This is a genomic window from Mesorhizobium sp. M0626, assembly GCF_040320665.1.
Classification (GTDB): Bacteria; Pseudomonadota; Alphaproteobacteria; order Rhizobiales; family Rhizobiaceae; genus Mesorhizobium.
The window spans coordinates 1-54,769 of record NZ_JAMYQD010000004.1; the positions used below are offsets into that span (position 1 = coordinate 1).

The 54,769-nt window shown below is 62.5% G+C and carries 57 protein-coding genes, 3 tRNA genes and 1 pseudogene (1 of these 61 cut by a window edge); 33 read left to right on the top strand and 28 right to left on the bottom strand.

The window, feature by feature from the left end; all coding sequences use genetic code 11:
* Positions 1-174: 174 nt before the first annotated feature.
* Together NKI37_RS05515 and NKI37_RS05520 are read left to right on the top strand one after the other, a co-directional pair.
* Complete coding sequence (locus tag NKI37_RS05515; RefSeq protein ID WP_352790538.1) at positions 175-1,068, top strand: hypothetical protein; 894 nt, start codon at positions 175-177, stop codon at positions 1,066-1,068.
* A 262-nt stretch (positions 1,069-1,330) separates the two neighbouring features.
* Positions 1,331-3,952 (top strand): bifunctional diguanylate cyclase/phosphodiesterase, encoded by a 2,622-nt coding sequence (locus NKI37_RS05520; protein ID WP_352790540.1) that lies wholly within the window; start codon positions 1,331-1,333, stop codon positions 3,950-3,952.
* 45 nt (positions 3,953-3,997) lie between these two features.
* Here the strand turns inward: NKI37_RS05520 and NKI37_RS05525 are convergent, their stop codons facing one another.
* A complete protein-coding gene (locus NKI37_RS05525; protein ID WP_352790542.1) occupies positions 3,998-5,620 on the bottom strand; it encodes an ABC-F family ATP-binding cassette domain-containing protein in 1,623 nt (540 codons plus the stop codon).
* Between the two features lie 222 nt (positions 5,621-5,842).
* Between NKI37_RS05525 and NKI37_RS05530 the strand changes: the two genes are divergently transcribed.
* Positions 5,843-6,163, top strand: a complete 321-nt coding sequence (locus NKI37_RS05530; protein WP_352790544.1) for an EthD family reductase — start codon at positions 5,843-5,845, stop codon at positions 6,161-6,163.
* Between the two features lie 52 nt (positions 6,164-6,215).
* Here NKI37_RS05530 and NKI37_RS05535 read toward each other — a convergent pair whose 3' ends face one another.
* Positions 6,216-6,959 (bottom strand): 2OG-Fe(II) oxygenase, encoded by a 744-nt coding sequence (locus tag NKI37_RS05535; protein WP_352790546.1) that lies wholly within the window; start codon positions 6,957-6,959, stop codon positions 6,216-6,218.
* A 65-nt stretch (positions 6,960-7,024) separates the two neighbouring features.
* Between NKI37_RS05535 and NKI37_RS05540 the strand changes: the two genes are divergently transcribed.
* On the top strand, positions 7,025-7,483 hold the full coding sequence (locus NKI37_RS05540; RefSeq protein ID WP_352790548.1) for a hypothetical protein: 459 nt from the start codon (positions 7,025-7,027) through the stop codon (positions 7,481-7,483).
* A gap of 46 nt (positions 7,484-7,529) precedes the next feature.
* Here NKI37_RS05540 and NKI37_RS05545 read toward each other — a convergent pair whose 3' ends face one another.
* Positions 7,530-8,069 carry a carboxymuconolactone decarboxylase family protein gene (locus NKI37_RS05545; RefSeq protein ID WP_352790550.1) on the bottom strand — a complete coding sequence of 180 codons (540 nt, stop codon included), beginning with the start codon at positions 8,067-8,069 and terminating at the stop codon, positions 7,530-7,532.
* Between the two features lie 44 nt (positions 8,070-8,113).
* The gene (locus NKI37_RS05550) at positions 8,114-8,536 is read right to left on the bottom strand and encodes an OsmC family protein (RefSeq protein WP_023670326.1); all 423 of its coding nucleotides are present in this window, start codon (positions 8,534-8,536) and stop codon (positions 8,114-8,116) included.
* Positions 8,537-8,710: 174 nt separating this feature from the next.
* Here NKI37_RS05550 and NKI37_RS05555 point away from each other — a divergent pair, with 174 nt between their 5' ends.
* The 4 genes from NKI37_RS05555 to NKI37_RS05570 are packed head-to-tail and all read left to right on the top strand — an operon-like array spanning position 8,711 to position 12,799.
* Complete coding sequence (locus NKI37_RS05555) at positions 8,711-9,163, top strand: (2Fe-2S)-binding protein (RefSeq protein ID WP_031197152.1); 453 nt, start codon at positions 8,711-8,713, stop codon at positions 9,161-9,163.
* Positions 9,164-9,178: 15 nt separating this feature from the next.
* Positions 9,179-11,095: a xanthine dehydrogenase family protein molybdopterin-binding subunit gene (locus tag NKI37_RS05560; protein WP_352790552.1), complete on the top strand. Its 1,917-nt coding sequence runs from the start codon at positions 9,179-9,181 to the stop codon at positions 11,093-11,095.
* A complete protein-coding gene (locus tag NKI37_RS05565) occupies positions 11,092-11,481 on the top strand; it encodes a hypothetical protein (RefSeq protein ID WP_352790554.1) in 390 nt (129 codons plus the stop codon). The genes NKI37_RS05560 and NKI37_RS05565 overlap by 4 nt, the downstream gene beginning before the upstream one ends.
* Before the next feature lie 10 nt (positions 11,482-11,491).
* Positions 11,492-12,799, top strand: coding sequence for a c-type cytochrome (locus tag NKI37_RS05570; protein WP_352790556.1), 1,308 nt, complete (start codon positions 11,492-11,494; stop codon positions 12,797-12,799).
* A gap of 15 nt (positions 12,800-12,814) precedes the next feature.
* Here the strand turns inward: NKI37_RS05570 and NKI37_RS05575 are convergent, their stop codons facing one another.
* Entirely contained in the window at positions 12,815-14,311 is a 1,497-nt protein-coding gene (locus tag NKI37_RS05575) for an AMP-binding protein (protein WP_502897515.1), read from the bottom strand.
* A gap of 20 nt (positions 14,312-14,331) precedes the next feature.
* On the bottom strand, positions 14,332-15,174 hold the full coding sequence (locus NKI37_RS05580; RefSeq protein WP_352790560.1) for a p-hydroxycinnamoyl CoA hydratase/lyase: 843 nt from the start codon (positions 15,172-15,174) through the stop codon (positions 14,332-14,334).
* 154 nt (positions 15,175-15,328) lie between these two features.
* Between NKI37_RS05580 and NKI37_RS05585 the strand changes: the two genes are divergently transcribed.
* The 9 genes from NKI37_RS05585 (at position 15,329) to NKI37_RS05625 (ending at position 23,253) form a co-directional block, all read left to right on the top strand.
* Complete coding sequence (locus tag NKI37_RS05585) at positions 15,329-15,802, top strand: MarR family winged helix-turn-helix transcriptional regulator (protein ID WP_352790562.1); 474 nt, start codon at positions 15,329-15,331, stop codon at positions 15,800-15,802.
* A 352-nt stretch (positions 15,803-16,154) separates the two neighbouring features.
* A complete protein-coding gene (locus NKI37_RS05590) occupies positions 16,155-16,880 on the top strand; it encodes a 3-keto-5-aminohexanoate cleavage protein (RefSeq protein WP_023727806.1) in 726 nt (241 codons plus the stop codon).
* A gap of 172 nt (positions 16,881-17,052) precedes the next feature.
* On the top strand, positions 17,053-18,096 hold the full coding sequence (locus NKI37_RS05595) for an acyltransferase family protein (protein WP_352654522.1): 1,044 nt from the start codon (positions 17,053-17,055) through the stop codon (positions 18,094-18,096).
* A gap of 318 nt (positions 18,097-18,414) precedes the next feature.
* Positions 18,415-18,924 carry an Lrp/AsnC family transcriptional regulator gene (locus NKI37_RS05600; RefSeq protein WP_023670324.1) on the top strand — a complete coding sequence of 170 codons (510 nt, stop codon included), beginning with the start codon at positions 18,415-18,417 and terminating at the stop codon, positions 18,922-18,924.
* Complete coding sequence (locus tag NKI37_RS05605) at positions 18,921-20,084, top strand: saccharopine dehydrogenase family protein (RefSeq protein WP_352790564.1); 1,164 nt, start codon at positions 18,921-18,923, stop codon at positions 20,082-20,084. Before NKI37_RS05600 ends, NKI37_RS05605 begins: the two co-directional genes overlap by 4 nt.
* 96 nt (positions 20,085-20,180) lie before the next feature.
* On the top strand, positions 20,181-20,969 hold the full coding sequence (locus NKI37_RS05610; RefSeq protein WP_023670322.1) for an ABC transporter substrate-binding protein: 789 nt from the start codon (positions 20,181-20,183) through the stop codon (positions 20,967-20,969).
* 136 nt (positions 20,970-21,105) lie between these two features.
* Complete coding sequence (locus NKI37_RS05615) at positions 21,106-21,783, top strand: amino acid ABC transporter permease (protein WP_023695534.1); 678 nt, start codon at positions 21,106-21,108, stop codon at positions 21,781-21,783.
* Positions 21,780-22,454 (top strand): amino acid ABC transporter permease, encoded by a 675-nt coding sequence (locus NKI37_RS05620; protein WP_023821289.1) that lies wholly within the window; start codon positions 21,780-21,782, stop codon positions 22,452-22,454. Before NKI37_RS05615 ends, NKI37_RS05620 begins: the two co-directional genes overlap by 4 nt.
* A gap of 70 nt (positions 22,455-22,524) precedes the next feature.
* A complete protein-coding gene (locus NKI37_RS05625; protein WP_023670319.1) occupies positions 22,525-23,253 on the top strand; it encodes an amino acid ABC transporter ATP-binding protein in 729 nt (242 codons plus the stop codon).
* 208 nt (positions 23,254-23,461) lie between these two features.
* Here the strand turns inward: NKI37_RS05625 and NKI37_RS05630 are convergent, their stop codons facing one another.
* From NKI37_RS05630 to NKI37_RS05670, 9 genes are all read right to left on the bottom strand, one after another.
* On the bottom strand, positions 23,462-24,529 hold the full coding sequence (locus NKI37_RS05630) for a cyclic nucleotide-gated potassium channel (protein ID WP_023693904.1): 1,068 nt from the start codon (positions 24,527-24,529) through the stop codon (positions 23,462-23,464).
* 144 nt (positions 24,530-24,673) lie between these two features.
* Positions 24,674-25,744 carry an adenylate/guanylate cyclase domain-containing protein gene (locus NKI37_RS05635; RefSeq protein ID WP_023821290.1) on the bottom strand — a complete coding sequence of 357 codons (1,071 nt, stop codon included), beginning with the start codon at positions 25,742-25,744 and terminating at the stop codon, positions 24,674-24,676.
* Between the two features lie 3 nt (positions 25,745-25,747).
* Positions 25,748-26,242 (bottom strand): Rab family GTPase, encoded by a 495-nt coding sequence (locus tag NKI37_RS05640; RefSeq protein ID WP_023670316.1) that lies wholly within the window; start codon positions 26,240-26,242, stop codon positions 25,748-25,750.
* Positions 26,243-26,253: 11 nt separating this feature from the next.
* Entirely contained in the window at positions 26,254-28,932 is a 2,679-nt protein-coding gene (locus tag NKI37_RS05645) for an OmpA family protein (RefSeq protein ID WP_031199432.1), read from the bottom strand.
* Positions 28,933-28,939: 7 nt separating this feature from the next.
* Complete coding sequence (locus tag NKI37_RS05650; protein WP_023670314.1) at positions 28,940-29,605, bottom strand: hypothetical protein; 666 nt, start codon at positions 29,603-29,605, stop codon at positions 28,940-28,942.
* A gap of 196 nt (positions 29,606-29,801) precedes the next feature.
* On the bottom strand, positions 29,802-30,203 hold the full coding sequence (locus tag NKI37_RS05655; protein ID WP_023670313.1) for a GFA family protein: 402 nt from the start codon (positions 30,201-30,203) through the stop codon (positions 29,802-29,804).
* Positions 30,204-30,223: 20 nt separating this feature from the next.
* Entirely contained in the window at positions 30,224-31,282 is a 1,059-nt protein-coding gene (locus tag NKI37_RS05660; protein ID WP_023738663.1) for a Gfo/Idh/MocA family protein, read from the bottom strand.
* A 103-nt stretch (positions 31,283-31,385) separates the two neighbouring features.
* Entirely contained in the window at positions 31,386-32,171 is a 786-nt protein-coding gene (locus NKI37_RS05665; RefSeq protein ID WP_023738662.1) for a ThuA domain-containing protein, read from the bottom strand.
* Between the two features lie 194 nt (positions 32,172-32,365).
* The gene (locus NKI37_RS05670) at positions 32,366-33,928 is read right to left on the bottom strand and encodes a DUF2778 domain-containing protein (protein WP_081725507.1); all 1,563 of its coding nucleotides are present in this window, start codon (positions 33,926-33,928) and stop codon (positions 32,366-32,368) included.
* Positions 33,929-34,409: 481 nt separating this feature from the next.
* On the opposite strand from NKI37_RS05670, the gene NKI37_RS05675 reads away from it, so the two are divergent.
* The 3 genes from NKI37_RS05675 to NKI37_RS05685 all read left to right on the top strand — a co-directional run bounded on the left by NKI37_RS05675 (position 34,410) and on the right by NKI37_RS05685 (position 35,912).
* Positions 34,410-34,961, top strand: coding sequence for a cytochrome c (locus NKI37_RS05675; protein WP_352790567.1), 552 nt, complete (start codon positions 34,410-34,412; stop codon positions 34,959-34,961).
* A gap of 130 nt (positions 34,962-35,091) precedes the next feature.
* A complete protein-coding gene (locus NKI37_RS05680) occupies positions 35,092-35,514 on the top strand; it encodes a hypothetical protein (RefSeq protein ID WP_023684778.1) in 423 nt (140 codons plus the stop codon).
* Positions 35,515-35,726: 212 nt separating this feature from the next.
* On the top strand, positions 35,727-35,912 hold the full coding sequence (locus NKI37_RS05685; RefSeq protein ID WP_352790569.1) for an FCD domain-containing protein: 186 nt from the start codon (positions 35,727-35,729) through the stop codon (positions 35,910-35,912).
* Positions 35,913-36,236: 324 nt separating this feature from the next.
* On the opposite strand, the gene NKI37_RS05690 is transcribed toward NKI37_RS05685, so the two are convergent.
* Positions 36,237-37,169 carry a dimethylarginine dimethylaminohydrolase family protein gene (locus NKI37_RS05690; protein WP_023693913.1) on the bottom strand — a complete coding sequence of 311 codons (933 nt, stop codon included), beginning with the start codon at positions 37,167-37,169 and terminating at the stop codon, positions 36,237-36,239.
* 19 nt (positions 37,170-37,188) lie between these two features.
* On the bottom strand, positions 37,189-38,790 hold the full coding sequence (locus tag NKI37_RS05695; RefSeq protein WP_352790570.1) for a zinc-binding metallopeptidase family protein: 1,602 nt from the start codon (positions 38,788-38,790) through the stop codon (positions 37,189-37,191).
* Positions 38,791-38,873: 83 nt separating this feature from the next.
* Between NKI37_RS05695 and NKI37_RS05700 the strand changes: the two genes are divergently transcribed.
* The 6 genes from NKI37_RS05700 to NKI37_RS05725 all read left to right on the top strand — a co-directional run bounded on the left by NKI37_RS05700 (position 38,874) and on the right by NKI37_RS05725 (position 44,547).
* On the top strand, positions 38,874-39,770 hold the full coding sequence (locus NKI37_RS05700; RefSeq protein ID WP_023684774.1) for a LysR substrate-binding domain-containing protein: 897 nt from the start codon (positions 38,874-38,876) through the stop codon (positions 39,768-39,770).
* A gap of 103 nt (positions 39,771-39,873) precedes the next feature.
* Entirely contained in the window at positions 39,874-40,965 is a 1,092-nt protein-coding gene (locus NKI37_RS05705; protein ID WP_352790571.1) for an ABC transporter ATP-binding protein, read from the top strand.
* Between the two features lie 83 nt (positions 40,966-41,048).
* Entirely contained in the window at positions 41,049-42,164 is a 1,116-nt protein-coding gene (locus NKI37_RS05710; RefSeq protein ID WP_352790573.1) for an ABC transporter substrate-binding protein, read from the top strand.
* A 21-nt stretch (positions 42,165-42,185) separates the two neighbouring features.
* On the top strand, positions 42,186-43,019 hold the full coding sequence (locus NKI37_RS05715; protein WP_023670301.1) for an ABC transporter permease: 834 nt from the start codon (positions 42,186-42,188) through the stop codon (positions 43,017-43,019).
* Positions 43,019-43,825 (top strand): ABC transporter permease, encoded by an 807-nt coding sequence (locus NKI37_RS05720; RefSeq protein WP_023689053.1) that lies wholly within the window; start codon positions 43,019-43,021, stop codon positions 43,823-43,825. Before NKI37_RS05715 ends, NKI37_RS05720 begins: the two co-directional genes overlap by 1 nt.
* Before the next feature lie 137 nt (positions 43,826-43,962).
* Entirely contained in the window at positions 43,963-44,547 is a 585-nt protein-coding gene (locus NKI37_RS05725) for a LysE family translocator (RefSeq protein ID WP_352790584.1), read from the top strand.
* Between the two features lie 45 nt (positions 44,548-44,592).
* Here NKI37_RS05725 and NKI37_RS05730 read toward each other — a convergent pair whose 3' ends face one another.
* On the bottom strand, positions 44,593-45,483 hold the full coding sequence (locus NKI37_RS05730; RefSeq protein ID WP_502896395.1) for an alpha/beta fold hydrolase: 891 nt from the start codon (positions 45,481-45,483) through the stop codon (positions 44,593-44,595).
* Positions 45,483-45,818, bottom strand: a complete 336-nt coding sequence (locus NKI37_RS05735) for an antibiotic biosynthesis monooxygenase family protein (protein WP_352790576.1) — start codon at positions 45,816-45,818, stop codon at positions 45,483-45,485. Before NKI37_RS05735 ends, NKI37_RS05730 begins: the two co-directional genes overlap by 1 nt.
* A 166-nt stretch (positions 45,819-45,984) precedes the next feature.
* On the opposite strand from NKI37_RS05735, the gene NKI37_RS05740 reads away from it, so the two are divergent.
* Complete coding sequence (locus NKI37_RS05740; protein ID WP_023684767.1) at positions 45,985-46,365, top strand: hypothetical protein; 381 nt, start codon at positions 45,985-45,987, stop codon at positions 46,363-46,365.
* A gap of 60 nt (positions 46,366-46,425) precedes the next feature.
* On the opposite strand, the gene NKI37_RS05745 is transcribed toward NKI37_RS05740, so the two are convergent.
* The 4 genes and pseudogenes from NKI37_RS05745 to NKI37_RS05760 form a co-directional block, all read right to left on the bottom strand.
* A tRNA-Arg gene (locus NKI37_RS05745) sits at positions 46,426-46,484 on the bottom strand.
* Positions 46,485-46,519: 35 nt separating this feature from the next.
* A pseudogene (locus NKI37_RS05750) lies at positions 46,520-46,841 on the bottom strand (HigA family addiction module antitoxin).
* A 50-nt stretch (positions 46,842-46,891) separates the two neighbouring features.
* Positions 46,892-46,968 (bottom strand) — tRNA-Arg (locus NKI37_RS05755).
* Positions 46,969-47,028: 60 nt separating this feature from the next.
* On the bottom strand, positions 47,029-47,334 hold the full coding sequence (locus NKI37_RS05760) for an ETC complex I subunit (protein WP_023670294.1): 306 nt from the start codon (positions 47,332-47,334) through the stop codon (positions 47,029-47,031).
* A gap of 173 nt (positions 47,335-47,507) precedes the next feature.
* Between NKI37_RS05760 and NKI37_RS05765 the strand changes: the two genes are divergently transcribed.
* From NKI37_RS05765 to NKI37_RS05780, 4 genes are all read left to right on the top strand, one after another.
* Positions 47,508-48,692: a flavin-containing monooxygenase gene (locus NKI37_RS05765; RefSeq protein WP_023711887.1), complete on the top strand. Its 1,185-nt coding sequence runs from the start codon at positions 47,508-47,510 to the stop codon at positions 48,690-48,692.
* Positions 48,693-48,743: 51 nt separating this feature from the next.
* Positions 48,744-48,820, top strand: a tRNA-Pro gene (locus NKI37_RS05770).
* Positions 48,821-48,997: 177 nt separating this feature from the next.
* Positions 48,998-49,309 carry a hypothetical protein gene (locus tag NKI37_RS05775; protein WP_023689055.1) on the top strand — a complete coding sequence of 104 codons (312 nt, stop codon included), beginning with the start codon at positions 48,998-49,000 and terminating at the stop codon, positions 49,307-49,309.
* Positions 49,310-49,766: 457 nt separating this feature from the next.
* On the top strand, positions 49,767-50,027 hold the full coding sequence (locus NKI37_RS05780) for a hypothetical protein (RefSeq protein ID WP_023701878.1): 261 nt from the start codon (positions 49,767-49,769) through the stop codon (positions 50,025-50,027).
* Positions 50,028-50,035: 8 nt separating this feature from the next.
* On the opposite strand, the gene NKI37_RS05785 is transcribed toward NKI37_RS05780, so the two are convergent.
* From NKI37_RS05785 to NKI37_RS05805, 5 genes are all read right to left on the bottom strand, one after another.
* A complete protein-coding gene (locus NKI37_RS05785) occupies positions 50,036-50,419 on the bottom strand; it encodes a type II toxin-antitoxin system VapC family toxin (protein ID WP_023819147.1) in 384 nt (127 codons plus the stop codon).
* Positions 50,416-50,673: a type II toxin-antitoxin system Phd/YefM family antitoxin gene (locus NKI37_RS05790; protein ID WP_352790579.1), complete on the bottom strand. Its 258-nt coding sequence runs from the start codon at positions 50,671-50,673 to the stop codon at positions 50,416-50,418. Before NKI37_RS05790 ends, NKI37_RS05785 begins: the two co-directional genes overlap by 4 nt.
* Positions 50,674-50,993: 320 nt before the next feature.
* Positions 50,994-51,698: a DnaA regulatory inactivator HdaA gene (gene hdaA, locus NKI37_RS05795; protein ID WP_352741242.1), complete on the bottom strand. Its 705-nt coding sequence runs from the start codon at positions 51,696-51,698 to the stop codon at positions 50,994-50,996.
* 2 nt (positions 51,699-51,700) lie between these two features.
* Entirely contained in the window at positions 51,701-52,894 is a 1,194-nt protein-coding gene (locus NKI37_RS05800) for an AI-2E family transporter (protein ID WP_023705318.1), read from the bottom strand.
* Positions 52,866-53,423: a CDP-alcohol phosphatidyltransferase family protein gene (locus tag NKI37_RS05805; protein WP_352790586.1), complete on the bottom strand. Its 558-nt coding sequence runs from the start codon at positions 53,421-53,423 to the stop codon at positions 52,866-52,868. Before NKI37_RS05805 ends, NKI37_RS05800 begins: the two co-directional genes overlap by 29 nt.
* Positions 53,424-53,610: 187 nt before the next feature.
* Here NKI37_RS05805 and purM point away from each other — a divergent pair, with 187 nt between their 5' ends.
* Both purM and purN read left to right on the top strand, forming a co-directional pair.
* Positions 53,611-54,690 carry a phosphoribosylformylglycinamidine cyclo-ligase gene (purM, locus tag NKI37_RS05810; RefSeq protein ID WP_023689059.1) on the top strand — a complete coding sequence of 360 codons (1,080 nt, stop codon included), beginning with the start codon at positions 53,611-53,613 and terminating at the stop codon, positions 54,688-54,690.
* Positions 54,687-54,769: the 5' portion of a phosphoribosylglycinamide formyltransferase gene (purN, locus tag NKI37_RS05815; RefSeq protein ID WP_023689060.1), read on the top strand. 625 nt of this gene lie beyond the right edge of the window; only the first 83 of its 708 coding nucleotides appear in the window; the start codon lies at positions 54,687-54,689; its stop codon lies beyond the right edge, outside the window. The genes purM and purN overlap by 4 nt, the downstream gene beginning before the upstream one ends.

Here is a 54,769-nt window from a genome sequence, read left to right on the forward strand (position 1 = left end):
GCGCTAACGTCGTCTCGCGCTGCAAAAGGAGTCAGCGCTTCACGCGCGGCGACCCCCTCTGGCCTGCCGGCCATCTCCCCCTCAAGGGGAGAGATCTGCAGCTCCAACGCCGTCTTTTTTCAGCCCAATGTTGTCATGTATCCTTGGAATCGAACGTAGAGCAGGGTTTATATCATGCGGTGGGTCTGGAAGTTTCTGTTTGCGCTGGTGAGCAGCGTGGCTTTCGCGGCCTCGCCGGAGGACGACTATGTCGCCGCGCGTGACAAGGCGATGGCTGATATCGCGGCGCTGAACAGCGCGAACGCGGCAATCGAGACCATCGACGCTGAGAACGAGAAGGCGCTGGCCGACCTCCAGCAGCGTCTTGCCGGCATCATCGGTCCGCTGGCGGTCAAGGACTTTCCGCCAACCGGCACAATCAATATCGAAAGCCTCAGCGATTCCGATATCGGCTATGGCATGCTCGATGGGCTGCGAAACACCAAGGACGACGACGGCCCCAGTCTGGTGGCAACGACGCGAGGGCTGCTGGAGCGCTGGCTCCAGTCCAGAACCGCCGAGACCGACGAAAGTTTCAAACTGCCCGCCGGCATCGATGAGGCGCTTAAGCTGGATGCCTTCTATACCCAGGCGATCAACAGCGACGCCGCCTTCGAGGGAACGCTCGACTTTCCATTGAAGAAACCCGAAGGCGCCGACATCGCCTTCGCACGGCTCGGCGGCTGGACGCAGGACGTCGGGCCGATCTATGAGCAGGAAGTCATCGTTACGCTCGTCAAAGGCAACAGCGTGAGAATTATCGCAGCGCCGGCAGCCCCTGCCGTTCCGAAGATCGCCGCCTGCGACGCCGTGTGGGCTGCTGCGGACGCCGCCGCGCAGAAATTCCAGGAGGCCTACCAGGCATCGGACCTGAAGGACGAAAAAGCGTTCGAGTCCTCCAACGCCGCCTGGGACAAGGGCGACAGCGACTACCGGGCCTGCATGGCGCAGCGCCTGCCGGCTGACCCGGCTTTCCCGGCGCTGCTCGCCCAGGCGCAGGCGCTGGCCGATCAAATGGCTGGGAAGTAAGCCTCCCGCAAGGGCCCGCGCGGCAAGATCAGGCGGCTTGTTGCAATCTGAGGCGAATATGACTTCGCCGCTGGGTTGCAGAACGCTGCAACCTGGCGTCCTACTTTCGGACACTCATTCAGATTTCGGCTGGACCCTGGCAGCCAAAAGCTTACCGTTTGTTCTCGGATTCGTCTCGAAGCTCAAACTTAAGCTTTAGCTACTATGGTCGACCGAAGGACTACTGTCCTGGAAAGGTCTTCGGATCGAGTTGGCAGGTGCAATGCTCAATTCCGGCCGGTTGAAACGGGCCGTTTTTTCTTCCGCCAACTTGCCGGCGGCGATTGCCTTTGTCGTGCTTCTCGTCTGCGCCCTGGTTGCCGACCAGAGGAACAGAGAGGTCTCCGATCAGCTGGCGCGCGCCGACGTCCTGGCCAAGGTCAACATCATACGCGCCAAGCTCGAAGGCAACATAGGCGGCAATCTCCAGCTGGTTCAGGGTCTCGTTTCGACAATCGTTACCGAGCCTTATATGGGCCAGCAAAGATTTGCGGCACTCGCCCGTAATCTGTTCGAGCAAAAATCGCAGTTGCGCGATATTGCCGGCGCCCCCGACCTCGTCATCGCGCTGATGTATCCGCTGGAAGGCAATGAAAAAGCCATCGGGCTGGACTACCGCAAGAGCGATACGCAACGCATGGCCGCGCTTCGCGCCCGTGACCAGCGCGCGCTGGTGCTCGCCGGGCCGGTCAAACTGGCGCAAGGCGGACGTGGCTTCATCGGCCGTATCCCGGTCTTCGTGCCGACGGCGGGTGGCGGCGACCGTTTTTGGGGTATCGTCTCGGCCGTGATCGATGTCGATCGGCTCTACGCTGCCAGCGGACTGACCGACCCTGATCTGGATATCGATGTGGCGCTTATCGGCAAGGATGCGCTCGGCGGCGGCGGGGAACTGTTCTTCGGCGGCGATAATGTCGTGTCCGGCAATCCGGTGATGGCAGAGGTGCAATTGCCTTCAGGCTCCTGGCAAATTTCAGCCATACCGAAGGGCGGCTGGCCGACCGCTCCGAAAAATGAGTGGCTGTTGCGTCTGCTCATGGCGCTTGCCGGCGCGCTGGTGGTGCTGCCGATCCTCGTGGCAGGACGTCTTTTCGGTGAGCGGCAGAAAAATGACGCCGAGTTGAGGCGCCTGTCCCGGCGGCTGGAGTTGGCGTTGGAAGCCTCTGCTATAGGCGTGTGGGAGCACGATACCGTCAGCAACGAACTCGTATGGGACGACCGCATCAACGAAATCTATGGCAAACCCGGCGGCGGCAAGACCCGTAGCTATGACGACTGGGCGCTGGCGATCCATCCCCAAGACTTCGAACGGGCTAAAGCAGATTTCGATTCGGCTGTTGCAACACAAGGCCCCTACTCTTCGCAGTATCGGCTCCTGCGGCCGGACGGCACCATTCGCCATGTGCGCACCCGCGCCAGTTTCTTCCGGGACATCGACGGCACGCCAAAAATGATCGGCGCCGAATGGGATGTGACAGGCGACGTGCTGCTCAACGAGAATCTCGTGCGTGAACGTCGCCTTTCAGAATCGAAAAATGCCGAACTGAACCTGGCCAAAGCCCGCATCGAGCATGTCGCGATGCATGATTCGCTGACCGGTCTGCCCAACCGTCGGTATCTGGACGAGATGCTTGCCGAAAACCGCGAAGCCGACGGCCGTGCGGCGTTGCTGCATCTCGACCTTGACCGGTTCAAGCAGATCAACGACACGCTCGGCCATGCAGCGGGCGATGCATTGCTGGTGCATGCTTCGAAAGTCATCAAGGCCAGCGTCGGCAGTGCCGATTTCGTTGCGCGCATCGGCGGCGACGAGTTTGTCGTGCTGAGCCATGGACGCGACGACAAGGAACTCGCCGCGCTGGCCGACCACATTATCGATGCGATGCGCCAGCCGGTCGACTATCTGGGTCACCAGTGCCGGTTCGGCGTCAGCATCGGCATTGCGGCCAATAGCGGCGTCGATGCAAGGCAGTTGCTTGTCAATGCCGATCTGGCGCTGTACCGGGCGAAAGGCCGCGGCCGCAACCGCTACGAGTTTTTCAACGAAGAGCTGCAGAGCGAGATCGTGCGGACCAAGCAGACCGCCGATGAGATTCTGGGCGGGCTCGAGCGGAACGAATTCATCGTCTACTATCAGCCGCAGTTCGACGCCAAGACGCTGGAGATCGTCGGCGTCGAGGCGCTGTCGCGTTGGGATCACCCGCAACGCGGCATGCTGACCCCCGACGCCTACATCAAGGTGGCTGAAGAACTCAATGTCGTGGCGCTTATCGACCGCACCGTCCTGGAGCAGGCGCTCGATAATTTCGAGCGTTGGTCGCGCAGCCACCTCAACATCCCGCGCGTCTCGGTCAACGTTTCCGCACGGCGCCTGGAAGACAGGGACCTGATCAAGGGTTTGCGCAAGCTTCCCATCAAGGAAGGGACCGTGTCGTTCGAACTGGTGGAGTCGATTTTCCTCGACGAAAACGACGAGCTGGTCAGCTGGAACATCGAACACATCAAGGGGCTCGGCATCGACGTCGAGATCGACGATTTCGGCACCGGGCATGCCTCGATCGTCTCGCTGTTGAAGTTGCGGCCCCGTCGCCTCAAGATCGACCGCCAGCTGGTCACCCCCATCACCAGCTCAACCGCACAGCGGCAGCTTGTGTCGTCCATCATCGACATCGGCAAGTCGCTCGGGATCGAAGTGATCGCCGAGGGCGTCGAGACGATGGAGCACGCGCGCATCCTGAAAGAGCTTGGCTGCGACATCCTGCAAGGCTTCCTGTTCGGCTACCCGATGGATGCCAAAGCCTTCAAGGCCTTCGCGCAGTCGCGCAAATGGCTGGCGGCGAGCTGACAAATCCTGGCTTTGCCGGACGCAAATGCGGACGCAGGACCTGCGTCAGGTCCGCAGCCCCGGCGCCTCGTGCCCGGTCCTCTCCACATATTCGGTATAGCCGCCGCCATAGGTGTGGATGCCTTCTGGCGTCAGTTCCATCACGCGGTTGGAGAGTGCGGCCAGGAAATGGCGGTCGTGCGAGACGAACAGCATGGTGCCTTCGTATTGCGACAGCGCCGTGATCAGCATCTCCTTTGTGGCGATGTCCAAATGGTTGGTCGGCTCGTCCAGCACCAGCAGGTTGGGCGGGTCGAACAGCATCAGCGCCATTACCAGGCGCGCCTTTTCGCCGCCCGACAGCACCCGGCATTTCTTCTCGATCTCGTCGCCGGAAAAGCCGAAGCAGCCGGCGAGTGCCCTGAGCGGCGCCTGGCCGGCTTGCGGAAACGCGTCCTCCAGCGTCTGGAACACGGTGCGTTCGCCCTCCAACACCTCCATGGCGTGCTGGGCGAAATAGCCCATTTTCACACTCGGCCCCCGAGCAACTGTGCCGGCATCCGGGTCAGACGCGCCGGCCACCAGCTTCAGCAGTGTCGACTTGCCGGCGCCGTTGACGCCCATGATGCACCAGCGCTCGCGGCGGCGGACCTGGAAGTCCAGCCCCTCATAGATCGAGCGGCTGCCATAGCCCTTGTGGACGTTCTTCAGCGTCACGACATCCTCGCCGCAGCGCGGCGCCGGCTGAAAATCGAAATTCACGATCTGACGGCGCTTGGGCGGCTCGACACGATCGATCTTGTCGAGCTTCTTCACCCGGCTCTGCACCTGGGCGGCGTGTGACGCCCGCGCCTTGAAGCGCTCGATGAAAGCGATCTCCTTGGCCAGCATGGCCTGCTGGCGCTCGAACTGCGCCTGCTGCTGCTTGTCGGCGATCGCCCGCTGCTGCTGGTAGAATTCGTAATTGCCGGAATAGGCGGTGAGCGAACCGGCGTCGATCTCGACCACCTTGTTGACGATGCGGTTCATGAACTCGCGGTCGTGCGAGGTCATCAGCAGCGCGCCCTCATAACCTTTCAGGAACTGCTCCAGCCAGATCAGGCTTTCGAGATCGAGATGGTTGGACGGTTCGTCGAGCAGCATGACATCGGGCCGCATCAACAGGATGCGGGCCAGCGCCACGCGCATCTTCCAGCCGCCGGACAGTTTGCCGACATCGCCGTCCATCATTTCCTGGCTGAAGCCCAGGCCGTCCAGCACTTCGCGGGCGCGGCCATCGAGCGCATAGCCGTCGAGTTCCTCGAAACGGTGCTGCGCCTCGCCATATTTCTCGATGATCTCATCCATCCGGTCGGCCTGCTCGGGATCGGCCATGGCCGCCTCGAGTTCGGCCATTTCGGCCGCCACGTCGCTGACCGGCCCGGCGCCGTTCATCACTTCGGCCACAGCACTGTGGCCGGCCATGTCGCCGACATCCTGGCTGAAATAGCCGATGGTGACGCCGCGATCGACCTGCACCTGGCCCTCGTCGGGCTGCTCCTGGCCGGTAATCATGCGAAACAAAGTCGTCTTGCCGGCGCCGTTCGGACCGACAAGGCCGATCTTCTCGCCCTTCTGTAGCGAGGCCGAGGCCTCGATGAAGACAAGCTGGCGGCCGTTCTGTTTGCTGATGCTTTCAAGACGGATCATGAGGCGGTCCGGGGGAGTTGGTGCAAAGTTGAGGGATTTGCCCGGGGCCATACGCGAATGAGCGCAAGGAGGAAAGAGGCAGAAGCGCCACAGATGGTGGCGAGGACCCCGTCATCGCGCTCGAAAACAAAAATCCAGCGATTGTCGAAAACCGCCCTCGCGGACCGACATTGGCACGGCGGCCTGCATGGCCCCCAAACAGCGACACCAACAGGCAGGAATATGACGATGGCCAAGATGCTCGTGATCTACAAAACCCCGGCTGATCCGGAGGCGTTCGACCGGCACTATTTCGAGGCTCATGTGCCGCTGGCCAAGAAGCTTCCCGGCCTGCGGCGCTACGACATCAGCAGGCGGCCCATCATCAAGCGCTCGGCGGGCGAGATTCCGTATCTGGTCGGGACACTCTATTTCGACAGCCTCGCCGATATGCAGAGCGCATTTGCCACCGAAATCGGCATTGCCTGCGCCGCTGACCGGCGTATACTCGCCCCAGGAGACGATGACTTGACGATGCTGCTGTTCGACGTCGACGAAGTGTGAATCTTAGCCGATCTCGGAGTGGAACGAAGGAGCCGCGCCGAAGCGGACGACGTTACTTCGCGTCGTGGAAGATGATCCCCACTGTATGCCGCCTGCCGGAGCGCAGGCGGCTGACGCCGTGCCTGAGGTTGACGCGGTAATGGCCTTTCGTGCCTTGCACCGGGCGGTTGTGGACAGCAAAGATCACCGCATCGCCCCGGGTCAGCGGCACCACTTCGGCACGGCTTTGCATGCGCGGGCGCTGTTCGGTCAGGACGAATTCGCCGCCGGTGAAATCCTCGCCGGGCTGCGACAACAGGATCGCCACCTGCAGGGGAAAAGCGAGATCGCCATAGAGGTCCTGATGGAGGCAGTTGAAGTCGCCGGGGCCATATTGCAGGAGAAGCGGCGTCGGCCGCGTTTGGCCGCTTTCGTGGCAAAGCTGGAGGAAGGCGGCGTGGTCATCGGGATAGCGCCGTGCCACGCCCATGCGTTCGTTCCAGTCGTTGGCGACGCCGGCGAGCCTGGGATAGAGCGCGGTGCGCAGGCCACCGACCAGATCCGGCAGCGGATAGCGGAAATAGCGGTACTCGCCCTTGCCGAAGCCATGGCGGGCCATCACCACATGGCTGCGGAAATGGTCCTCATGCGGATAGAGACCGGCGATCTCGGTGCACTCCTCGGGTGAAAGCAGCGCCGGCATGACGGTGCTGCCGTGGCTGTTCAGTTCGCCGATCAGAGCACTCCAGTCCTGCGCTGCGATGCGCGCTTCGGCCGAATGGGCTGCGCGTTTGGTGCTTATCGAATGGATGGTCATGGATGCCTCCTTTGCTTGCGGTCAAAGTGGGGCGAACGAGGCGCCTGGGCCACCCGATTCCTGCGATGAACATTGTCATCTGCTGCCGGCAGCGATTAACTGTGTACATGCATCTTTCGATCGAACCGCTAAATGGCGTCAAAGGGCTTCCTCTCGGATCGTCTAAGGCGACTGTCAGATCCTTCTTTTCAGGAGAGCTCAAGGTCTTCCGGCGGAGCCCAACCAGCGTTCCGGCCGACTATTGGCCGGACCTTGGAGTATTCGCCTATTACAAGGCCGATGGCGCACTCGAAGCGCTAGAATTCACCTCGCCTGCGATCTTGGAACTGGGTGGCGCGTCGCTGTTTCCGATTTCCATGGAGGTTGCGCTGAGGTTCTTGAGACAAACCGACCCCAATGTGAAGGTCGAGATCGATAGCGCGATTTCGAATGCTCTCGGCATCAGCATCTGGACAGCCATAGGAAAAGAAGCGGACTCCCAGGTGGAAACACTTTTGCTGTTTGCAGCCGGCTACTACGGCTGATCCTTCCGGGCGATATCCACTGCAGATCGACTGCGTATCGATCGCATCAGACCGGATCGGCACCCTTGCGGCGATACGCCTCCAACTCAGGGTCCAGATCGACCCTCGCCGCGTTTGTGAACAGGCAGGTCGCCACAATGATGCCGGCGAAGGCGACGAGGTTGACCAGCAGTGTGTCGTCGTAGCTAGCCTTGAGTGCCGCCCAGACATCGTCGGGAACGGCGTTGGTATCGGCAGCGACTGCCTTGCCGAATTCGATCAGCAAAGCTTCTTCAGCGCTGGGCTCGATCGCCTCGGGATCAAGACCGCTGTCGATCAGCGCGCGGCGGAAGAAGGTAAGCGGTATCTCGGCGCGGCATCTCTCGGAGATCGCCAGCGACAACAGCCAGACAGCGCGGTCGTCGAGTGCGGGCTTGAGCAGATCGCGCAGGGTGAACCATTCGGCATAGATGCGGTGGGCCGCCGGTGAATGCAGCAGGATGCGCTTCATGTTGGTCATGCGTCCGCGAAGGCCAAGCTCCCTGTCGTGCTCGGCGCGGATGTCTTGCGATGCCGAGGCGTAGTCGATCGGCGGGATCATGGCCATGGGACGGTCCTTGGTTGGTGGCAGCGAGGCATTCTGCGAAGCCCTCACCCAAGCGTCGTATGCAATTGCGGCGCGGCGCGCAGCGTGTTGGACACCGTGCAGATCGCTTCGGCGTCCTCGACGATCCGCTGCTTGGTCGCAGCGTCGAGATCGCCTGAGATGTCGAGCCTGATGTTGAGCCTTTCGACGCGCGACGGCTCGTCCTTGGCCTTCTCGCCGCTGACCTCGGCGCGTACCTCGCCAAGCGCGGCGGCAACCCCGAGGCGGGAGGCGGCGATGCGCGCGCTCAGCACCATGCAGGCGGCGAGCGAGGCGTAGAGCAGGTCGAGCGGATTGAAGCCCGGCGCGCTGACGCCGGTGACGACATCGACTGCACCGCCGGTCGGAGTGGTGATGGAAGGCAAGCCGCCGGGCTGCAGCGTCGCCGTCGCGCCGGTGACGCGGGTTCTGACCTTCAACTCAGCCATCGCAAAAACCTTTCTGCCGGCAGCCCGGCAAAGATCAGGGGCACTGTGGCGCGCACACGAGTGCGATTTGCACACGCGTTGCGGTGCCGAACAACATGCATGTGATTAGACACTACCGGCAAACAGGTGCCTACTGCATTGTCCACGGGGATGCGGATAACCGAGGAGAGGCCCATGATTGCGCTCAATGTAAACGGCGAGGATCGCAGTGTCGACGTGCCGGACGATATGCCATTGCTGTGGGTGCTGCGCGATGTCATCGGCCTGACCGGCACGAAGTTCGGTTGCGGCATCGCCCAGTGCGGCGCCTGCACGGTGCAGCTTGACGGGCAACCGGTGCGATCCTGCGTGTTGCCGGTCGCGTCGGTTGGGTCGCGCCATGTCACCACCGTCGAGGCGATCGATGCGACGCCATCGGGCAAGAAAGTGCAACAGGCATGGCTCGACCTTGAAGTCATCCAGTGCGGCTATTGCCAGTCCGGCCAGATCATGTCGGCCTCGGCGCTGCTGGAGCGCAACCCCGACCCGAGCGACAGCGATATCGACGCCGCCATGTCCGGCAATATCTGCAGGTGCGGCACCTACACGCGAATAAGAGCGGCCATAAAACAGGCCGCGAAGGCCTGAGGGAGATAGCCAGCCATGAGCAAGCCGTCCTCCTCCCCCACCCAAAAATTCACCTCGCGCCGTGCCTTCCTGCAGGGCAGCGGCCTTCTGCTCGGCTTCACCATGCTGGGCGCCGGCACCAGGCCCGGTTTTGCCGCCGCCGAACCCGTCGAGGGCGACGTCACCGCCGCCTTTTCACCCGATGCTTTTATCCGCGTCGACAGCGACGGCAAGATCACTTTCATCCTGCCCAACATCGAAATGGGCCAAGGCACGCACACCGGCGAAGCGACGTTGATTGCCGAGGAACTGGAAGTCGGCCTGGACCAGGTGAAGGTCGTCGACGCGCCGCCCAACGACAAGCTGTACGCCACCGCTGCGCTTGGCGGCCAGGCAACGGGCGGCTCGACCTCGATGCGGGTAACCTGGGAATCGCTGCGCAAGGCAGGCGCCGTTGCCCGCACGATGCTGGTTGCGGCAGCAGCCGCGCAATGGGCGGTTCCGATTTCGGAATGCAGCGCCAAGCTTGGCGTGGTCACGCATCTGCCGACAGGCCGGCAGCTGGCCTATGGCGCGCTCGCCGACGCAGCCGGCAAGCAACCGGTGCCGAGCGACGTCAAGCTCAAGGACCCCAAGGATTTCCAGCTAATCGGCAAGTCGCTGCGCCGGGTCGACACGGCGGGCAAGGTCAATGGCGCAGTGGTCTACGGCATCGATGTGCGCGTGCCCGGCATGAAGGTGGCGACGGTCGCCGCCTGTCCGGTGATCGGCGGCAAGCTCGGCGATGTGGACGAGACGGCGGCACGCGCCGTCCCAGGCGTGCGCGATATCGTCAGGCTGGACAATGCGGTCGCCGTGATCGGCGATCATTTCTGGGCGGCCAAGAAAGGCCTCGAGGCCCTCACCATCACCTGGGACGAAGGCGCCAACGCCAGGCTTTCAAGCGCCGATATGATGAACACGCTGAAGGCTGCGTCCAAAAACAAGACACCGATCATGGCGCGCCAGGAAGGCGACGTCGCCGGCGCGCTGAAAGCCGCCGTCAAGACGGTCGAGGCGAGCTATGAGCTGCCGTTCCTGGCCCATGCGCCGATGGAGCCGGTCAACTGCGTCGTGCATGTGCGCGCCGATGAATGCGAGATCTGGCTCGGCACCCAGGTGCCCACCCAGGCGCAAGGCTGGGCGGCACAGGTCACGGGCTTTCCGCTCGACAAGATCATCGTGCACAATCACCTGATCGGCGGCGGCTTCGGCCGCCGGCTGGTCGCCGAATATGTCGGCCAGGCGGTGGCGATCGCCAAACAGGTGAGCTACCCGGTCAAAGTTATCTGGACGCGTGAAGAAGACATCCAGCACGATCTCTACCGGCCGACCTACTACGACCGGATATCAGCCGGTCTCGGCGCCGACGGCCTGCCAACGGTGTGGATCGACCATGTCGCCGGCGGTTCGGTGTTGGGCAATTACATCCCCGGCGGCTGGCCTCAGGACAAGCTTGACGACGATGCCGTCGAGGGCGCCGCCAAACCGCCCTATGATCTGCCGGTCATCCAGGTCGACTGGGTGCGCGAGGACCCGCCGGTGCCGATCACCTGGTGGCGCGGCGTCGGACCGACGCACAATGTCTTCGTGGTCGAAAGTTTCATGGACGAACTCGCCCATTCGGTGGGCAGGGATCCGGTAGAGTATCGCCGGGCGCTGACAAAGAACCAGCCGCGGGCCGCAGGCGTGCTCAAGCTTGCGGCCGAAAAGTCGGGATGGGGCTCGCCGCTTCCGGCCGGCAGCGGCCGCGGCATTTCCCTGCACGATGCCTTCGGCAGCTTCATGGCCGCGGTGCTGGAGATCTCGGTTTCAGCGGCCGGCGAGATTACGCTGCAGCGCGCGGTGGTGGCCGTCGATTGCGGCATCGCCATCAACCCAAACACGGTCGAAGCCAGATCGAAGGCGGGTTGATCTTCGGCCTGTCGGCGGCGCTCTACAGCGGCATCACTTTCAGCAATGGCCGCGTCGACCAGAGTAATTTTCACGACTACCGCATCCTCCGCAACAATGAGGCGCCGAAGATCGAGGTCTATCACGTCAAGAGCCTGGAATCGCCCGGCGGCATCGGCGAGACGGCAACGGTTTCGGCCGGGCCTGCCCTTGCCAACGCGATCTTTGCCGCGACGGGAAAACGCCTGCGCAGCCTGCCCATCGACCGCAACCAGCTGAAGAGCGACGGCGCCGATAAGACCAGCGTGTCGATGGTGCCGCCGCCCTCAGCACCCTTGCTGGCGGTGCTGGCGAACAGCAGGGAGCGCCCGGAGACCGGCATCGAAACCGAAGCCGAAGCGCTGTGAGGGCCAGGCCATGAGAAGCTTGATCCGCATCCTCCTCGCTGTCGTGGTCGTCATCGCCGCCGGCGTTGCGATCTTCCTGTTCAAACCGGCGTCGCTGCCGGACGTCTCCGTGGCGGCGGCGAAACTGCCGACCGGTCAGGCGCTGATCGATCGCGGCGAATATCTGACGCGCGCCGCCGATTGCGTCGCCTGCCACACAACCGGAGGCGGCCAGCCCTATGCCGGCGGCGTTGCCTTCAAGCTGCCGTTCGGCACCGTCTATTCCCCAAACATCACCGCCGACAAGGAAACCGGCATCGGCGACTGGAGCGACGCGGAGTTCGTGCGTGCCTTGCATCAGGGCATCGACAAGCAAGGCCGCAATCTCTATCCGGCCTTTTCCTATGCCTCCTATGCCAGGATGACCACGGAAGATGCGCTGGCGATCAAGGCCTATCTGTTCAGCCTGCCGCCGGTGCACGCCGAGGCGCCGAAGAACGATCTGAGTTTTCCGTTCAACCAGCGTTATGTCCTGCGGTTCTGGAACCTGTTGTTCGTTCCCGACGGTCCGTTACCACAAGACGAAAAGCAGAGCGCGGAATGGAACCGCGGCGCCTATCTCACCGAAGCGATGGCGCATTGCGGCGAATGCCACACGCCCCGCAACCTGTTCTATGGGCTCGACAACAGCAAGAAATTCGCCGGCGCCGAACTGCAGGGCTGGAAGGCCTACAACATCAGTTCGGACAAGACGACCGGCATCGGCAGCTGGAGCGAGGAGCAGCTGTCCAACTATCTCTCCAAGGGTCATGCGGAAGGGCGTGGTGCGGCCACCGGCAACATGGGCGAAGCCGTCGACTACAGCCTGCGCCATTTGACGCCGGAAGACATCAAGGCGATCGTCACTTACGTAAAAACCGTTCCGCCGCAAGTCAGCAGCGACAAGGCGATCGTCGAAGTCGAGCCGCCGGCAACACTGACGACGTCCATCGCCTACGCTCCGTCTGCCGATTCAGTGGCGCAAGGCGGGCTCGGCCTGAAGCTGTTCCAGGGCGCCTGTGCCAGCTGTCACGGATGGAACGGCGAAGGGCTGCAGACACCTTATGCGGCGCTGCGCGGCAGCCGCACGGTCAATGACCCCGATGGCACAAACCTCATCCAGGTCATCCTGAAGGGCGCGCATATGACGACGCCGCTCGGCAAGCAGGCGATGCCGGCTTTCGCCAATGCCTATTCGAATGTCGAGATCGCGGCGCTCGGCAACTATGTGCTGGCGCATTTCGGCGGCAAGCAATCCGCCATCACACCGGCCGACGTGGCCAAAGCGCGGGCGCAGTGAAGGACGGCGGTGGGGTCACCGGCAGCCGCGCAAAATGTGTTTCTGAATCTTGCCGGAGGCGGTGCGGGGCAACGCGTCGGTGAGCAGGAATTCCTTCGGCACCTTGTAGCGGGCGATGCGAGCCGCACAGTGCGCCGCGAGCGCCGCCGGATCGAGGACGCAGCCAGCCGTCAGCACGACGAAGGCACGCCCCACCTCGCCCCAGCGCTCGTCGGCGATCCCGACGACAGCGACTTCCGAAATGTCGGGATGATCGAGCAGCGCCATCTCGACCTCGGCTGGATAGACGTTCTCGCCGCCCGAAATGAACATGTCCTTGCGGCGGTCGACGAGGGTGACGAAACCATCTTCGTCGCGGCGCGCAATGTCGCCGGTGCGGAACCAGCCATCCGGTGTAAAGGCCTGCGCCGTCTCATCGGGCCGGTTCCAGTAGCCCGGCGTGACATTGGGGCCTGACAGCCATATCTCACCCGGCTCGCCGGCTGCGGCGTCGTGGCCATCTTCGTCCACGATGCGCAGCGACAAAGACGGCGCCGGCAGGCCGGCGGAGCCGGCCTTGCGGGCGATCTGGTGTGCCTCGACCGGCATGCCGAGCACGGTGCCGGCTTCGGTCATGCCGAAGCCGTCGACCATGCGCACGCCCTGCTCCAGCCACCAAAGGATGTCGGCGGCGGGATTGGGCGCGCCACCGGTAAAGATGGCCGTCAGCGTGGTCCAGTTCGCCGGCGCGAACGCGGTGCCGTCGCGCAGCATCCGTGCCATTTGCGGGACGCAGAAATAGTGGGTGACGCCGAGGTCCGGGTCTGCCAGACGGCGGTTGGTGAGACCGGCCTCGAAGCCGGGCGAGATCAGCACGGTGCCGCCCTGCAGCAAGGGCGGACGCAGGCTGGTGATGAGGCCGATGACATGGAACATCGGCGCGTCGCAGAGGAAGATGCTGGAATTGCCGACCCGCCCCAGCACGCCGAAATTGACCGCGGTGGCGAACGCATTGGCCTCGGTCAGGATGACACCCTTGGGCCGGCCCGATGTGCCGGAGGTGTAGAGGACGATCGACGGTACATCGCCCGCCGGCAAAGCGCGTCGTAGCGCGGGCGCTTGCGCTTCGACCGCCGCGGCAAAGGCCCTGACCTCCACAGGTACACAGCCTTTTGGCAGCGCCGTAATCAGCGCCGCGTCGTGCAGCAGCAGCACCGGCTCGCAATCGGCCAGGACCGTCTGCTGCTCGACGACGGAAAGGCGCCAGTTGACCGGCACGAAGATGGCGCCGAGCCGCATGGCGGCCTGCTGCGCGATGAGTAGATCGGCGCTGTTGCGGGCGAGCGTCGCGATGCGTTGTCCCGGCTCGATGCCGTAGTCTTCCAGCACAGCCATGGCGCGCTGGATGGCCTCGTCGAGCGTACGGTAAGTCCAGCGCCGCCCGGATGCGAGATCGACGCAGGCGACGCGCTGCGGCTGCGCGCCCGCGTGCAGCGCCACGGGGTCTGAAGTCGTCCAGGCCGGCATTCGCATCTTCTCCCCGGATTGCGCCCTCACTCTCGGCTCAGTCGGTCGCCGGGATCACCTCGCTTGTCATAGGCGCCGAGCCCGGGCTTGTAGCTCTTTTCGTCGATGAACTGGCGGATGCCTTCCTTGCGGCCGTCATTGTCGTAGGAATTGGCCGCTTCCTGCGCGCGCACCAGATAGTCCTCGGCATTGTCGTAGGTCATCTCGCCGACGCGGCGGATAGCATCCTTGGTCGCCTTCAGCGCCACCGGGTTTTTCTTCAGCAGGATGTTCGCCACCTCGGTAACTCGTGGCTTCAGCTCCGCCAGCGGCAGGCTTTCATTGACCAGCTTCCAGGCCGCCGCCTTCCTGCCGTCGATCAGCTCGCCGGTCAGCGCGTGATACATGGCGTCGCGCATCGACAGGAGATCGACCACCACCTTGGTGGCGCCGCCGCCGGGCAGGATACCCCAGTTGATCTCCGACAGAGCGAATTGCGCCTCGTCGGCGGCGAAAGCGAGGTCGCAGGCAAACAGCGGGCCGTAGCCGCCGCCAAAGCACCAGCCATTGACCATGGCAATGGTCGGCTTGCGATACCAGCGCAGCCGCCGCCACCAGCCATAGGCCTCGCCTTGCGCCTTGCGGACGGCGCCCAGCCCCTTGGCCTCGGTCTCGCGAAAATACTCCTTGAGGTCCATGCCAGCCGACCACGCACTGCCCTCGCCCGACAGCACCAGCACGCCGACATCATCGCGGTATTCCAGCTGGTCGAGCACCTCCATCATGCGCCGGTTGAGCGCCGGGTTCATGCAATTTCGTTTTTCAGGCCGGTTGAAGCGCACCCAGGCGATGCCGTCCTCGATGTCGAAGGCAACGGTCTCTTCGGTCATGGCAACTCTCCTCCCGCTTGCGTTCCTGTGTGGCGGGGAGAAGAGTTGTGCTCTTCCCCTGCATCAATCGCTATGTGACATAGCTTTTAGAATTGCTATGTTGCATAGTCTTTTTTGCTTGACAAGAACCTTGGTCGCAGCGATCGGTTGCAGCATGGACGAGACATCGGACCGCAGCGGCAAGGTGGCTGGGGTGGCGCCTGAAGACAGGCTCGACGCACAGATCGGCTACAATCTGCGGCGAGCTTCGACCCTGGCGCTCAATGATTTCACCGCCGAGATGGCCGATGCCTCACTGCGCCCGGTCACCTACGGCATGCTGGCGCTGATCGACGAACGGCCCGGCATCAGCGCCGCCGAGCTTTGCCGCCGGCTCGGCATGAAAAGCGCCAACATGGCGCCGCTGCTGGCCGAACTCGAGGAGCGCGGGCTGGTCGAGCGCGATGACCATGCGCAGGACAGGCGCGTGCAGGTGCTCGCTCTGACCAAGGCAGCCAAAGCCGCCATGCCGGCATGGCGGCTCAAAGTGCGCAACCACGAGGACCGGTTCCTGCAACGGCTGACGAAAAAAGATCGGGCAACACTGCTGCGGCTGTTACGGCTGATCTGGAGCGAGGACGGCGATTGAAAGGGAGGCCGGGGTGCTTCGGTGCTGATCGTAGCGATGATGGGCGCGGCGACGCCGAACACCACCTGAGGTTTCCGCGAGACACCCCCTCTGCCCTACCGGGCATCTCCCCCTCAAGGGGGGAGATTGGACCTCACCTCTGCCTTCGCCAATCTCCAACGTTGCGACGCCGTAGGCGCAGCTGATCACTCCCCTTGAGGGGGAGATGGCCGGCAGGCCAGAGGGGGGTGCGAAGGAACTCGGCATTGCCCAGGTTTGGCGCAACACTCTGCCAGCAGTCTTCACCGCGCCCGTTTCCTCTCCACCCTGCCCTTTGCTAGGCTCGCCCATCGGCAACAGGATCGCGAGAGCCATGATCGTCCAGACCTGCATCAACGGCGCGCGCGCCGCCGATTTTCACCCCACGCTGCCGCTCGACGCCGAAGCCATGGCGCGCGATGGGGCGGCTTCTATTGCCGCGGGCGCGGCCGAGTTGCATGTCCATGCGCGCGGAGCGGACCGCCGCGAAAGCCTTTCGCCGGCGGCGATGGACCCGACGATCGCAGCACTTCGCCGCGCATGCCCCGGTACGCTGATCGGCGTCTCCACCGGCGCCTGGATCGAGAACGACGACGTCAGCACGCTGGTCGCCATCGCCGCCTGGCGCGAACTGCCGGACTATGCCTCGGTCAATCTCAGCGAGGCGGCAGCACCCATCGTCATGGAAAGCCTGCGTCAGCGCGGCATCGGCATCGAAGCCGGTCTGGCTTCAGTCGCCGACGCCGAGCGTCTCGTCAGCCTCGACCATGGCGGGCGCGTGCTGCGCGTCCTGATCGAGATTTCCGAGCAGACGCTAGACGAGGCTTTTGCGGTCGCCGACGGCATCGAACAGGTCCTGGAGCGCGCCGGCATTCGCCGTGCCATCCTGCTGCATGGCGAGAACGCGACGGTGTGGCCGTTCGTGCGCCGTGTGGCGGATCGCAACTGGTCGACGCGCGTCGGGCTGGAGGATGGGAAGCATCTGCCGGATGGCACGGTTGCGGCCGGCAATGCCGCGCTGACGGCGGCAGCCGTGGCGATCTTCCAGGCCGGGCGATAGCGCATACAAGCAGCGCGCCAAGGCATCGCCGAGACGATGGCGATCGCAAGGCCCGGGCCGCGAAAGTCGGTGAAAGCTATTCAAATTTTATGTATTAATTAAACCGGCAGTTAATCGTCGCATCAACGATCTCATCGGTGTTAATATTCTCCGGCATCGGGGACATTTTTTAATGAACGTCATTCCGGATAATGATCACGCTGCGCCGCGTCGGATTCAACAATATACATCGATACAGACCCTGCGGGGGCTAGCAGCCCTAATGGTTGTTATCTATCATCTTCCGGCCGCACTAGGCGTGCTCGATTTGCCTATTCCCATTCTAAACAGCGGCGTCGACCTGTTTTTCGTCATCAGCGGTTTTGTCATGGTTCTCTCGACGGAGAACAGACATCGCGACCACCGTGCTTTTTTGATGCAGCGGTTCACGCGCGTCGTTCCGTTCTATTGGGTCATGACCTTCCTCATGGTCGCCGCACTTTGGCTGTTTGCCGGTCGTGGAGTGTCCTTTGAGCAGATTACCAATAGCCTGCTTTTCGTGCCCTATCTCGATACGGCCACAGGCTATGTCCAGCCAGTGCTTGGCGTGGGTTGGACGCTCAATCTGGAAATCCTGTTTTACATTCTGTTCGCGGCGACTATGGGTTTTGGTGCGCTGACGCAAATGGCCACGATTGGCGTTGTCTTTGCAATCGCCGTAGCCGCACGCATTATCTTCAAACCCGCCGCCGACACTGTGCTGTTTTTCTATACCACGCCAATCCTGTTTGAGTTCCTTGCCGGCATGGCTGTCGGCCATCTGGTCGGCAGACTGGTGCGTTTGCCGGCTTTCCTGGGCGCCTCGGCTGTCGGGTTCGCTATTGTGTCCACACTGGTGATGGTACTTGGCTTCAACTTGCCGCGAACCCTTGCTCAAGGTATCCCGGCGCTGATCCTTGTCGCGGGTTGCATCAGCCTGGAGAGCTACTTCCGACTTTTTGCTCCTCGCGTGCTGGCAAGGCTGGGAGATGCTTCCTACTCTCTCTATCTGACCCATCCTATCGTGCTGCTCGCGATCGCTCCTGTCGTTGCAACCGCCAATGTGTCACCATGGCTTGCAAGCATAGCTATTGTCACCGCCTGCATCGCCGTGTCCCTGGCGAGTTATAGTTTTATCGAAAGGCCGCTTTTGGCCATGTCGCGAATGAGCCTCTCCGCTTATCAGGTGAAGGCGTGAGTTGCGGCTACGCCGCAGCTCGGTCGGCCTGCCATTCGGGTGCGTTGCTCACTACGACCTACCGTCGCGTTCAAGCGACCACGGCCGCGGCAAGATCGTCTTCGAACTCCCTCACCTAGTGCTGTCGCGCACATCCTCGACTGCCCCAAAATGTGCAGCGGTTTTGGGACGACATGCATCCTGTCTTGCCTGAACGCACACGGGAACTGACACAGAGGGATGACATAGCTCTTGCTGCTGTTAAAAATTCCCCATAAGGTATTTTTCATATCCGAAAGAAAATCCGATCGTTTCTTTCCCATTATGAAAGCCTTGCCTTTGCGTGAGCATCTCGATCAAACCGATCGACGGCTGGTAAAGCTGTTGTCGCAGGATGCCCAGCCCGGCATCAACCGGCTCGCCGAGACGATGGCGATCTCGGTGCCGACGGTGCGCTCAAGGTTGCGCAATCTGCTCGACCGCAACCTCTTGAAGATCGTCGGGCTGCTCAATCTGACCGAACGCCCCGAGTTGATCTCGGCCATTGTCGGCATCAACGCTCAGGGACGTGGCCGCGCCCGGGAACTGGCGCAGCGCATTGCCGAACTGCCTTTCGTCAACTCGGCCTCGGTGGTTACCGGGCGCTTCGACATCATCGTCGACGTGACCGTCGCCGGCGATGTCGCCGACCTCTACCGCATCACCAGCGAGCTGATTCCGGGCGCCGGCATTCCCGGGGAAGTCGTGCGCAGCGAAACCTTCGTCGTCATGGCTTCATGCAACAAATGGGTCAGCCTTCCCGAAGGCTGCTGGTCGGAAGAAACACCGTCACGCAAGGAGCCGGCATGAGAATAGCTGTTCTCGGCGGCCTCGGCCTGCAGGGACGGGCGGCCATCGCCGATCTCGTCGCCAGCGCCGGTGTCGAGGAAGTCGTCTGCGTCGATACGTCGGCTGACGGCCCTGCCCGGCTTGCCGGGCTGACCGACCTTTCCCGCGTGCGTTTCGTCATGCCCGAGGGCGCGATCGGTCCGGCGCTTGCCACCGTGCTGGCGGATGTCGACGCCGCCATCGATCTGTTGCCGCAGCCATTGATGCGCGAGGCGGTGCAGGCCGCGATCGCAACGCGCACGCCGCTGGTCACTACCAATTACGGCAAGGCGATTGCCGATCTGGCGCCGGAGGCTGAACAGGCCGGCGTTTCGATCATGACCGAATGTGGGCTCGATCCCGGCATCGACCTCGTGCTCTATGCGCGCGCCGCAAAGCAGTTCTCTACGATCTCCTCGATCGATTCCTATTGCGGCGGCATCCCCGAACCGAAGGCGATGGCGAAGCCGCTTTGCTACAAGGTAAGCTGGAATTTCGACATGGTTCTGGTCAGCCAGAACCGCGACAGCGTGATGATCGAGCATGGCAAGCGCGTCGAAGTGCCGGCCGGGCGGCAGCACGACAATGCCTTCATCCACGAGATCGAGGTCGCGGGCCTCGGCCGGCTGGAAGCTTTCCCCAATGGCGACGCTCTGCACTATGTCGAGATGCTGGCAGCCGCCAAGGGATTGCAACGCTCGGGCCGCTATACGCTGCGCTGGCCGGGATGGTCGGCGTTCTGGGCGCCGCTGAAGGAACTCGGCTTCCTCTCCGAAGACAAGGTGCCCGGCACCGGCGCCAGCCCACGCGAATTTCTCGGCCGTCTGCTCGGCCCGCAACTGCAATATGGCGCCGACGAGAAGGACCTTTGCGTGATGCGCAATGTCTTTTCCGGTCTCGAGGGCGGCCGCGCCAAAACGGTGACGTCGGACCTGATCATCGAACGCGACCTGGCATCCGGCCTGTTCGGCATGAGCCTCGGCGTCGGCTATCCCGCCAGCATCGTGGCGCAGACGCTGGCGCGGCGCGAGATCGCCACACCTGGCCTGCTCAACCCGCTGCTGCATGTGCCGGACGAACCCTTCTTTGACGAGCTGGCGAGGCGTGGCATCAAGGTGACCGAAACGGTGGCCTGGGACTGACGATTTTCGAACGGTGGCTGCCGCCGGCAAACGGTGCCTCCGCTCAAAAAACACCCAAAAGGGTGGAATAACAACGATAACAGGAGGAATGCCAAAATGAAGATTGCCAGACTTTTTATCGCCGGACTTGCGCTTGCGGGGCTCGCCACGGCGGCCAGTGCCGGAACGCTCGACGAGATCACCAAGCGCGGCGAACTGCGCGTCGCGGTACAGACGCAAGGACCTCCCTTCTCGCTGGTCGGCGCGGCCGGCGAGCGCACCGGCAGTTCGGTCGAACTCGCCGAACTGATGGCCAAGGAAATGGGTGTCAAGATCACCTTCCTCGACTATGATTGGGACGGGCTGATCCCGGCGCTGCTTTCGGGCAAGGCCGACCTGCTCGTCGCCGACATGACGCCGACGCTGGCGCGCGGCATGAAGGTCGCCTTCACCACACCTTACATGTATACGGGCAGCACCGTCTTCACCAAGGCCGACAGCAAGTTCAAGACAACCGAGGACTGCAAGGCCAAGGGCACCAAGATCGCCGTGCTGTTAGGCGCCACCGGCGAAAAGGAAGCCAAGAACGCCTTCCCGGATGCCGACATCAAGAGCTACAAGGGCGGCGGCCCGCTGCTGCTCGACGCGGTCAACAACGGCCAAGCCGATTGCGGCGTCAACGACGTCTCGGCGGTCAAGGGTCAGTCGACAGCCTATCCCGCCGGCACCTTCACCATCATGCCGGACCTGTTGTCGAAGGAGCCGCTTGCCTTCGCCACCCGCTACGACGAGCCGGACCTGTTGATCTGGATGAACCTGTTCCTCAACCAGGTCAGCATCGACGGCCGCTTGCAGAAGAACCTCGACTACTGGGTCAATTCCGACGCCTGGAAGAAGGATCACTAAGCAGAGGTAAGCAGGGAGTAGTGAGTAGGAAGTAGTGAATGGTGAATGGTGAATGGTGAACGGCCATTCCGGACGCCCTTCACTGCTCACCACTCACTACTCACTACTGCCCATTCACCATTCACAATTCACCGCCATGCTCGAAAATTTCAGCTTCCGCACCATCGTCGAATATCTGCCGCTGTTCGGGCAGGGTCTGATCACGACCGTGTGGCTGTCGGCGCTGTCTTTTGCGGGCGCGCTGGCCGTCGGCATCGTGCTCGCCGCCATGAACCTGCAGCGCGGCCAGCTGTTTCGCGTGCTGGCCAAGGGCTATATCGATGCCGTGCGCGCCACGCCGTTGCTGGCGCAGCTCTACTTCCTCTATTTCGGCCTGCCGCGTCTCGGCTTCGTCCTGCCCGAGCTCGTCGTCGGCATCATCGCTTTGTCGCTGAACAGCGGCGCCTATGTCGCGGAAATCATCCGCGCCGGCATCCTGTCGATCCCGCGCGGCCAGGTCGAGGCCGGGGTTGCCTCGGGAATGACCTATGTCCAGCGCATGCGCCTGGTCATCCTGCCGCAAGCCTTCAAGGTGACGATCCCGCCGCTGCTCGGCCAGGCGATCGTGCTGGTCAAGGATTCCGCGCTTTTGTCGCTGATCTCGGTTTCCGAACTGACGCGCGCCGGCCAGTTGCTGGCGTCCGACCGCTTCATGCCGGCGGAAGGCTTTCTCACCATCGCCGCTTTCTATCTGCTGCTCTATTACTGCCTCAAAGGACTGGCGGGGCTGTCCAGTCGGTGGCTCGGTCTGCAGCCGGCAAGGAGCAGCACATGATCTGGCAACAGCTGCAAAGCCTGGCCGGCAGCTACCCCCTCGCCTTGCGCGGCCTTGGCATGACCGTGATGCTGTCGGCGATCAGCCTGGTGCTGGGCACGCTGCTTGGCTTCGGCCTCGGCATATTGCGCACCGGCGGCAACCGGCTGATCTCGAGCGTGATCGGCGCCTGGGTCGACCTGATCCGCGGCACGCCGTTCCTGGTGCAGATCTTCCTGATCTTCTTCATCCTGCCGGAATTCGGCATCGAGCTCGATGCCTTCACGGCCGGCATCATCGCGCTCACCAACCTCGCCGCGTGCTTCATCTGCGAGATCGTCGCCGCCGGCATCCGCTCGGTGCCGACCGGCCAGGTTGAGGCAGCTCTGGCGTCTGGCCTGTCGCGCTGGCAACGCATGCGCCAGGTGGTGCTGCCGCAGGCGATGCGCATCGTGCTGCCGCCGCTGGTCGGGCAATATGTACTCTTGATCAAGGATTCCTCCGTCGTCTCGGCGATCGGGCTGACCGACCTCACCCGCGTCGGCTGGCTTGTGGTGCAGCGTGTGCCCAACGGCCTGCTGGTCTTCTTCCTGGTCGGCGTCGGCTATTTCGTCGTCTGCTATCCGCTGATCATGCTCGCCCGCCGGCTGGAGCGCCGCATGGGCGCGGGGCATGGCGAGGTGCAGCTGTGACATCGAACCCAAAGGGCTGACCGCCATGACCAATCCAAGCCCGACCAAGACAAACCTGACCAAAACGGGCATGATCGACTTTCGCGGCGTCAACAAATGGTTCGGCTCGCTCAATGTGCTGAAGGACATCACGCTCAGCGTCGAGCCGCGCGAAGTGGTCGTCGTCTGCGGCCCAAGTGGTTCGGGCAAGTCGACGCTGATCCGCTGCATCAACGGCCTGGAAGCGATCAAGGATGGCGACCTCGTCGTCGACGGCCAGCGCCTCGGCGACCCCGCCACCAACATGACGCAGCTGCGCACCGAGATCGGCTTCGTCTTCCAGTCGTTCAACCTCTACCCGCACAAGACGGCGCTGGAAAACGTCACGCTGGCGCCGATCCATGTGCGCAAGATCCCCCGCGCCGAGGCCGAGCAGGCCGGGCGCGACTTGCTGGCCAAGGTCGGCCTCGCCGACAAGGTCAACGCCTACCCGTCACAGCTGTCCGGCGGCCAGCAGCAGCGTGTGGCCATCGCGCGCTGCCTCGGCATGCGCCCCAAGATCATGCTGTTTGACGAACCGACCTCGGCGCTCGATCCCGAGATGATTTCCGAAGTGCTCGACGTCATGGTCGCGGTGGCCGAGGAAGGCATGACCATGATGGTGGTAACGCACGAAATGGGCTTTGCCCGCAAGGTGGCGCAGCGCGTGGTGTTCATGGACGCCGGCGCCATCGTCGAAAGCGGCACGCCGGAAGCGTTTTTCTCCGACCCGAAGACCGACCGCAGCCGGGCTTTTCTAAGCAAGATTCTAAGGCATTAGAGCTTAGCCAAAGCCGGTCGTCCGAAAGGCCGCGGGGCAGGAACTGTCGACGCACAGCGCCAAACAACGAGCCGCCGGTAGAGTGGATCGGCTACGTTTAGGTCTCCGGCTACGCCTCTGGGACCTTCCACGTGCCGTCCAGAACCTTCGCGCGTGGTCGATAGAGCCGTACCATCCAGTTCCAGCCGGGCCACCATCGGCTGTACGGTCAAGCCACCGGCGCCGCGCCGCGCCGCTCGAGCGCGGTCCTGCGGATGATTTCCGCGATTTCCGGGCTGCTGCTGCACAGCATCTGGAAATCCGCCGCGTGCAGCGACAGGAGTGAGACAGAAGTTGCGGCAGTGACGGTCGCCATACGCGGTTCGCCGCTGATCAGCGCCATCTCGCCGAAGAAGGCGCCAGGGCCAAGCTCCACCGGGTTCGGCGTCGCGACGCTGACGCGGCCCTCCACGACGAAGAACATCCGATCGCCGGTCTCGCCGCTGCGGCAGATCACGGCGCCCGCCGGCACCGTGCGGGGTCTTAACGCGCGCACGATCTCGACCAGCGTGGCCGGGCCAAGCTTCTGAAACAACGGAACGCCGGCAATCAATTGCCAATTGCGGACGAAATCCTCGCGACGGACTTCTTGATAAAAGCCGGAGGCAAGAATGCCGGCCCAGAGCCCGAAGATGCCGATGCCACACATCATGACAGCCCCGGCAAGAACGCGGCCGGCGAAGCTTTGCGGAATGTCGTCGCCATAGCCGGTAGTGGACAGCGTGACCACCGCCCACCACATTGTCTCGGGGATGCTGCCGAACTTTTCCGGTTGGACGTCGCGCTCGATGACATAGGCCGCAAGTGCGACACCGAACAGAACCAGGCCGAAGACCGTGGTGACGCCGACCAGGTTGCGCGCTTCGTTGGCCAGAACCCTGCCAAGCAGCGGGAAGAACGTCGAGTCGCGCAGCGGCTTCAGCAGCCAGACAGCACAGTAGAGGCTGCGGTCGGGCGTGCCGTCGAGCAGGAATGCGGCGAGTGGAACCAAAACCGCGAGCACATCGATTGCGATTGCCGGCGTCCTGTCCCGAAGGTCTCCCGCCCAGCGCTTGAGCAGGGTCTCGGCCATCTGCAGAAGATAGGCGGCCCAAATGACAGCGAGCACGGCAGCCAGAGCCAGTCTGCTTCGTCCGGACATGTTCGGCATCGTGAGCGCAGCCACCGCCAGAAGCCCAGGCGCAGCGAGCACCGCATTTAGCGGTGCGTAGATTCTCAGAAAAGGCAGTACCGACATTCTATCCCACCAGCGGCCACTGTGCTCCAGAATAGAGGCCTTCCGGGCAAGCGCAAAGGGTGCTTTGCGATCGCAAGATCAGGTCACGCCAATGGCTTTCGGGCGCCGCTATCGGCGCTCCACGGTCGCACCGCAGGCGACGGATCAGCTCGGGAGCCGCCACATTCGCACGCGACCCGCACCGCGCAATTCCGTTTCCTCGAGTGGGTCGCAAGCAAATTTCGGTCCAAGCAGTTGGCAAGTTGCATCGGAAATACGGATTTCATCGGGCTCCGCGGACGTTTGAATACGTGAGGCGAGATTAACGGTCTCACCCCACAGGTCGTAGGCGAACCGCCTCTTGCCTATGACGCCGGCGACGATCGGTCCTGAGTGAATTCCAATTCTCAGCCTTATCGGTTCTCCTGCGAAGCGTTCCCGCTTGACCGCTTTGCGCAGCTCAATCGCATAGCGCGTGAGGGCCTTTGCATGATCGGATCGCGCCGTGGGCAGGCCGGCGACCACCATCACACAATCGCCAATTGTTTTGATCTTTTCGCAGCCGTATCGCTCAGAGAGCCGATCCGCCGCCTTGAAGAAGTAGTTTAAAATAGCGAGCGTCGTCACCGCTCCGACGCTGCGCGCTCGTTCCGTAAAACCGACGATGTCGGCAAAAAGCACACTCACCTCTGCGTGGTTGTCGGCAATTTTCTTTTGCGCTTTCAATCGCTCCGCGATCGACGCCGGGAGAATGTTGAGGAGCAGGTTTTCGGCGCGCTGGTATTCACGCGCCAATCCCTCCTGGCTCTTTCTCAGTGCCTCGTTCGTCGATTGCAATTTTTCGTTGAGTTGACGCTCCCTCTCTTGCAGGAGCGTCATTTCATAGGCCTTCTGTTGAAGCCGCTGCCTGTTGTCTCGTTCGGCAGTGGCGTCTAGAAAAAGCAGCCACACGAACGCATTGTCAGCAAAAAAATGGAGGTCGGCGACACGCCCGCCGGGCAGTTCAACCATATCCATGCGAAACGGAAGCTCCGGGCAAGGCAGCAAACCTTCCATGAATTCAAGCTGCTCCGCAACAGGCTTGCCGATGCGAAGCGATGACAGCCCGTAATGTTCAACATTACCGCCCTTGGCAGCTATGCAAAGCTCAGCGTCGATTTTCAGATAAGCGACAGCGTGCCCGTCGAAGAAGAAATTGAAAAACCAATTTCTGACTTCTTTTGGCAATTCATGCATGGTCTATTTGGTGACCATCAAGGCAAGTTGACGAAAGGCGTCATCGACCTGCTCGCCCGAAAGCGCACTTGTTAGATAGATTTGCCATCCACGTTGCCTCAACTCGTTGATCTCACCATCCGATATCGCCCACCGATCGGCCAGATCGGACTTGTTGAACAGCAATACGAACGGCATGGCGCCGAATTCGGCCTCGACCCGTTCGCGCAGCGTGAGTGCCACGGCAAGAGTAGCAGCGCGGGTTCCATCGACGACTAGCACGAGCCCGGTTGCACCTCGAACATAGCTGACGCGGAATGAGCCGATATCGTCCTCGCCGGCCAAATCCCACAAAATCAGATCCACGGTTTTGTCCGGGAGCGCGACGCTTTTCTTGTCGATTTTCACTCCGACGGTGGTCAAGTAGGTTTCTGAGAAGATGCTCTGCACAAACCTGCGGACCAGACTCGTCTTTCCGACGGCGAAGCCGCCCAGCATGCAGATCTTTTTTTGCAACATGTTGGGCTCCGCTAGTCCAGGTTTACCGTAATCGAAACCCGGCGATTGGTGGAGCTACCGGTTAGACTGTTTTCAGGTACAGCCGGCTCAAAAGTGCCCGCGCCCCGAACCAGCAGCAGTTCGGGAGCAACGCCGCGCTTGTTGAGAAGCGCACGAACTGTCTCGGCGCGGGCGGCGCTGATCGACGCGTTGGCCGTCTCACGGCCCGTGGTGTCCGAATGCCCGGTCAACATGAACCGCGCCGTTACGCCGGAATTGCGGGCACTCTGGGCGAATTCCTTTATTTGATCCGCCAACCTGTCGAGAACCGGCGTCTGCTCCGGTCCCGGCACAACCTTGCCGGAAGAGAAGAAAATATCGGTCGTCTGGATCGCCTGCCTCAAATGATTAAGTTCTGCGAGGTTCAGCTCACGCAGCTGCGAGACATCCAGAACCACTCCGTCCGCCGAAAGTTGTTCAGCGGCGGCCCGCGCGCGGTTGATCCAGCCGGCAGGAGCCTCACCCACGGCCACAATGCGACCCTGGATGATCGAGAGCTGAACGGTTTTCGGCGGGGACAGCGCCGCCGTCAGCCGCTTCACCACAAACTTCGGATCAAGGCTCTGATAGAATTGCCACTGTGCATGAACGCGGGCAGGATCAACGTCCGTTCCGGACAGCAGGGCTTGCGGGTCGGCGGCAAGCGGGTCTCTCAAGCCGGAAATATAGAAATGTCCGCCCCTCGCCGTTTGTTGGGCGACGATGATTCCCGGTTGGGCCTCAAGTCGCGACACATAATACTGCCAGTGCTCCGCCGCGCGTGCTTCGGGGCTCACGTCACGAACCTTGGAGATGTCGAATTCGGGTCCGCCTGCCGAAAGCTGCCGGGCCGCCGCGCGCGCGCGATCGATCCAGGTGTCGGGAGCCTCACCCTCGGCAACGATGCGATCATCGACGATCGAAAGTCGTACTGTTTCCGGCGGATACAGTGACGCCGTCAGCCGCTTCAGCACGAACTCCGGCTCAAGGCTCTGATAGAACTGCCACTGCGCATGAACCCGGGCGGGATCGACCTCTGTTCCCGACAACAGCGACTGCGGATCGGCGCCAAGCGGGTCTCGCAGGCCGGCAATATAGAATTGGCCGTCGCTTATCTTTTGGTCTGCAACGATGATGCCCGGCTGGGTCTCCAGTCGCGACACATAGGCGTGCCAGCGCTCCGCCTCGCGCACTTGGGGACTTACGTCACGAACCCCCGAGATATCGAAGACCGGCCCGCCTGCCGAAAGCTGCTGGGCCGCCGCGCGCGCCCGGCTGATCCAGGTGTCGGGAGCCTCACCCTCGGCGACGATGCGGCCATCGACAATCGAAAGTCGCACTGAATCCGGCGGAGCCAGCGACGCCGTCAGCCGCTTCAGCACGAACTCCGGCTCAAGGCTCTGATAAAATTGCCATTGCGAATGAACCCCGGCCGGATCGACTCCCGTGCCTGACAACAGCGACTGCGGGTCGACGGCAAGCGGGTCCCTCAGGCCGGCAATATAGAACTGGCCATCGCGTACCTGCTGTTCGGCAACGATGATGCCCGGCTGGGCCTCCACTCGCGACACGTAAGCCTGCCAGCGCGACACGTAAGCCTGCCAGCGCTGCGCTGATTGCCAGGAAAGAAAGTACCAACCGCCTGCCAGACTCAAAAGCAGCAGGGCAACGGCCGCCACCAGCCACGGAAATCCGTCGTTTGATTCCTCCTGCTTCAGCTCGACGCAGGTCTGCAACTGCGCCTCTACGCTGGCCAGCTGCGAACCGTCGCCGTCAAACTGCTCTAAGGCCTGTGAGCTTTCCTCATGGATGCGAAGCAACACATCGCGAACGATTTCATGCAATTCCTCCGGCGGATTTCCCCGGATCACCGAAACCAGGGTCGCAAACGGTCCAACTTCCGACCAGAGACGAAGCTCGCCGAAACGGATTGTGTCCAGGCCGCTCTGCTCTTTCTCGTTAAATGAGTCTTTTACAAAATCCTGAATCGCACTGAGCATCGAAGAAATGAGCTGAGGATCTTCGCTCGTTGCATTGTCGGCCGTTACATGCGCTATCAAAAGGCCGGAATTCCGATGAATGAGAAAGGCATGTTCCACACGGTAGACAAGGGAATGCTTCAGAACAACTGCCGAGAAGCTTGCCCCTGTTCTCCAGGCTTCAAGTCTCCACTTGAGCCCGTGCCAGGTGAATATGTGCCTTAGAGTTTCATTCAGCGACTGAAAGGTCTGGTCGATCTTTTCCCCGATCGACTTGCGAATTGCCGGCAGAAACACCGGGTACAATATGTCCGTCAGCGTGCGCGGGCTCTTCTGGATCGACCGTTGCACAGCCCGTTCGACAGCTGGCGCAAGCGCCTCGCCGAGTTGCGCGTAAGGCGCTCGTCCGGCAGCACTGGGAAGAACGTCGCCCACGGCCGCCGCAAGCTGCTCGGGTTCGTCGAGCAGATGCGTAACGCGTGAAAGCTCCGAGATTTCGCGGCTGACCAGCAACTGCCGCAGCGTTTCCATGCGCGGATCGGCGGTGGGAACCGCCTCGAACTGCGCACGGTAGTCCGGATCAACGTTCCGGGCAATTTCGATCAAAAGACGAGCCAGAGCCTCGCGATCAATCTCTGTATCGTTCGAGGCTGTTCTTTGCGGAAGGTTGAATGGGTCGACGGTGGACGTCAAGGTCCCATCAACTCACTTTCCAGCTGCGGTCCGAGTTGCTCTTGCTCCCGACGGGATCCTGATTGAGACATTTTGCAACCTCGACAAACAGGCCAGCCAAAAGATTTCGGTCGGTCTTGACGTTGCTGAGGTCGGCAAACATCTTCTCGATCAGCATCTGAACGCCTTCATTCTTCTGCTTGATTTCCTCACGCAGCAAATGATCGTTTCGATTTATCCGGTCCGAAACGTCGCGCTCGAGCGCGCTCAACTGATCCGACAACGTGCGCACCTGCTTTTCAAGAGCCTGGTTTTGCTCGCGAAGATTCCGGTCGATCTCCTTGTCGGCATCGGCTCGTGAATCTTTTTCGCTCCGCAATTGCCCTGCAAGCGAATCGATCTGCTTCTTTGCATTCGACTCGTACATTTCGAGATTGCGCTTGGCCTCGGACTCGACATCCTTGAAGCGCTGCAACACCCGTTCTTCAAGCTTGGAAAAACGGCGGTCATAGTCCTGCATCTGGTTGCCGAAGAGCAGGTCACGGATCTTGTCGACACCGACGGCGTCGCCGGCGGTTCCGTTTTCGCGGGCCTGAACTCCCATGAAGTTCAGCCCGTTTCCTTCTGTGTTACCTATCAGATTTACGTCCGCCTTCTTTTCTGAAGAAGCGGAATTCGAAGATTCCTTAGCCATCCATATACCCCCATTGAACACATGCCGTCAGGTAAGCATGTCAGCAATCGGGCCGCAAGCCGGATTCGTCTTGACTTATGCCTATTCATGGGGCAGCCGAGCGCGATGGCTAACGGCCCGGCAATGGCAATCAGGGGCGATGCCCTCTTGAAGGCGCGGAGCGTGCGGACGGTTCCGGGTATCCAAAAAGCGGCCTTCAGTCGAACGTCGCCAGCGGCTCGGCGTTGATCTCGACCCACTCACAGCGACGGCTTTCGTGGTAAAAAGACTGGAAGGGCGGCGGGAACGACGGATCGGCGAAGGCGCCGACGGGAATGGCGATCACACCGGGCTGCGTGTCGATGCGATAGTGGACGGCGGCGCCGCACTCCGGGCAGAAATTGTAGATGACGCGGCCGCCCTCGTCGCCGGTGCGCGTGAACTGCTTCGCCCGCCCCTCGATCGATACATCAGCTTGCGCAAACCGGACATTGTAGCTGAAGGCGCTGCCGGTGCGGCGCTTGCAGTCGAGGCAATGACAGACCGAGATGCGCACCGGCTCGCCCGAACAGACGGCTGAAAGCTGGCCGCAGAGACATTGCGCGCGGCGCGTGACCATTGTTTCTTCCTCCCTTCACATCACTGCGTATCGGCGCTGGCCCTCAGTTCCGTCCGCTTCTGTTCCGAAACCATGGCTAGATCCAGCACCTTCTGCAGTTCGGCGGCATGGTGGAATGAAGGCTCGGCCTGCACGCCGCTGCGAACCGCATCGACGAAGCGCTGGTAATTGGTCGGCACCGTGCCGGCGTCGAGCACCTGCCATTTGGCGTTCTCGATATCCTCGCCGACACACGCCTTCAGTTCCGAACCCTCGAGATTGTGCACGACTTCGATGCCGCCCTTGTCGCCATAGATGCGCAGGCGCAATTCGTTGATGTGGCCGGTCGCCCAGCGGCTGGCGTGAACGACGCCAAAGGCGCCGTTGGAGAAATCCAGCGTCATGGCGAAGCTGTCATTGGCGTCGAGGTCGTATTCGCCGATGCGGTTGCCTGGCGCCTTGTCGAAGGTGCGCAGCCGGCAAAACACGTGGTCGATGTCGAGTGCGGCGCCATAGCTGGCGAAATCGAGGATGTGGATGCCGACATCGCCGAGCACGCCGTTGGAGCCGTGGTCACGCGACAGCCGCCACAGCCATTTCGGGTCGGTGCGCCAGTCGCCCCAGAATTTCGACACCAGCCAGCTCTGCAAATAGGAGGACTCGACGTGGCGGACGGTGCCGATCTCGCCGGCCAGCACCATCTGTCGCGCTTTCTGCAAGGCAGCGACATTGCGATAGGTGAGGTTGACCATGTTGACGATGCCGGCTGCCTCAGCCGCGTTGGCCATCTCGCTTGCCTTGCCGAAGTCTTCGGCCAGCGGCTTTTCGCACAGCACCGGCTTGCCGGCCGCGATCAACGCCATGGTGGTCGGGTGGTGAATGCGGTCCGGCGTGACGTTGGCGACCGCATCGAACTCGCCCCACGCCAGCGCGTCTTCCAGCGATGTGAATCGCTTCGATATCTTGAACCCGTCGGCGAATTCGCCCACGCGCTTTTCATCGACGTCGACAGCACCGACGATCTCGACGCCGTCGACGCCGCCGAAACGGCGGGCATGCTCCTGCGCCATCCAGCCGGTACCCAGTATCAAAAGCCGCATTCTCTGCACTCCGAGCGAATTGGTTCGATTCAATCATATGGCGCAGATACGGTCTAGGAAACCCATGCGGAAAGCCGCTACGCCTTTTTTCCTGGACTTTGCTTTAGCGGTAGCCGGCCTCGCCCGAAACGTGCAGCTTGCCGCCGCGCTCGACGATCGGCTCCAGCGCCTTTTCGACCGGCACGTTCGGCGCCTCAAGGATCGCCGACTTGGTGCCCTGCGGATTGTGCGCCCACTTAACCGCATTGCGCAGCACCTTGTGCACATTGGCGTCGTGATAGGTCGGATAGGTCTCGTGGCCCGGGCGGAAGTAGAAGACATTGCCGGCGCCGCGGCGATAGGTCAGTCCAGAACGGAACACCTCGCCGCCCTGGAACCAGGAGATGAAGACGGTCTCCAGCGGTTCGGGCACGGCGAACTGCTCGCCATACATTTCTTCATTCTCGAGCTCGAAATATTCGCCGACGCCTTCGGCGATCGGATGGCTGGGACTGGTCGCCCAGAGCCGCTCGCGCTCACCCGCCTCGCGCCATTTCAGCGTGCAGGGCGTGCCCATCAGCCGCTTGAAGATTTTCGAGAAATGGCCGGAATGGAGAACGATCAGCCCCATGCCTTCAAAGACCCGGCGGGCGACGCGCTCGACGATCTCGTCGGCGACGGCGCCATGGTCCTTGTGGCCCCACCAGACCAGCACGTCGGTCTCGGCCAAGCGCGCCTCGGGCAGGCCATGCTCGGGCTGTTCGAGCGTGGCGGTCGAGGCGGAGATCGCCTCGTCGGCATTCAGCGCCTTGGCGATGGTCGTGTGCATGCCCTCGGGATAGAGGGCTGCGACCACCTCATTGGTCCGCTCATGGATGTTCTCGCCCCAAACGACAGCGCGTATTGTCATGATGTCCTCGTGGTGAAGCCGACCCGCAGGGGTCAGTCATAATCTGCCTGGGGGTCAAAAGGGAATAGGCAGTGGGGAATAGGCAATAGGGGCAGAAAAACAAGGAACAGGCGATGGACGCTCCTGGGCCCTACTGCCTACTGCCTACTGCCTACTGCCTACTGCCTACTGCCTACTGCCTACTGCCTACTGCCTTACGCTCCCCGGCCTTCCTGAGCGACCCGCGTCAGCGGCTTGGTCAGGCGCGGCACGACGACGAGGCGCTTGATCTTGCCTTTCTTGTAGGCGGCAAGGAAGCGGGCGTAGTCCTTGAAGACGACGCAGCCATTGGACTCCGCACGGCCGCCGCGCAGCATGTAGGTGTGGGCGAGCAGGCCGTCGCGACCGTACTTGTTGCCGCCGCTGACGGGAGTGAGACGGAGCGCCTCGACGCCATGGAAGCGGGATTCTCGAAGACGCAGATCATAGGTGTTGGGCGGCGTCGGGCCGACATTCTTCTTGTGCACGAAGCGCGGCTGGTCGACCATCGAACCCAGCCCCGAATGGGCCTCCAGCCGCGAGCCGTCCGGCATATAGACGGTCTTGGCCGAGATATCGTACACGGCGACGCCGCCGCCCATTCCGGGCGTGGCGAACAGATCCTTGAAGGCGCGACCGACACCGCCCGCCGGGACGTCCGGCTTGGCATAGGCCAGCATCTCGCCGGCCTCTGTCTTCGACCGTTTGCCAGGCTTGATCCGGCTTGATTGGATGCTCTGGCTTTCTGGCACGCCAGGCAGTGCGGCAACCTCCGAAGTACTGCGTGGCGAGCGCGGCGACGAATTGCCCGGCGACTGGGGTGCGGGGCTCTCGGCCGTCCTGTCGGTCTGTGGCTTGGCTGCCCTGGGTTTGCTGGCTTGCCGAGCCTCGGCAGGCTGAGCGGTTTCGGCGCGTGGACGCCAACCCGGCAACGCAATGTTGTCGGGCAGATCGTCCTGCGGCGGCAGCGAAGCGACCTGAACCTCGGCCTGCCCAGGATCCTGCGCACCGGCGATTGCTGCAACGGCCGCCGGCGGGGCCAGCATGTCAGCGTCTTCCGGCAAGCTGTTGGCCAGCGCCAGCGCCAGGCGCGACGAGCGTTCGATCTCAGCCACTTCCGGCCCAAAGCGTTCCGAGGCCGGGCCATGCTGATCGGGCAGCCGGACTTCGGCGAAACGGGCAGCGACCGGAAGGCTGGCAAGCATGAAGGGCGCATTCGAGGCCTTGGCGAAGGCGGCAGCCAGCTTTTGCGGCGACAGCTCTGCCTTGGCCACCACGCCGTCGAAGCGCATGCCGCGCGAAGTGGCGAGAGCGACGCTGGTGTTTGGCGCAATGTTTGAGGCGACACTGCTCGGGGCCACAGCGTGCGTGGCCGGCTTCAGCCGCGCCATCTTGCCGTCATGCGCGAAGTTCGCGGCGGCATGCGCGCAGCCGGCGTCGCATTGGCTGAGCAGCGAGGCCTGTGATTTTTGCGCCGAAAGCCGCGGCGCCCACGAATTGGCGAGGCTGCGGCGCGAATCGGCAAGTGCTGCGTTCGGCAGAAGCAGACTGTGCGGAAGGCTGTTGGAGGCTGCGGTGAGCGAGGTACCGAGCGAATAGAGGCCGGCCATGGTTGCCACCGACCACAGCGCCAAGGCCGCGCCGACAACCGGCACCACCACCCAGCGCTGGCCGGATCTCTTCGAAGTCAAACCCCGTTCAGGAGTGTCGCCCCGGTCTTTCAAACGCAAAAACGCCATACAACCACTCTCAATCGGCATGCAGGCTTGCGACCCTCGCATCCGTGACATCCACAGTTCGCTGGTGCCCCCTGCACCTTTCGCGTCTGTTGCCGATTGAATCAAAAGATGGACAAAGTTGGTTAACCAATCCCTCCATCAGCCACCGATTATGCGGCGCCTGATACGAAAAAAGAGCACTCCATGGTCTGCGCCACGGTAGAATGCTCTCCCTCACCCCCGCCTTGCTGCCCGTTTTTGCGATCCAAGTCAAGGAAACGCTGCGTCAGCTTGCTGCAAGCCTGTGCTGATTGCCCGCTGATCGGCCTTCTCAATCAGTTGACCTTCCGGTGGCTGGAAGGTCTATCTGCTCAGAGACGGAGACCTCCGGCGACGGAAATTTACCGATGAGAACCGGCATCACGACCGAAGAATCCGACTGCAGGTCGAACCCCTGCTGCGGCTGGCTGAGCACGGATGGATGGGGCAAGGACATGGCGCCGTGAGATGGACTGTGCAAGCGGCGCTGCTGTGGCTGGTCTGTGCCCTTACGATGGGCGCCTCCGTCGGCAGCGGGCCGATCGTCGCGGCCCGCCAGGCGTCGATGAAGGAGATGGCGGCGGCTGCGAAAACCATTGCCGGCATGTTCGACCGCAGGCAACCCTATGACGCCGCAGCCTTCAAGGCGGCAGCGGACACGCTGCGCGCTCGCACCGGCCCTGCCCTGATTGCCGAATTTCCGAGCGGCTCGCTTGGACCGCCTTCGCAGGCCAGGCTGGAGATCGATCAGTCACGGGCGGAATTCGAGGCCCTGGCAAATCATATCGGAACGCTGGCCGACGCTCTGGCCGCCAAGGCCGAAAGCGCGCCGGCCGTCATCACCGATGACATGCGCATGGGCACCGGCCTGGCGATGGGCGGCGGCAGCCTGCTCGGCAAGCGCTCGATTCCAGAGGAAGCCGATCCGACCAAACTGCCGGCGGAGCATATCCTGCATCTCATCCTGCAGGATTGCTCGACCTGTCATTCGAAATTCCGGCAAAAGGTACAGTGAAGCGACATTATCCGGCGGAGCATTTCCTTGCTGGCCTGCGCCACAGCCACTTTGCATACAAGTAAATTCGTTTGTGCTAATATATCGAGGATCGTGCATATCCATGCATGACGAGCATCGGGAGGATGCAATGAAAACCATGAATCGCAGGTCTGCAATTGCCCTCGGTCTGACGACCGCCGCGGTAGCGCCTTTGTTCACCTTGGCGGCATCGGCAAAAATCAAGAAATACGGCCCGAAAGAGGGCAAGGAGATTGCGCCCGGTGTCAGGGTGGTGGAGGTCGGCACCGGCAATGCAGACATTCCCGCCTACAAGAGCATCGCAATTATCGACGTTGTGTTTCAGCCCGGAGCACATGCTCCTCAAACCGTGATGGACAACGACATGGTGTGCACCATTACCTCAGGTGCATTCACGATCAAGAAAGCGGACAAGGAATTCAAGCTCAAGACGGGTGATATGTACACCTGCTCCAAGGGCAAGACCGATGAAGCGACGAATACAAGCAAGGAGGTCGGCGTGCATCGCATCGCCGTATTGATACCCGCATAGCAGATGGAATTCCGGCCGGACCACGCCGTCGCGAGTCCGGCCGGCCAGACGAGGCGATCTCGTTCCGTCGTCAGCGCGGCCATCTCACGCCAGCCACTCCCTGATCGCCGGGCGGGCGGGAACGGCGCGCATGTGGTCTTCGCGCTATGGCTTTGTTTGGGCATGATCTTTTGGGGAAGCTGGCTTGGTTTCAAAATCAACGGCTAGGTCGAATGGCTGATCAATCAGCGCATCCACGTGGCCAATACGGAGATCGAAACCGCACGAGTTTTGCCGGCCACCAGGCGGTGTTCGAGGCGATCGAGCGCCGCGACCCGGAAGCGGCCGGCCAAGCGATGCGGGCGCATCTGGAAAACGCCCGGCGCAAGTTCAATTCAGGTTCGGGCAGATTGGACTAGCCGGCAGTCGCGGCAGCGCTCTGGCGCAAAGCAAAAAGCCCGCCGTTCAAAGCCGGCGGGCTCCCTTTCAATCATACAGCGCGATCCGGTCGCCGACAACCAGGACGACCGAATTTCGGCCTTCAGCGGCTGGTTGCGCTCAGGGGGCGGGCTTCGACGGGTTCGAAGCGACCAGCGATCCCAGTTTGCCGGCTTTGGCCAGACTCGGCCTTTCGTAGATTTTTTTCACAGAATCCCTCCTTAATAGCATCAATTTCGTCTGCCGGGCCCGTTTTGTCAAATCTGGCAGCAGTCCGTCACAGGTCCCGGCGGCAATTCGTGCCCTTACGCCGGCTCGCGCTTGAGCGCCTGCGCCATGCAGTGAATGCCGCCCCCGGTCTTGGAAATCTCGCTCATGTCGACGGCAGCAACCTCGAAGCCGCGCGCTTTGAGTTGGCCGATCAGCGACTGGCTCGACGTCGGCGCGATCACCCTGTCCTTGCCGAGCGACATGAAGTTGCAGCCGAGCGCCATCGTGTCCTGGAAGGGCACGTCGATGATCTCGTGGCCCTTGCCCTTCAGCCAGTCGACGATGCCGGGCTCGGTGCAGGCGAGGCACACCGCGGTGAGCTTCTCGGCGATCGGCACCACCATCAGGTCGATATGGACGTAATATTCGTCGATGAAGGCGAGGCGCGTTTCCCAGCCTTCCTTTTCGAACCAGTCCTGCACCTGGCGGGCGCCCTCTTCCTGCGTGCGGGCGCCGCCGCAGCCGATCAGCACCACGCCCTCCTCGATGACGTTGAAGTCGCCGCCTTCGAAGGTGCCAGCCGTGACCATGTCGTAGATGGGGATGCCGAGCTTTTCATAGGTGCGGATGGCGGCATAGTTCTCGCCGCGCCGCCACCAATTGGCCATGGCGGTGATGAAGGCGCCGTAGGGCGTCATGACGCTGGAGTCTCTGGAATAGACCTGCATCGGCAGTTCCGGCGTCGGCTCGTGCCAGTGGATGTTGACGCCGAAATGCTCGTAGGCGGCGACGAGGTCCTTGTGCTGCGCCTGCGCGATCTGGACGTTGCAGGGCGCTTCGCGCAAATGCTTGCGCGACAGCGAGCTGGTCGAGAGGTGGCGCAGGAAGTTTGGCGAGCCGAGCAACACGTCTGTCAGCACGTCGGTCTCGTTGGCAAAGCCCCATGACGTCAGCGGCTTGGTGCCGCCGGCGGGATTGCGGCGCTGCAGCGAGAACGGTTCGGCGACGATGCGGTCATGGACGGTCATAAGGTTCTCCTCGATTTGACTATGCAGCTTGATTGGATTGGCTGCTCGGAATCCACCAATCGCGTCCGCGCGCGGTGGTGACATATTCCGGCCAGCGGAAATTGGTCGGCGGGTCATAGTCGCAAAGCGGCGCGATCCAGTTCGAGCCGCCGACGCCGCCGCCAGTGCGGGTGACGAATTCGTCCATGGCCGCATCGCGCGCGGACTTGTCCTCGAGCAGGCGGAGGGCTGCAAGCGCAACCGTCTTGGCGGCGCAAATGACCATCGGGTCGATGGTGGCCGAGATACCGCCCAGCGCGTTCATCGCCCAGGATGGATAGGCATGGCCATTCGCCGAGCGCAGCGCCGGGCGGGCGACATAGAAGCGTGCGGTCGGCGTGTGCCACGACATGTCGGTGTAGTCGTCGGAGGTCGAGTTGATCTGCGACGGAGGCAAATCGCGGCGCAGGATTGCCTCGGCCTCTCGCGGCGCAACCAGCCGCTCCATCTCGTCGATGAAAGGGTTGTCGGTCGCGGTGCCGCCGGCATTGACCTGGACCTCGCGACCGATCGCTTTCGCCGCCTCGTCCCAGTTCGGAGCGCCAACGGTGGACAGCGCCTCATAGGCAATCCCTGCCATGGCGTGATTGGCGAGGCCCGGCCGCGACTTCGACACCCAATAGCGCTCATAGCGACAACCGCTGATCGCCGCGGCCGCGGCCGCATTACGGTCGAGCACCGCGGTGACCTGCTCTGCCATGGCAATGGTCGGCACGCGGATCATGTACTGGATCTCGGCCAGCCCCGCCGGCAGATTGTCGGCGGTCGCCTGCCCGGCGGTGAGGATCGCCTCGCTGATCGACCAGCCGCCCTGGTGGGGTAGCATGGAATCGCGCAGCGCCTTGGAGGCCATGTACATCGTCATCAGCGCGTCGTTGGCGCCGGGCGCCCGCACCGCCGAATGCGCCTGCGGGATCGGCGCGCCATCGCTTGCGCGAACCCAGTTTTCGGGTTCGTCGCAGGCAAAACGGTAGATCATCGCATAGGCGGCGCCGCAATGCGTGTCCCAGCGCGCCGTGTTGCAGAGCGGCAGCATATAGAAGGGGTGGAAGGAGATCATGCCGGCAAGGCCGTCATAGTAGCCCTTGGCCGCATGGATCGGCTTCGAGCCCCTGACCTTCTCGGCCGGCTCGCCGGTGAAGCGCAACGTCCCCTCGATGCCGTGGCGTTGCATTGCCGCCTTGGTGGCGAGAAGTCCGCCGAGGCCGGCAATGCCAAGCCCGGAATGCGGATCGGTGTGGCCGCCGGCCTCGCTGCCGAGGCCCGGCCGCGATCGCTTCACCGTTGCCGCGTCCTGGCAGTTGCCGGGCACGGCGTCGTATTCGCCGTACATGCCAATGGTCGGCCCCGGGCCATTCGTCCAGTGGGCGCAAAAGGCGGTCGGCATGCCGGCCGACCCTTCCTCGACCGAAAAGCCCTCATGCTTCAGCCGCGCGACATACCAGGCCGCCGACTGGTATTCGCGCCAGGCTGTTTCGCCGAAATCGAAAATGGTGCGCGTCCACGCCGACAGCGACGGCTGGATGCCATCGAGACAGGCAAGCGCGGTGGCTTGCGCCGAGGTCGTCACCGGTTTCTCCATGCGGCCCAAGAAAGCAGTGAAGCGGCATTGCAAAAAGTGATATGTTTTTCCGGTTCATGCAAATTCGGTTCACCTGAGGCCTCTTGCGAATACCTTCCACACAGGCGTTGCGCGCCCTCGACAGTTTTGCCCGTCACGGCAGCGTCTGGCGCGCAGCCGATGAACTGCATTTGACCCGCAGCGCCGTCAGCCATCAGTTGCGGCTCCTCGAACGCGACCTCGGCTTCGACCTGCTGGAGCGCATCGGCAAGGGCGTGGCGCTGACACCGCGCGGCCAGCGCTATGCCGCCGATGTGAGGAAGGCGCTGACCGTGCTTGGCGATGCGGTAACGCGCCAGGCCGGCACCGGCGTCGGCGGTTCGTTCGCCGTTTCCTGCACGCCGGGCTTCGCCTCTCTGTTTTTATGCACCCACATCGGCGAGTTCCGGCAGATGTATCCGGACGTGGCGCTGTCGATCCTGACGCCCAGGCGGCTGGACGATGTCAGCAATCCGGACGCCGATGCCTTCATTGCCTTTGGCGTCGGCAACTGGCCGAACCGCTCGGTGGAGTTGCTGTGCGAAATCTCGTTCACGCCACTTTGCAGCCCGACACTGCTCAACAAGGTCGGCGGCTTTTCAAAACCGGCCGACGTGCTGCGCGCCAATCTCCTGCATCTCGGCGACACCGAGGACTGGGCGCGCTGGCTGGCGCTGTCCAAGGTGGAAAACCCCGACACCGAAGGCGGCATCTTCTTCTCGGACATGAACCTCGTTTTTTCCGCGGCGATCGCCGGCCAGGGCATCGCCATGGGCGACGAGCTGACCAGCCGCCGGGCGCTGAGCGAAGGCCGTCTGGTGCGCCCCTTCGACATCGCGATCCCCTCGCCGCGCTCGTATTTCCTGGTGTCGGAACATGCCAAGGCCAGCCACCCGGTGCTGGAAGCATTCAATGGGTGGTTGAGGTCGAAGCTGTCGGAGAACCGGATCAGCCCGTACTAGCCTCCCATCCGTGAATCAAATTTGCCGATCAGGCGAAAACTATTCGGTTGCGGTGAGCCGGGGCCCTGCCCTACGCTCAAGCCACGACCAAGGAAGAGGCAGGATGCAGCAACCCGGCCGGGCCGCAGAGATCAAGGCAATCGGGATCGGCAAGAGCTTCGGCTCGTTCCGGGCGCTGGACGACCTGACGCTCAATATCGGCCGTGGCGAGTTTTTGACGCTGCTCGGCCCCTCCGGCTCGGGCAAGACCACCTTCCTGATGATCCTGGCAGGCTTCGTGCAACCGACCGCCGGCAAGCTTTTCAGCGACGGTTTCGACATCACCGATCGGCCGGCAGAGCAGCGCGCCGCCGGCATGGTGTTCCAAGGCTATGCGCTGTTTCCGCATATGTCGGTCGAGGCCAACATCGCCTTCCCGCTCAAGGTGCGCAAGAAATCGGCCTCCGAGATCAAACGCCGCGTCGCCGAGATGATCGAGCGCGTCGGCCTCAAGGGCCATGAGACGAAACTGCCGGCGCAGCTTTCCGGCGGCCAGCAGCAGCGCGTGGCGTTGGCCCGCGCTTTGGTGTTCGAACCCGGCGTGCTGCTCCTCGACGAGCCGTTCTCAGCGCTCGACAAGAGCCTGCGCGGCCAGATGCAGGCCGAGATGAAGCGGCTGCATCAGGAGACCGGCACCACCTTCGTCTTCGTTACCCACGACCAGAGCGAGGCGCTGGCGCTGTCGTCGCGCGTCGCCATCTTCAACCATGGCAAATTGCTGCAGGTCGGTGCACCGGACGAGGTGTATGACCGGCCGGCCAATCGTTTCGTCGCTGAGTTCCTGGGCGAGATCAACATGCTGCCGTTGAAGGGGGTCAAGCCCGCCGACAATGGCTCGACGGGCCTCTGCGAGGACCGCGCGGTCAACATGCTCTGCAAGGCCGAGAAAGTCCGTGGCGATGCGATCCTGGCGATCCGGCCCGAGCATATGTCGATCGCGCGCGAAGCCGCCGCCGGCGAGAATGGCATCGCCGCCACCGCCATCGGCTCGACCTATCTGGGTGCGGCGACCAAACTCGATCTGACGACGCGCCAGGGCGCCAAGGTGACCGTCTCGGTGCCGAACGAGGTCGCGGCGGCGGCGCTGAGCAAAGGCAATTCCGTCTGGCTGACCTGGCCGGCGGAAAAGGGTTTCCTCCTTCCGGACGGAGGATGACGACGAGAACGGCGAAGTCTTCCAGCAAAGAATCTGGAGCGCGCCATAACCACCGGAACCAACAACGAAAAAGGGGAACTAAAATGACAGACCAAAGCAAAAAACAAGCCATGGACGCGCTATCCGCTCGGGCTGTGCGCGGCGAGATTTCGCGCCGGCAATTCACCCAGCTTGCAGCCTTCGTGCTGGCCGGCACGCCGATGCTGCTGCGCTCGACCGGCGCGTTTGCGCAGGCCAAGGAACTGGTGCTGGTCAACTGGGGTGGCGATGCCCTCACCGCTTATGACGCCGCCTATGGCCAGGCCTTCACTAAGGAGACCGGCATCGCCGTCAAGATGGACGGTTCGGGCCCGACCGAAGGCGCGATTGCCGCACAGTTCAAGAGCGGCGCGCCGACCTGGGATCTCGTCGATGTCGACCCGTTCTCGGCCATCACGCTCGGCGCCCAGGGTGCGCTCGAGCCGATCGACTACGCCGTCGTCGACAAGAAGAAGATGCGAGAAGGCTTCGGCTGGGAATACGCGGCCTCGACCTATTTCTTCTCCTACGTCATCGCCTATGACTCGGAGAAATACGGCAAGGACGCGCCGACCGGCATGGTCGACTTCTTCGACGTGAAGAAGTTTCCGGGCAAGCGCTCGCTCTACAAATGGGGCGTGTCGAGCTGGGAAGCAGCGCTGCTTGCAGACGGCATCGCGCCGGCCTCGCTCTACCCGCTCGACCTGAAGCGAGCGCATGACAAGATCGCCGCTTTCAAGGAAAACGTCGTGGCTTACTGGGGCGGCGGCGCCGAGAGCCAGAGCGTGCTGCTCAACGGCGAAGCCTCGATGGCGATCGTGTGGTCGACCCGCGCCTCGCTGATCGAGCAGGACTCGGGCGGCAAGATCAAGTTCATCTGGGATCAGGGCCTGATTTCGCCCGGCGCGCTGGCCGTGCTCAAGGGCAACCCCGGCGGCAAGGACGCAGCGATGAAGTTCATCGCCAGCGCCCAGGATCCGCAAAAGCAACTGGTGATGTTCGACAAGCTCGGACAGGGTCCGGCCAATCCGGCCGCCGATGCGCTGATCCCCGCCGACAAGAAGCGCATCAACCCGGTCGATCCCGAAAACATGAAGAAGCAGATCGCGCTCGACATGGACTGGTACGCCAAGAATTACGGGGCAGCACTCGACGAATACACCAAGATCATCTCGGCCTGACCAGGCCGGGCACGAGCTTCGATGAGAGGCACCCTCTCCGACAGGATGGGCGCGGCGGTGCTGATGGCGCCGCTGCTTCTGTTCCTTGTGCTGGCCTACGCCTGGCCGTTCCTCGGCGTCGTCAAGTGGAGCGTCACCTTGCCGACACCGGGGCTCGGCCAGTATGGCGCGCTCGCCACCGATGCCCTGGTGCAGTCTGTGTTCATCCGCACGCTGCGCATCGCGCTGATCGTCACCGTGGTTTCCGTGGCGGCGGCATACGCCATCACCATGGTGTGGGTGCGCGGCAGCCCGGCACAGCGCATAATCGCTGAATTCTGCATTCTCGTCCCCTTCTGGATCTCGGTGCTGACCCGCGCCTTCGGCTGGGTGGCGCTTTTGTCCAACCGCGGCCTGATCAACACCTGGCTACAATCGATCGGCTTCATCTCCGAGCCGCTGGCGCTGGTGCGCAACGAGTTCGGCGTCATCGTCGGCATGACGCATTTCCTCATTCCCTTCGCGGTGTTCCCGCTGGCCTCCGCCATGCGCAGCCTCGACGAGCGCGTGCTGCTCGCGGCGCGCGGGCTCGGCTCCAGCCGTATGCGCACCTTCTGGACCGTGTTCGTGCCGATGACGCGCTCCGGCATCATCGGTTCGGCGATGATCGTGTTCGTCTTCTCGCTCGGCTTCTTCGTCACGCCGGCGATCCTCGGCGGCGGCCGCAGCGTGATGATCGCCGAGCTGATCTATCTGCGCATCTTCCAGAGTCCCGATTGGGGACTGGGCGCGGCGATCAGCGTCGTGCTGGTGCTGTTCGTCGGCGCGCTCATGGCGCTGCTGTTCCGCTATGTCAGACCGAAGCAACTGATCTGATGCCGACCTATCGCCCCGGTCCCGTCTCGCTGATCCTCGCCGTGCTGGTTGCACTGTTCCTGCTGCTGCCGCTGCTGGCGGTCATCCCGGTGTCGCTGACGCCAAGCCGCATGCTGGCTATGCCGACGGGCGAACTGTCGCTGCGCCACTACCGCGCGCTGATCGAGGATCCGCGCTGGCTCGACGCCATCCTGCTGTCGATCCGCATCGGCATCGTCAGCAGCGTCATCTCCACCGTGCTGGCGCTGTGCTTCAGCCTTGGCGTCTGGATGTTCCAGCCGCGCTTTACCGCCACCCTTGTCGGCTTCGTGCTGTTGCCGATGGTGGTGCCGCCGGTGGTCTCGGCGATCACGCTCTATTTCCTGCTGACGTCGATCTCGGGCATGAGCTCGTTCTTCGGCTACGACACCTGGCTTGGCGTCGCCATGGCGCATTCGGTGATGACGGTGCCTTTCGCCACGGTGCTGATCCTGGTCTCGCTCAGCCAGCTCGACCGCCGCATCGACCTTGCCGCGCGCGGCCTTGGCGCCGGCGTGTGGGAACGCGCCACGCGCATCATCATGCCCAACATCAAGTTCGGCATCGTCACCGCCGCGCTGCTGTCCTTCGTGCTGTCCTGGGAAGAGATAGGCGTCACCCTGTTCATCACCTCGGTCAACGCCATCACGCTGCCGCGGCTGATGTGGATGGGCCTGCGCGACAACATCGACCCGGCGATCGCCGCGCTCTCGGTGATCCTGATCATCATCACCGTGCTGGTGCTGGCGGTGCGGACTGTGGTGGTGAAGATGCGCGGCGGGCACTGAGCCAAGGTGGCCAACAACAATCGGCGATAGCCAAGCCGCTGTGTGAAGGGCGTTACGGACGGTGAGCGCCGGGTACATTACGCGGCGTCATGGGAAACCTGCCGCTGGTGACATTTGCCTTTGTGTCGGTTCTCGGAATGGCCGTTCCGGGACCGGACGTCGTGCTCGCCATCACCAACGGCTCCCGCTACGGTTTTCGACGCGCGTTTCTCGGCATGGCCGGCGTCGTACTGTCTGATTTCGTTCTTATCAGCATCGTCGCGCTGGGCTTCGGCGCTCTTCTGCTGGCTTCGGAATTCTATCTCTCGGCTCTCAGGATGTTCGGCGCGGGCTATCTGCTTTTCGTCGCCATCGGTACCCTGCGCACCGCATCCCGACCTTCGTTCAACCCTAACTTTCCCGAAACACGCCATTCAGCCAAGGCACTCATTGGGCGCTGCTTCTTGGTGGCGGTCACAAATCCGGCGGCCTGGCTGCTTTTCCCCGCGATCCTGCCGCATTTTGTCCGCGTGGATGAGCCGATCGCGATCCAGTATGGCATCCTGGCCATTATCGCCGCGCTTGCCGATGTGTTTGTGCTGACGTTTTACGCAGCCCTTGGCGCGCGGGCTGCAAGGCTTCTGGCTGGGCCAAACGCCGTGTGGATCGACCGGTTTTACGGTATCGCCCTGCTTGGTCTTTCGAGCACTTTGATCCTGCAGTCCCTCGGGCATCTGAGATAGTCCACACAGGACTACACAGGGCCGGATTTAGCAATCGGTCCGCCGTCAGCTTGCGAAGAATCTCGACAGCCTTGCAGCCGTGTCTTCGGGGTGCTCTTCCGGGAAGAAATGCCCACCCTTGACCGAGCCGCCTCCGACGTTATCAGCCCATTGCCGCCAGATCGCCAACGGGCCGCCCTCCCCCGCATACCAGTTCTCCAACCCGCCCTCGCCGCTCCAGAGCGCAAGCAGCGGGCATCTGATGCGACAGCCATCAGCCTGGTCCTGCGCGTCGTGCTCGCGGTCGATGCCTGCGGCGGCGCGATATTCCTCGCAGATGGCGTGGACATGGGCGGGATCACGCAGCGCCTCGATATAGGCGGCCCTGACCTCAGCGGGAAAAGCATCTGGAGCCGAGCCCCAGCCGGCGATCGCATTGTCGACAACTGCGTCGGGTGCTGCGGACAACAGGCGCTCAGGCAGCGGTTCCGGCTGGGCGAGCAGGCTCCACGGCCAGAAGGCCAGCGCCAACCTGGCATCGGCCCGATCCCAGGCGGAGGCCGTGGGGACGATGTCGAGAACGGCGACTTTCGACACGGTTTCGGGATGGTCGAGCGCCAGCCGGTAGGCGACGCGACCGCCACGGTCGTGGCCGGCAACCATGAAACGGTCGAAACCGAGAACGTCCATAACCTGCACCATGTCGCGCGCCATCGCCCGTTTGGAATAGGAGGCATGATCGGCAGTGGACACTGGACAGCCGCTTTGGCCGTAGCCCCTGAGATCGGCGGCAACCACGCTGAAGTGCGAGGCCAGGGCCAGCGCTATGTCGCGCCACATCACATGCGTTTCGGGAAAGCCATGCAGGAGCAGCAGCGGCGGCCCTGAGCCACCGGCCCTGACGAAGATCGATGTCTCCTCCATTTGAACGGTCCTGGCGTCAAAGCCCGCAAACATCAGCTGCCGCCAACCAGTCCGTGGCTGGAACGGATTCGCAGCACCTGGACACCCTTCGGCAATTCGATCAGGAACTCCTTGTCGCGGTCGAGATGGTGGATGCTTTGCGGATCGCCGCCGGTAAAGGCGGCCATCGCCTCGACGCTCTCCCAATAGGAGATGGTGATGAATTCCGAATGCGTCGGCGTGTCCTCGCGAAAAGTCTGCACGCCAAGCGCTTTCTCGATCAGCGGCTTGATACCAGCCTCGTAATTGTAGCGCTCATAGGCGTCGGCCCTGCCGGGCGAGGTCCTGCCGCGCCAGATGCGCGCAATGGTCGGGGTTTTCGGTACCATCTCCTATAACACCCGAAGGCGCGCCGCGTTCCGACTATCCTGACTGGCCGCACAACTGGCTGATAGTCGACGTATGGCAAAGGTTCCGTACAGTAACTTGCACTGGACACGCGGCTATCCTGTCAAGTCCAAACGTGCTCTCTTGTGCTCAACTTGGGAGGGCACAATGAAACTACGTCTAGCTTTCGCTGTATTCACCGCAGGAATTTTCTTCGCATTGTCGGCTGCCTCGGCCGGACAAGGGGAACAGCAAAACATCAACTTCCTGGCTCGGATGTCCGATGCAAGGTTAAATTCGGCCGCCAGAATGGCCGGTGACCTCGTTGGCGTAAGGCAAAGATGTCCGGCGTTGAGGCCAACGGAAGACGGAAAAGCAATTTTCGCCGTCCCGGTCCTTTTGTATGATGGGCGGGACAAACACCTGACCCCAGACCCCCGAAAGTTCAACATGGCCATCCATACCTATGAGAGGGCTTTCGCAATGGCGGCCCAGAGATCGGCAAGTTGCCAAAGCGAGAGGGCCAAATACCCGAAACTTTACCGGTAGATGGCTAACAAGTACGACCTTCAGGCGCCGCGACGCCTCACCTAAGGTATTGAAATTATTGGCAGGATTCGAACCTGTGACCATCGGCTTAGAAGGCCGGTGCTCTATCCGGCGGAGCTACGGGACCGCTGCCGTCAGCGAACGCGCCCTACCTTCAGGCAGCATGCAGGGTCGGGATGGCGCTAACGTCAACTTCGCGCTCCGCATGCCAGGCATCATACGCGGCCTGCATCCTGAGCCAGATCGCGGCACCATCGCCGAACATCTTGCCAAGGCGGGCGGCCACGGCAGGCGATACCGGCTTCTTCTCACGGATGATATCGTAGAGCTGCTGGGCGCGAGATTCCGAGCAGATTGGCGATTTCCACCTTGGTCTTGCCGGTGGCGGGAACGATGTCGTCGAGCAACGCGCCAGGATGGGAAGGGCAGCGCTCGGTCGTTCTGTTTCGTTCGTACACCTTCAGAGTGCTACCCATATGCCAGGTACAAACCGTAACCTATGTGTCCGGAATGGACCCGGCAAAATTGGCGATCCCGACAGGATTCGAACCTGTGACCATCGGCTTAGAAGGCCGGTGCTCTATCCAGCTGAGCTACGGGACCGCTGGCCGGCATTTGATATCTTGGCCGGCTGGTGTCTATGTGCCAGGCGCTGACCGCCGGTCAATGCGTCCAGGGTATCCTGCGGTCATAGCGGAAATTTTCCGCATAGGAAATCTGCCGGCGCTTGGTCTCTTTCGGCTCCTCGACACGGAAGGCCAGGCCCTGCTTTTCGGCATAGGCCACCGCCTCTTCCCTGGTGTCGAAGGTCAGCCTGATCTGGCTCAGCATGTCGCCCGATGTGGTGTAGCCCATCAGCGGGTCGATCTTCTTGCGTTGGGCGGGATCGAATTCCAGCACCCAATGGCCGGTCTTGGCCTTGCCGGACTGCATCGCGGTTTTGGCTGGGCTGAAAATTCGCGCGGACATGGGCACCTCGTAGCTGCGTTGGCGGTAGCGCCGCCTTATTTCAGTCAATACTGTGCAACACTGCCGACGGCAAGGCCGAAGCGGCCTGCAACCAGGCCGCTTCGGCAGCGGCATCGGCCCGATACACTGGCGTAGCATCAAAAGTCATGGTCATGATGGTGACACAAAGAGGCATGGACGCAGGGATTTTGCACGCCGAGGCCGACAGCCAAGCGATTTTCGACGGGGCGATCGTGATCGGCGCCGGGGCAGCCGGCTTGACCGCAGCCCATGCGCTGCTCAAGACCGGCGTGCCTGTGATGGTGTTGGAAAAGGAAGCCCGGCTGGCCGAGCCATGGCACGGGCGGCACGAGCGACTGCATCTCAACACGCATCGCGACCTTTCGGCGCTGCCGGGCGTTTCCTTTCCTGCCGGCACCCCTGCCTTTCCGCACCGAAACACCATCATCGGCCATTTGAACGAATTCCACGCCATGCACCGGCTGCCGGTCGAGTTCGGCATTGCGGTCGAGGAGATAGGCTTCGAGGGCGACCACTGGCTTGTGCGGACCAGTGCCGGGCCGCGGCTGGCGCGCCATGTCGTCATCGCCACCGGGCGCGACCGGCAGCCCTTCATCCCGGCCTGGAAAGGCATGAAGGCCTTTGCCGGACGCATCATCCATTCGGCCGCATTCGGCGACGCCAAGGCCTATGCGGGCAAGAAAGTGCTGGTCGTCGGCGCCGGCAATTCCGGCTTCGACGTGCTCAATCACCTGGCGGCAGCCGGCACGGGACAGATCTGGCTGTCGGCGCGCAACGGTCCGGCACTGCTGCCCAAGCGCCTCGGCCAGATCGCCGTCCACCGGTTTTCGCCGATCCTGGCGCGGCTGCCGTTCAAGCTCGCCGATGCGGTGATGGCGGCGACGCAGCGATGGGCCTTCGGCGACCTCACGGCCTACGGCCTGCCGCCGACGCCTTCGGGCGGCGCAAGCCGGCTGGCGTCGGATTATACCGCCATCGCCACCGATGACGGCGCCGTCGATGCCATCAAGGACCGCAGGATCATCGTGCTGCCAACCGTGCGGGAATTTACCGGCGACACGGTCGTTTTCGACGATGGCGCGACGATCCAGCCCGATATCGTCATCGCCGCGACCGGCTACCGCACCGGGCTCGAGGCCATGCTGGGCAAGCTCGGCGTGCTCGACCAAAAGGGCGTGCCGCTGTTCAACGGCGCCGACAGCGACCCGAAACTGCCGGGCCTGTGGTTCACCGGCATGCGGCCAAGCATCCGCGGCTGCTTCGCCAATGCTCGCATCCAGGCCAAGGCGATCGCAGCCAGGATTGCGCGGGAGCGCAGACCGCCAAGCCCCGTTTGATGTTTTAGGGGTTGCGCGACAGGGTCCGGAACCGTATACGCCGCAGGGCCTCGGAGTGTAGCGCAGCCTGGTAGCGCATCTGGTTTGGGACCAGAGGGTCGGGAGTTCGAATCTCTCCACTCCGACCATTTTTTCCCACAAAGCCAGTCCTTGCCCAAGGTCACTCCCAAGGTCGCCAATGGCTGCCTCGCCGGTAGCGCATGGCGGCACGCATTGCCCAAGCAGCAGCCGCTCGCCGATCGGACCCTACATTGGAACACCAGTTCGCTCCGAGAGTTGTGTATGTTCAACCCAAGGAGCAAACAATGAAAACCCTTCTCATCGCCTCGATGATCGCGTTCGCCGGAACGGCGGCTTTGATCGCACCGGCGCAAGCCGCCAGTCTGACTATCCAGTCCGATGACGACGATCAATATTCGTCCGACGATGGCGATATACAGATTCTTCGCCATCACCAGCGCCACAAAGACTATAGCGACGACTATGGCGACGACTACAGCGACAACCAGGATGGCCAATGGCGGCGCCACCATCGCCATCACCGCTGCCATATCGAACTGGTCAGGCACTGGCGCCATCACCACAGGGTCGTGGAAGAGGTCAGGGTCTGCGGCTGATCCGATCGCTTTAGACCTGCTACGGCCGAGTTTGGCGACCGGAGCACCAATCTGACCTAAAGCGCGTCTCATTTGAACGGACTCACGCGACGCGCTTGAGGTCTTGTTTGATGCATGTTTGATGCATGTTTGATGCATGTTTGATGCATGTTTGATGCATGTTTGATGCATGTTTGATGCATGTTTGATGCATGCGGTTCTCTCAAAACCGGGGCCACTTGAGCGACATGAATCAGGCGCCCGTGTCATCGAACAGCATCCCTTCGGCGGGTTTGGCTAAAAATCGACGCAGGGATAATCCCCTCGCTTCCACTTCTATCGCCGGTCTAAAAGCGCGTCGCGCTGAAACGTATCCAGGCGACGCGCTTTGATTTTTGTTTTGATGCATGTCGTTCTCTCAAAACCGGGACCACTTTTGAGCGACATGCATTAGACTCCGGGCAAGGGGAGATTCTGGATGCTTGGTCTCGAGGCATGGCTTTCGCTGATTGGCCCTGCCTACTTCGCTTACATCGGCATCACGGTTCCGTTCGTCGTCGTCTGGGCCATTATCTGTGCGGCCCTGTGGATCTGGAACAACCGGCCGAGCAAGAGGCAAGGCCCTCCCCGCTCGTGGCCCGCCAGCGTGCTGTTCTTTGTCGTCGTTGCCGCGTGCTACGTGGCAGCGCATACGGTGGTCTATCTGCTGGTCCGGTATCTGGCGGCGTTGTGGGCATAAACGTAGCTCTATAGAGCGCTCTCGATATCGGTCTTCGAAAAATCGTCGCCAACATAGAGTAAGCGGCAGGCTCGATCCTTTGCCACTTCATAGGCAAAGCAATCGCCGAAATTGAGCCCGGCCGGATGAATACCCTTGCCCCATCGCCCATACGCCTCGGCTATGCGTCGGCCAGAGGCTGGTGTCACCGCCGTGACCTCGAAGCCGAGCCCGTCGATCAGGCCGGCCATTTCCTCACCGACATTGCGCCTATCCGCCACGATCAGCGCCTCGGCCACTGTGCCAGCCGAGATCAAAATATCGTCTTCGGCTTCCAGCGCCGCAATGCAGGCACTGGATTGAGGTTCGGCAAGAACGATCGCCATCAGGGCCGAGGTATCGACCACGATCATTCGGGCAGGCCATCAGCGCCATAGAGGAAATCCTGGCTCCGCGCGGCATCCGACCCGGCCTTTGCCTTGGCAGCGCCGGATGCTCGCATTGCCTCCAGCAATGCCCGGCGGCCTTTCCTGTCAGGGGCAGCCTTCACGGGAACAAGGAGCACGGCTGCATGACCATGGCGGGTCAGGATAATTTCATCCCCAGCCTCGGCACGACGCACCAGTTCGGTGAGCTGCCCCTTGGCGTCTGTAACGGATACCTGCATTGACCGCTCCTTTATGGACCATGCTCTGGTCCATATCCAAAAAGTAGACCATCTAATGGTCCATTTCAATGCAGGACGATGAGATCTTGCGGCTTGGTGAAGTCTGAATGACAGCTGGCGCGCAATCGTAGGCCTTGCGGCGATTCTATCTGAAGGTAAGCTCGCCGGGCGAGAACCCCAATCATCACTCCCGGCGAGCCTACAACCCGATCAGGAACGCGATCAGGACCGGGGTCAGCCGGCAAACGCAGTGTTGCAAGATGGATGCCAGAGGTTTCTTCTCGAAATGGGACAGGAGCGGAGTCTTCTCCTTCCACTGCCTAAACCTCGAACTCGCCCTGCCCTTCATCCATGGCGCTGACGATCTCGGCGGCGAGCGCCCTGGTGATCGGCGTCTTGCGCTCGAGCGCCGTGCGGTCGAGGCGTTCGACCACGCGCATGGCGGTGGCCAGCGAGCGCTCGATGCGGCGCACCAGATATTGCACGACATGCGGCTCGACCTCGACCTGGCGGTCGGCGAAGAGTTTGGCGATGACACCGGCCAGAAGCAAATCGTCCGGCTCATGGATCTCGACGGTTGCCGCCGCCTTCAGCCGCGAGGCAAGATCGGGCAACGTCACCCTCCAGGCGGCGGGGAAGCGCCGCGCCGTCAACAGCAAGGTGGCCCCGGCGCCGCGCACTTCATTGATGAGATGGAACAGGCCCGCCTCGTCGATGGCTGTCTTGTCGACATCGTCGATCAGCGCGGGCCTGCCGCCAAGCCCGGTGATGGCATTGCCGATGCGCTGGGCATCGACCGCCACAGCGTTGGCCCGCGCCTGCCAGATCGAGCCCAGATGTGTCTTGCCGGAACCGGCCGGGCCGGCGAGCACGATCACCGGCGACGGCCAGTCCGGCCAGCGATCGACAAGGGCTGCCGCCTCGCGGTTGGTGGCCGACACCACCAGTTCGTCGCGCGAGTAGCCGGTGCTGTGGCCAAGGTCGAGCGGCAGTTGGCGCGGCGGTTCGGTCTTATGATCCGTCACGTTCAGCCGCGCGGCGACCGGTGCCCGCCGCCGCGAGCGGCGGGCAGCGGCGGGACGGGCTCGGTGGAGTGTCCCTTGTAGAGCGGCGATTCGAGATAGCGGGCAATGGCAAACCGCACCAGCACGGCAACCGCCGCCGAAGCAGGAACGGCGATCAAAAGGCCGACGAAGCCGAACAGGGCGCCGAAAGCGAACAGCGCAAACATCAGCCAGACCGGGTGCAGGCCGACGCTTTTTCCGACCAATCTGGGCTGCAGGATGTTGCCTTCGATGAACTGGCCGATGAAGAACACCACGGCGACAGCAACGATCATGGTCCAGTCCGGCCAGAACTGGACGAAGGCGACGCCGACGGCCAGGACCAGTCCGGTCAGCGAGCCGACATAAGGGATGAACGAGATCAGCCCGGCGAAGAGGCCGATGAGGATGGCGAAATTCAGCCCGGTCAGCGTCAGGCCGGTGGCATACATGCCGCCGAGCACCAGGCACAGCGTGCCCTGGCCGCGCACGAAGCCGGCGGTCGCGGTGTTGATGTCCCTGGAGATCGCCCTGACCGTCCCGACATAATCGCGCGGCACCCAGCTGTCGACGACCGCCACCATGCGATCCCAGTCGAGCAGCATGTAGAAAGCGACAACCGGAGTGACCACGAACAGGCTGACCACCGACACCAGAGCAACGCCGGAACTCCAGATCGAGGTGAAGACGGTGCTCAGCAGGCCGAAACCGGAAGTGAGCAGCGAATTCAGCCCGTCGCGCAGGCCATTGGCATTGACGCCGAATTTCTGCTCCAGCCATTTCGGATCGAAGCTGGTGATCAGCGACTGCAGCCGGGTCAGATATTCCGGCAGCTTGCTGGCGAAATCGGCCATCTGCGTGGCCAGAACCGGAACCAGGATGACGAAGGCCAGCACCAAAAGGACGATGAAGGCGATCAGGATGACCACCGTCGCCATCAGCCGGGAGAGGCCGAGGCGTTGCAGCCGGTCGGCGACCGGGTCGAGGAAATAGGCCAGCACCATGCCGGCAACGAACGGCAACAGGATGCTGGAAAAAATGTAGAGGAACAGCGCCAGGAAGATTGCCGTGCCCAGCCAGAAGAAAATCTGGCGGCGAAACGCCAGGGACGCAGCCGCCTCTGCCAGCGCGGCGGTCGCGGCATTCTTGTCAACTACCCGGGGTGGAGCCTTCGCCATAGCCGCTCATATGCCTCAGCCAAGCCACGAGATAGGCCGCGGCCGAAGCCACGGTCAAGACCCCGGACAGCAATATGAGCGCAGGCCTGAGCGGGTCGAGGTGGAGGCCAAGGGCAAGTTCGCCCAGCACCACGGCCGCCAGCACGATCTGGGCGGCGGTGTTGGCCTTCGACACATAGAGCGGCTTCATCTCGACCGGATGCGCCATGACCGTGGACAAGAGCACGGCGCAGATGATCAGCGCATCGCGTGACACCATGGTCACCACCAGCCACAGCGGCAATTTCCCGATGAAGCCCATGACCACGAACACCGAGACCAGAAGCACCTTGTCGGCCATCGGATCGAGATAGGCGCCGAGTTTCGAATGCTGGTTGAAGCGGCGGGCGATGAAGCCGTCGACGCCATCGGAAATGCCTGCAACGAGGAAGCCGGCAAAGGCCCAGTCCCAGCGCATGTTCAGCATCGCCAGTACGACGGCCGGAACCAGCACGAAGCGCAGGATGGTGATGAGGTTGGGAATGGTCAAAGGCATGTCCCGCCATGCTTATTCTGCAGATAGATGATGGAGTTGGATTGTGGGTGCAAGGACCAGCGGTGAAGGGGCGACTGTCCACGTATTTATCTTGGGCAAAAGCCCGGTATCCTGTCGTCATCCTTGCCCCCCGAAACCATTCATGCGAAGAGCCGCCGAGGGAAACAGGGATGCGCCGACGATGAGCAAGGGCGACCGGGCCAAGCGCAAGAACGGGCTCACCTATGCCGAGGCGGGCGTCGACATCGATGCCGGCAACCTCATGGTCGAGAAGATCAAGCCGCTGGTGCGCGCGACGCGCCGGCCGGGCGCCGATGGCGAGATCGGCGGTTTTGGCGGCCTGTTCGACCTCAAGGCGGCGGGTTTCACGGATCCGGTGCTGGTTGCCGCCAATGACGGCGTCGGCACCAAGCTGAAGATCGCCATCGATGCCGGCAAGCACGACACGATCGGCATCGACCTCGTCGCCATGTGCGTCAACGACATCGTCGTGCAGGGCGCCGAGCCACTGTTCTTCCTCGACTATTTCGCCACCGGCAAGCTCGACCCCGACCAGGGGGCGGCAATCGTCGGCGGCATAGCAATCGGCTGCCGACAGGCCGGCTGCGCGCTGATCGGCGGCGAGACGGCCGAAATGCCCGGCATGTATCACGACAAGGATTACGACCTGGCCGGTTTCGCCGTCGGTGCTGCCGAACGCGGCCAGTTGCTGCCGACCGACGATATCGTCGAAGGCGACGTGCTGCTTGGCCTGGCTTCCTCGGGCCTGCATTCGAATGGCTTTTCGCTGGTGCGCCGCATCGTTGGCGTCAGCGGTCTTGCCTGGGGCGATCCGGCGCCGTTCAACGATGAGGCGACGCTGGCAGAGGCGCTGCTCGAGCCGACCCGCATCTATGTGAAGTCGGTCCTCAAAGCGATCCGTGGCACGCACGGCATCAAGGCGCTGGCCCACATCACCGGCGGCGGTTTCCCCGAAAACATCCCGCGCGTCCTGCCAAAGGACTTTTCCGCAGAGCTCGATCTCAATGCCATCGATGTGCCGCAGGTGTTTTCCTGGCTGGCGAAGACTGGCGGCGTGGCGCCGGAGGAGATGATGCGCACCTTCAACTGCGGTATCGGCATGATCCTCGTCGTCGCCTCCGGCCAGGCCGCACAGGTCGCAGCCGTGCTGCAGGAGGCCGGCGAGACGGTGACGCCGATCGGCCGCATCGTGCCGCGCCGCGACGCCGGCGTTATCTATCGGGGCTCGATCGGCCTATGAGCAGGAAACGCACGGTTGTTTTGATCTCGGGACGCGGCTCGAACATGACGGCGCTAATCGCGGCGGCGAGCGACCCGGC

What these genes read in the sequence shown, in the direction of transcription:
- NKI37_RS05515 (WP_352790538.1), top strand. Translation starts at nt 175, where the DNA reads ATGCGGTGGGTCTGGAAGTTTCTGTTTGCGCTGGTGAGCAGCGTGGCT.
- NKI37_RS05520 (WP_352790540.1), top strand. Translation starts at nt 1,331, where the DNA reads ATGCTCAATTCCGGCCGGTTGAAACGGGCCGTTTTTTCTTCCGCCAAC.
- NKI37_RS05525 (WP_352790542.1), bottom strand. Translation starts at nt 5,620, where the DNA reads ATGATCCGTCTTGAAAGCATCAGCAAACAGAACGGCCGCCAGCTTGTC.
- NKI37_RS05530 (WP_352790544.1), top strand. Translation starts at nt 5,843, where the DNA reads ATGACGATGGCCAAGATGCTCGTGATCTACAAAACCCCGGCTGATCCG.
- NKI37_RS05535 (WP_352790546.1), bottom strand. Translation starts at nt 6,959, where the DNA reads ATGACCATCCATTCGATAAGCACCAAACGCGCAGCCCATTCGGCCGAA.
- NKI37_RS05540 (WP_352790548.1), top strand. Translation starts at nt 7,025, where the DNA reads ATGAACATTGTCATCTGCTGCCGGCAGCGATTAACTGTGTACATGCAT.
- NKI37_RS05545 (WP_352790550.1), bottom strand. Translation starts at nt 8,069, where the DNA reads ATGGCCATGATCCCGCCGATCGACTACGCCTCGGCATCGCAAGACATC.
- NKI37_RS05550 (WP_023670326.1), bottom strand. Translation starts at nt 8,536, where the DNA reads ATGGCTGAGTTGAAGGTCAGAACCCGCGTCACCGGCGCGACGGCGACG.
- NKI37_RS05555 (WP_031197152.1), top strand. Translation starts at nt 8,711, where the DNA reads ATGATTGCGCTCAATGTAAACGGCGAGGATCGCAGTGTCGACGTGCCG.
- NKI37_RS05560 (WP_352790552.1), top strand. Translation starts at nt 9,179, where the DNA reads ATGAGCAAGCCGTCCTCCTCCCCCACCCAAAAATTCACCTCGCGCCGT.
- NKI37_RS05570 (WP_352790556.1), top strand. Translation starts at nt 11,492, where the DNA reads ATGAGAAGCTTGATCCGCATCCTCCTCGCTGTCGTGGTCGTCATCGCC.
- NKI37_RS05575 (WP_502897515.1), bottom strand. Translation starts at nt 14,311, where the DNA reads ATGCGAATGCCGGCCTGGACGACTTCAGACCCCGTGGCGCTGCACGCG.
- NKI37_RS05580 (WP_352790560.1), bottom strand. Translation starts at nt 15,174, where the DNA reads ATGACCGAAGAGACCGTTGCCTTCGACATCGAGGACGGCATCGCCTGG.
- NKI37_RS05585 (WP_352790562.1), top strand. Translation starts at nt 15,329, where the DNA reads ATGGACGAGACATCGGACCGCAGCGGCAAGGTGGCTGGGGTGGCGCCT.
- NKI37_RS05590 (WP_023727806.1), top strand. Translation starts at nt 16,155, where the DNA reads ATGATCGTCCAGACCTGCATCAACGGCGCGCGCGCCGCCGATTTTCAC.
- NKI37_RS05595 (WP_352654522.1), top strand. Translation starts at nt 17,053, where the DNA reads ATGAACGTCATTCCGGATAATGATCACGCTGCGCCGCGTCGGATTCAA.
- NKI37_RS05605 (WP_352790564.1), top strand. Translation starts at nt 18,921, where the DNA reads ATGAGAATAGCTGTTCTCGGCGGCCTCGGCCTGCAGGGACGGGCGGCC.
- NKI37_RS05610 (WP_023670322.1), top strand. Translation starts at nt 20,181, where the DNA reads ATGAAGATTGCCAGACTTTTTATCGCCGGACTTGCGCTTGCGGGGCTC.
- NKI37_RS05615 (WP_023695534.1), top strand. Translation starts at nt 21,106, where the DNA reads ATGCTCGAAAATTTCAGCTTCCGCACCATCGTCGAATATCTGCCGCTG.
- NKI37_RS05620 (WP_023821289.1), top strand. Translation starts at nt 21,780, where the DNA reads ATGATCTGGCAACAGCTGCAAAGCCTGGCCGGCAGCTACCCCCTCGCC.
- NKI37_RS05625 (WP_023670319.1), top strand. Translation starts at nt 22,525, where the DNA reads ATGATCGACTTTCGCGGCGTCAACAAATGGTTCGGCTCGCTCAATGTG.
- NKI37_RS05630 (WP_023693904.1), bottom strand. Translation starts at nt 24,529, where the DNA reads ATGTCGGTACTGCCTTTTCTGAGAATCTACGCACCGCTAAATGCGGTG.
- NKI37_RS05635 (WP_023821290.1), bottom strand. Translation starts at nt 25,744, where the DNA reads ATGCATGAATTGCCAAAAGAAGTCAGAAATTGGTTTTTCAATTTCTTC.
- NKI37_RS05640 (WP_023670316.1), bottom strand. Translation starts at nt 26,242, where the DNA reads ATGTTGCAAAAAAAGATCTGCATGCTGGGCGGCTTCGCCGTCGGAAAG.
- NKI37_RS05650 (WP_023670314.1), bottom strand. Translation starts at nt 29,605, where the DNA reads ATGGCTAAGGAATCTTCGAATTCCGCTTCTTCAGAAAAGAAGGCGGAC.
- NKI37_RS05655 (WP_023670313.1), bottom strand. Translation starts at nt 30,203, where the DNA reads ATGGTCACGCGCCGCGCGCAATGTCTCTGCGGCCAGCTTTCAGCCGTC.
- NKI37_RS05660 (WP_023738663.1), bottom strand. Translation starts at nt 31,282, where the DNA reads ATGCGGCTTTTGATACTGGGTACCGGCTGGATGGCGCAGGAGCATGCC.
- NKI37_RS05665 (WP_023738662.1), bottom strand. Translation starts at nt 32,171, where the DNA reads ATGACAATACGCGCTGTCGTTTGGGGCGAGAACATCCATGAGCGGACC.
- NKI37_RS05670 (WP_081725507.1), bottom strand. Translation starts at nt 33,928, where the DNA reads ATGGCGTTTTTGCGTTTGAAAGACCGGGGCGACACTCCTGAACGGGGT.
- NKI37_RS05680 (WP_023684778.1), top strand. Translation starts at nt 35,092, where the DNA reads ATGAAAACCATGAATCGCAGGTCTGCAATTGCCCTCGGTCTGACGACC.
- NKI37_RS05685 (WP_352790569.1), top strand. Translation starts at nt 35,727, where the DNA reads ATGGCTGATCAATCAGCGCATCCACGTGGCCAATACGGAGATCGAAAC.
- NKI37_RS05690 (WP_023693913.1), bottom strand. Translation starts at nt 37,169, where the DNA reads ATGACCGTCCATGACCGCATCGTCGCCGAACCGTTCTCGCTGCAGCGC.
- NKI37_RS05695 (WP_352790570.1), bottom strand. Translation starts at nt 38,790, where the DNA reads ATGGAGAAACCGGTGACGACCTCGGCGCAAGCCACCGCGCTTGCCTGT.
- NKI37_RS05705 (WP_352790571.1), top strand. Translation starts at nt 39,874, where the DNA reads ATGCAGCAACCCGGCCGGGCCGCAGAGATCAAGGCAATCGGGATCGGC.
- NKI37_RS05710 (WP_352790573.1), top strand. Translation starts at nt 41,049, where the DNA reads ATGACAGACCAAAGCAAAAAACAAGCCATGGACGCGCTATCCGCTCGG.
- NKI37_RS05715 (WP_023670301.1), top strand. Translation starts at nt 42,186, where the DNA reads ATGAGAGGCACCCTCTCCGACAGGATGGGCGCGGCGGTGCTGATGGCG.
- NKI37_RS05720 (WP_023689053.1), top strand. Translation starts at nt 43,019, where the DNA reads ATGCCGACCTATCGCCCCGGTCCCGTCTCGCTGATCCTCGCCGTGCTG.
- NKI37_RS05725 (WP_352790584.1), top strand. Translation starts at nt 43,963, where the DNA reads ATGGCCGTTCCGGGACCGGACGTCGTGCTCGCCATCACCAACGGCTCC.
- NKI37_RS05730 (WP_502896395.1), bottom strand. Translation starts at nt 45,483, where the DNA reads ATGTTTGCGGGCTTTGACGCCAGGACCGTTCAAATGGAGGAGACATCG.
- NKI37_RS05735 (WP_352790576.1), bottom strand. Translation starts at nt 45,818, where the DNA reads ATGGTACCGAAAACCCCGACCATTGCGCGCATCTGGCGCGGCAGGACC.
- NKI37_RS05740 (WP_023684767.1), top strand. Translation starts at nt 45,985, where the DNA reads ATGAAACTACGTCTAGCTTTCGCTGTATTCACCGCAGGAATTTTCTTC.
- NKI37_RS05760 (WP_023670294.1), bottom strand. Translation starts at nt 47,334, where the DNA reads ATGTCCGCGCGAATTTTCAGCCCAGCCAAAACCGCGATGCAGTCCGGC.
- NKI37_RS05765 (WP_023711887.1), top strand. Translation starts at nt 47,508, where the DNA reads ATGGACGCAGGGATTTTGCACGCCGAGGCCGACAGCCAAGCGATTTTC.
- NKI37_RS05775 (WP_023689055.1), top strand. Translation starts at nt 48,998, where the DNA reads ATGAAAACCCTTCTCATCGCCTCGATGATCGCGTTCGCCGGAACGGCG.
- NKI37_RS05780 (WP_023701878.1), top strand. Translation starts at nt 49,767, where the DNA reads ATGCTTGGTCTCGAGGCATGGCTTTCGCTGATTGGCCCTGCCTACTTC.
- NKI37_RS05785 (WP_023819147.1), bottom strand. Translation starts at nt 50,419, where the DNA reads ATGATCGTGGTCGATACCTCGGCCCTGATGGCGATCGTTCTTGCCGAA.
- NKI37_RS05790 (WP_352790579.1), bottom strand. Translation starts at nt 50,673, where the DNA reads ATGCAGGTATCCGTTACAGACGCCAAGGGGCAGCTCACCGAACTGGTG.
- NKI37_RS05800 (WP_023705318.1), bottom strand. Translation starts at nt 52,894, where the DNA reads ATGGCGAAGGCTCCACCCCGGGTAGTTGACAAGAATGCCGCGACCGCC.
- purM (WP_023689059.1), top strand. Translation starts at nt 53,611, where the DNA reads ATGAGCAAGGGCGACCGGGCCAAGCGCAAGAACGGGCTCACCTATGCC.